Origin of the sequence: Paenibacillus piscarius, assembly GCF_022234545.1 — a bacterium.
Classification (GTDB): domain Bacteria; phylum Bacillota; class Bacilli; order Paenibacillales; family Paenibacillaceae; genus Paenibacillus_AQ; species Paenibacillus_AQ piscarius.
On the sequence record NZ_JAIEUI010000006.1, the window covers coordinates 173,015 to 230,685 of the forward strand.

Genomic DNA, 57,671 nt, shown 5'->3' on the forward strand with positions numbered 1-57,671 from the left:
GAAGACCTTGTCTGTCTTAACCTCCAGCTTGTTCAGCAGCGAATTGGTAATATTTCGGCCGAGCTGGTGGGAGAAAATGTAATCCATGCTGTCCTTGCGCAGCTCATGTTCTTCTAAAAATTCGTACACGAAGCCGGGCATGTCCCGGATAACATTGGCGGCAATTCCGCGACCGTCCGCCCAGCTCATGAAATCCAGTCCCTCAAATCTGGGTGCGGGCATATGGATTTTGGGCGAGACATACAGCGATAGCTCCCAGTCCTCGTGGTTCCGCTGCTCACCATAATACCGGATCGACTTCCTGCCGTTATCGGCAGTCAGCAGCATCGCTGCGGCCCCCGCCCCGGCGAAGAGCAGATTCATTTTGTAATCCGCTTCCTCCAGGCTGTTCACCGTGCCCGTATAACCGGAGGCCTCCAGCAGCTCCAGCGGGTTCTCGCTGGTAACCACCAGGATATTGCGGTATTTGCCTGTAGAGATGTAGAGGCTGGACAGCTCCAGCGCTTTGAGGAAGCCGTTGCAGGTGTCGTTAATGTCGTAATAATTGCCCCGGGTCATCCCGAGCTCATGCGCAAGAATAATGGAATACGACGGCTCACGGAACGGATTGCATACGCCTACGAACAGCAGCAGGTCAATCTCGCCGGCGGAGATGCCTGCGGTACCGATAGCCTCCTGCGCAGCCTTCACGGCCATCTGCACCGAGCTGTCCTCGCGGTAATCTACAGAGCATGAGCGGGTCTTGATCTCCAGAAAATCAAGCTTGCGCCTGCTTCCATATACGAATTGCTCCAGATCCTCCAGCGGCAGATTCCGGCAATACTTCTCTGCAAATAAATCGACAATCTCCCCGTTGGTCATGCGCCCCTTGGGGATGTAATAGGATAAGGCGCGTATGGACAGATTCAACATGGTCATGTTCCTCTCTGTTCAGATGATAAACTGCGGGTCTGCCTTAACCAGGGGGTGTTCTTCTGTAGTAATCAAACCGTTCATAGGCTTCGCCCAGGGTCCGGGTCATCACCCGGTCTTCGGGGCTGAACATGATCTGATATTCCCGTTCCAGCCGGATCATCGCGTTCACCAGCGACAAGGAATCAATTCCCAGCTCCAGCAGCAGATTGACCTCCGGGGTCAATCTGGACGCTTCAATTCCCAGATATTCCGCAAACAGCGCTTGAAACTGGGCAAAGCTTATCCGATTTTCCATATCCTCACCTGCTTACTTTCATGTTTTGGCGAACCTGGGTAATGAGAAGCGGCAGCGCCTCGAACAGATCGGCTACAATTCCATGCGCAGCCAGCTTGAGAATTGGGGCGCTCCGGTCTCTATTGAAGGCAATCACCGTGTCCATACGCCGGATGCCTACCGTATGCTGCACCGCTCCTGATAGGCCCACTGCAATATAGATCCGGCCGCTGACGTTCTTGCCTGTCAGTCCGATCTGATGTGAATAATCCAGCCAGCCCTGGTCAATCACGGGCCTTGTAGCCCCCAGTTCTGCCCCCAGACAGGAGGCCAGCTCCCGCACCAGCTCTATCCCTTCCTTACTGCATACACCACGTCCGGCGGCAACGACTACGCCGGATGAGGCGGATGAGCCGTAGTCCTTCCGGCCACCGATCACCTCCAGAACCGAGGTGCGGAGCACCGCCGGCAGGGTAAGCTGCGGATGAATAATCCGCCCCTTCCGGTAAGGGTCGGTGGCCGGAGGAAGCATGGTCCCGGGGCGGATAGTAGCCATTTGCGGACGGGCTTCGGGACAGCAGACGGTAGCCATTAATGTACCTTCCCGTGCCGGCCGGATCTGCAGCAGCATCCGCTGAGCAGGATCGATGTTCAGCCCGGTGCAGTCTGCCGTTAAGCCAGTATGAAGCCTTGCGGCCAATCTTGCAGCGATGGATTTGCTATGTATAGTGGAGGGAAAGAGCAGAATCTCGGGCCGGATGTCCAGAACCAGCTGGTGGAGCAGCTCTGTATGTACTTCTTCGTTGAGGGGACTTCCTGCGGGCTGGTCAATCACATAGACGATGTCTGCTCCGTAGCTTATACAGGAAGCAGCATAGGCTCCGGCACCCGGGCCGGTCAGCACAACGGCAATATCTGTACGCAGTGTCCGGTTTAGATCCACGGCGCAGCCTAGCAGCTCATAGACTACCGGATTCAGTATGCCGTCCGTATATTCACAGGCAATCATAATCCCTTCGTACTCTCCGGCCCGCACGCGTTGAATCGGCATGGCTGCCTCCTTATCGAATAAACTGGGTGATTCCTGGTCTAGCTTAGCTACTAATAAGCCGGGCAATCTCCGCCACCTGTTCCTGAAGGCTCCTGCCGCTGACAATGAAGGACTCCTGCCGCTCTGCAGCATCACACACAGCCTTCACCCGGGTCGGCGAACCTGCAAGTCCGCAGGCCTGCTTGTCCAGCCCCAGCTCCGCTGCCGACAGCCGGACGATCCCGCAGCGGTTCGCCTTGAGGATTCCCTTAACGGTAGCCATTCGCGGCTGGTTCATGCCTTTGTGTACTGTTAGCAAGGCTGGAAGGGTCAGTTGAATCACCTCATACCCGTTGTCCGTCATCCGCTTGCAGGAGATTAGCCGTTCCTCCAGCGTCAGGATGTCAAGTACATGGGTGGTATGTGGGACGTCCAGCTTCTCCGCGAGGGCGGGACCGACCTGGCCGGTCTCACCGTCTGTGGAATGGGTGCCGCATAGGATCAGGTCCGGCTTCCGGGTATGTTCTAGCCCCCGGGCGAGAACGGTGGCTGTAGCCAGCGTGTCCCCGCCCGCGAAGCGCTTGTCGGTCAGAAGCACCCCTGCATCCGCGCCGAGAGCAATGCAGCTTCGCAGGATAACGGCTGCGGATTCCGCACCCATACTGACAACAGTCACCTGCCCGCCCACGCGCTCCCTGATCCGCAGCGCCTCCTCGAGCGCGAAGGCATCGGCAGGGTTCAACGCCGGGGCGGAGTCGGCCGCAGTGACCTGCTTGACGCAGACAGCGATGTGCCAGCCTTCCGTGCGGCTGCTCATGAGGACCGGCGCAGTTCCTGGAGAATCGGTGAAATATTCTCCTTACGTACATCGTCGCAGTTGCGCACCATTTCCTCGGCCATCTCCTTGCCCATGAACAGCCGGGTCATTTTTTGACCGACCCTCATCATCGTTTTGTCTTTGTCCGCGAGCTGTTCAAAGTTAAATCTTCCCTCCAGCGGGAAATAGGTCAGTCCGGCACGGATTTTCTCTGGAATGCTCTTGTTATAGTTCTTGACGGAGGCTTCGCTCTGCACTGGCGTCTTGGATACGGAGAAGAGGATGACCTTCTTATTCTGCAGCTGATTCCAGACCTTCTTCAGATAATCTGCAATAACCAGCTTCTGCACCCGGACATACGTACCTAAGATTACCGTGTCATACTGACCGGCCTGCTTCATGTCGAAGCTGTCGATATCTGCGAGGTCGGCTCCAAGCTCCTCTGCAATCCATTCCGCATACTGCTTCGTACTGCCATATACGCTTGTATATAGGACAAGACTTCTCATACAGCACCTCCTGAAATGTGGGTTGCCCGCTGGTTAATCCGGCAGCAGCTCCTGCAGAACTTGCAGCAGCATAGCTTCTGCAGAACCGCTCAAGGCCTTACCCGGCAGCACAATGCTAAAAACATATTCCCGGCGAACAACGGATAGAGCCTTAAATTGAGGGAAATTCCTGAACTCGCTGACCGCCGCCTGTCCTCTGCAGACACATTCTTTGATCTCGAACAGCTCGGTTGGTACGGTGAATCCGGTCTGAATTACTTTAGACATCGCTTCCTTGGCCGTCCAGAGCAGGGTCAGAAACTGCGGAGGCGCAAGCTCCGTCACCAGTGTCTCTTCCTCCTTACTGGTAATTCTCCGGATCGCATCCGCCGCCTTCTCATCTACACGCTCCATATCAACGCCTGCCATAAGACGCGGGTCATAGTCCGCCGCTGCTCCCATTGTGTCGCAATGGGTAATAGTTATCCGCCGTGTGCTACCGGTTATTATGGGCTGGCACAGAATACCGTGCTCGATCTGAATCGAGGACAGATCATCTTCTTCCTCCGCCACGGCCATTTTGGCTGCCAGCTTTCCAAGCAGATAGCTGTTACGCCTTCTGGAATATTGGAAGCCGAAATACTGCTCCTGCTCGGCCGGGCTCAGATATTCGAGCGGCGCATCCTCCGGCGGCAGAGAGACCACACTGAGCTTCAGCAAATAGCTTCCCTCCGGCCCCTTCAGCTGCAGGCTCCTTCTTTTCACCGTATTGGAGAGAAATTGCCGGTATTGCCTTGCGAACATTGTATATTGCATGATTAGCGCCCCTATTCTGTCTCCCAAGGAAGTCTGTATTTACTTGCACGATTGCGGCGTCCGGTCAGCTCCAGGCGTATTTGCGGTGAAAGTCATCCACTTCTGTCAGTACAAGATAGCCCTTGCCTCTGAAGAAATGATCATAAATACGGGAGAATCGCGAGAAGTTGACCTTCTTATCCCGCATGCCGAACAGCCATTCCACGTTCTGGTCCAGAATATCGTCGTATTCCTGGAAGGTCAGCTCATAGCGGCTGTCCAGTTGCCCCTGTAGATTCATGGCGCTTAGCTTTCTGGCTGATTCCGGCGTAATTACCCCGCTGTAGAATTCCGAAGAGCAGCCTGATCCGTAGGAGAACAAGCCCACTCTGGAATGATCCGTAATTCTTACATGGTCTATCAGACTGCACAGGCTGAGGTAGAGGGCGGCCGAATAGACGTTGCCCACCTGCATCCCGTAGGTTAGTGAGGGAGCCACTCTTTGGTCAAAATCCTGTTGGACTGCCGCACCCCGCAGCCGCAGCTCCTCATGAATCAGCTTGCGATGCGCGCCTTTAACCATGCCCCCGAACGGCGTATGAAAGGCCAGGAAGTCGAAGGTCTCCTGAAAATGGACGCCTTCCACTTTGTCTTTGTAATCCTTATAAGCATTCTCTAGGCAATCCAGATACGAGAGGAGCGACAGATCCGGGTTCCCCGTCTCGATCTCCGGCAGCGGCCGGCATGTATCCATGACCTCGTAGCTGTAATGTCCGGTTGCCCCGAAGTCCAGCTCCAGAATCTCGGGATTGGCACTGATGAGCATCGCTACCGCACCTACAGCCTGCGTCGGTTCCCCATAGGTGCTCTTAGCGGCGGCCCTGGCCACATCGGTGGCAATGACCAGTGCCTTTGCTCCGGGGGATGCCCCTGAGGCAATGTAGCAGGCGGCCATATGCAGCCCGGCGGTTCCGCCGTAACAGGCCTGCTTAAGCTCGAACAGCCGGCAGTGGCGGCTTAATCCCAGATAATCATGGATATAGGTGCTGAGCGATTTGCCGAAATCGAGGCCGGATTCGCTGGCAGTGATCACCAGGCTGATCCGGCTTTTGTCCTCCTCACTTAAGGCATCAATGATCGGCTTCGCCGCATTGACCCCGCCGGTTACGGCATCCTCGCAGGGGACCCCGACCGATTTGCGGTCCATCATCAGATTATCGAACCGGCTGAAGTCAAGTCCCCTGCCTTCAAAGATTGTGCGGGCCGGAATCACAGCCGGCCCCCCGTAGAAATTGATGCTCTCAATACCTACCCGCATTCAGCTTGCTCCTTTTCTGATAATAATTCCGGTATTGATTCCGCCGAACCCGTAGGAATTGCTGAGCCCGCAGACCAGGCTGGCCTGTTCCGCCCGGCGGGAGGCATAATAAGGCTCCCGGCTGACCGGATTCTCCAGATTAGGCAGCGGATGAAGGAACTTTCCCTGCTGCTGAATAATCGTTGCCACGGCCTCCACCACCCCGGCCGCATACAGGCAGTGTCCGGTCAGGGCTTTGGTAGAATTCAGCCGGAGATGACGGACATGGCTGCCGAAGACCTGCGAGATGGAGCTGAGCTCCGTCAGATCGCCCAGCGGTGTAGATGTGCCGTGCGCATTAATGTAATCAATGTCGTCGGGGGCAAGTCCGGCCGTATGAAGCGCCAGCTCCATTGTCCGTACCTGTCCGTCCTCGCTCGGATCAGAGAGGCTGTGTCCATCCAGCGTTACCGCCCCGCCGGCTATGGTTGCCAGCACCTCCGCTTCCCGGGCTGCTGCACTGTCCGCTCCCTCCAGGATCAGGCAGGCGGAGGCCTGCCCGAAGATGAAGCCCTCATGGCTGCTGTCGAACGGCCGGCAAGCTGCGGAGGGGTTATCATGGAAGCTGCGGCCGCCATAAGCACCTATGTTCAGGAAGGCTTGCAGCTCAAGCGGCGACAGCTCGGCCAGCGGTCCGATGACCATACAGATATCGGCAATACCGAGCTGGATGAGCTGGGCTGCCCTCAGCACCGCAGTGTTGCCGCTGGCTGAGGCACCGCCGGCCGTAGCGGCTTCGCCGTGGATAGCGAACATCTCGCTTAACACCCCGAGCTGATAGGTATCCATATAATTGAGCGCATATCTGGGATGGAGCAGCTCCGGCTGTTCCCGGTATTGCGCCATGGCTGCATAGCTGACGGCCGGTGAAATATTACTTCCGGCAAGGATCAGGCCGATCCGCTGCGACTCCGGTTTACGAATGTTCAGCTTAGCCTGCTGCCAGGCTTCAGCCGCTGCCAGCGCAGAGGCCTTAACCGATAAGCCTGATATGCGGAACAGGCGTCTGGCGCCCCGGCATAAATCCCCTTCATATTGAAGGAAGTTCTCCAGCAGTCCGTCCTCCTTCAGCGCTGCACCGATCAGCGGCTGGCCGTCCGTATAGACCGGCCCTTGAAGATAACCCATCGCGCTGCCGCCGTCATACAGGAATTGCTTGAAGGCTTCCGCTCCGCTTGCCGCTGCGCCGAGGAACCCCATTCCGGTAACGGTCACCGGACGGTAATCAGCAAAGCGGTAGCCGGCTCTGCCGCTAGAGATTCTCATGCAGGAAATCTACAACCTCTCCGATATTCTTCAGGCTCCCGAAGTGCAGCAGCGGAATCCGGATATTCAATTCCTCCATGGTGTCGGAAATAATATCAAACCGGTCAATCGAGTTCGCACCCAGCTCCTTCATGCTAACCTCCCGCCGAATCCGTTCTGCAGGCAAATCCGGCAGAATATCAAGCATCTTCGTTCTCATGATCTCCAGTACCTGATCCTTGTTCATCACTGTTGTCCTCCTTCAATGATCTGCGCTGCACCGTCCATCATCCGGACGGCAATATCTCCGGCCCGGCGGTTGCTCCAGGCTTCAAGTTTCGTTCCCTTCACCCATTGGTTGAAGGCTCCCATGGCAGGACCGCACATGATGCTGTAATTGACCTTATTAGCGGACTCGCCGGAGATAGCGGAGGCTGTGCCCTTGGCGATATACCATTTGAAAACCGCGGCCAGCTGCTGCCTGGAATCACTCTGGACCGCAGCCTGCTCCTCCGCAGGCATTCCATCCCTGCAGCTCTCCAGAATAGCGGCTATCGGCTGGCCGAAATACTTGTCCTCCAGCTGGTTCTTCGTCTTGCTGTCCAACTGCGTGATGGAGGGAGTGCTGCGGTACAGTTCATACAATTTATTCGCTCTGGCCGGGAAGAACAGGCCTTTCTTCAGCACCTGGGCTTTGCCGCCCAGCTCGAAGAGCTCGCGGGAAGGCACATAGGCCATGTCATAGACATTCACCTGCGCAAGCATCTCCTTGACTTCAGGGCTGGTGCCGCTCTCGACCGTACACTGATTAATCGATCCGGTCAGAATGAAGTCCGCACCCATCAGGAACATGGCCGCAGCGGCCTCGGGAGTGCCCAGCCCTCCGGAAGCGCCGATGTGCAGCTGCTGTACCGGTGCGAAGCTGTGCGACATTTCCTTCTTCAGACGCTGCAGTGTCGGCAACAGGCTTAACAGATTGGCCTGATCGGTCGGTCCCGCCGAATCCCCGGCGGCGCAGAGATCATCCGCTACCGGAACCAGCCGCCCAAGGGCCGCCTGCTCTGCCGTGATCTGCCGGTCAGCCAGCAGCTTGTCCACAATCCGCTCCGGAGCCGGAAGCATGAACAAGGAGGCAATATCAGGCCGTGAGACCTTGGCGATGATCCGGTGGGCGCAGCGCACGCTTCCATCCTCCGCTCTCGTAAGCCCCAGCAGCCGGAACTTGATGAGCGCCGGAGTCAGGGTCAGATAAGAGGACGCTTCAATAAGCTGGACCTTCTCCCTGAGCAGGAGATTAATCAGCTCCTCTTCCCGCTGCGGGTAGATCGGATGATAGGTTACAGCCACCCCCAGCGCCTTGCTGTCTCCCAGTTCCCGGCGGATACGCCGGATCGCGTCCGTGACCTTCGCAGGCTGCATTCCCCCGGCGCCCAGAAAAGCCAAACAGCCCGCCCTCCCGGCCTGCACAACCAGCTCCGGTGAGGATATTCCGTCATTCATCCCGCCCAGCAGATAAGCATACTCCAGGCCATAGCGCTGCTTGAAGCGGGTACTGCCGAGCCGGATTCCGGCAGCGGATGACCGTTCAGCAGACTGAAGCTCCAGCACAGGCGGCTCTTGGGAAGCCTCCGCTGTCTCAAGCCTTTCCGGCTTCTTAGGTATGACCGGCGTGGAGACAGCGAGAAGGGTTACCTCCTTCGCGGGCGCCTCAGCTTGGATTGCAGCTCCAGCTATGAATGGAGCAGACTCTTTAGCCTGCGGTGCTTCATCCGCTCCGGTGTCTGCGGCCCTGTCCGCTTCGGCGGTGGCTGCTGCTTCGGTGAAGGGCAATGCGGCTTCAAGGGTATCGTCAATAGTCAGCGGCTCGGCTTCCCGTCTGATTTTGCTGACGAGGCCTTCGATGACATGCCCCGGGCCGATCTGAAGCAGCTCGATTTCGGGATGTCTGCCCATCAGGTAACGGACCGATTCGGTCCACTTCACACTGCTGATCATCTGCTCGGTCATATAATCGATGGCGTTGCCCACGGAATAAGGCCGGGCGGTCAGATTGGCAATGACCGGAATGGAAGGTGCCGCGAACTTGAACTGGCTGAGGAATTCCCGGAACTGCGCCGCAGACGGACGCATATACCGGGAATGGAAGGCACCGCTGACATTAAGAATGACATAAGCGGCAGCGCCGTTCTGCTCGAAGATGGACTGGGCGGCCTCCACGTCCTCCTTCAGCCCGGAAAGGGCGATCTGCGTAGGCGTATTCAGGTTGGCCACATCCAGCTTATCGAGGCGGTGCTCATCCAGAATCCGCAGAATAGCTTCCTCCGTCAGCCCGATCACCGCAGCCATGCCTCCGCCGGTTGCCGAATTCATCAGCGCGCCTCTTTTTTGCACAATCTTAAGTCCCGTCTCGAAATCAAACACACCTGCCGCGTACAGTGCGCAATATTCGCCCAGACTGTGCCCGGCTACGAAATCTGGGGCTCCGGCATTCTGCAGCTCCTTGAGGTAAGACAGTATATTCACTACATAGAGCGCCGGCTGTGTATAAGCGGTTGAGTCCAGCAGCTTGCTGCTGTTCCTCAGGCACAGCTCTTCAATGGAATAACCCAGCACCCGGTCGGCAATCGCAGTATATTCGGGGAACTCCTTGAAGAGCGTGCCTCCCATGCCAACGAACTGTGCTCCCTGCCCGGGAAATAAATATGCCTTCATGCTCATCTGAGGATTCCACGCCTCTCTTGTTAGGTTGAGTTGCCCACATTCAGCCACCAGTTCATTCAGCTTCTTCAACTCGCTGCCCATCGGTGTAATCACAGAGCGGACCTGCCCGGCCTGTGGACCTTTTAGAATATATTTACTGAAATTCGCAAGCGTACCCGACGGGCCGAGGTCAAGGAGCAGCCGCGAACGGTCTTGCGGCAAGCTCTCCAGCGCCGCCCGGAAGTTCATTGGCTTACGCAGCACCTCCCACAAAAAGGACTGATCCACCTGCTTCACGCTTCCTCCGGCCATCGCGGACACCAGACTCATTCCGCGGGCAGGCGCCTGGAAATTCATCTGCTGCATATATGTAAGATAAGGCTCCTTCATGTTATCGATGGATGCGGAATGGAAAGCATAATTCACGGGCAGCTTCAGGCTGGCAATATCGCGTTCCTTGATAAACTGCTGGATACTCTTGATGTGCTCGCGTTTGCAGGCGATGGTGAAATGCTTGTCGAAATTCACGGAGATCAGCTCTGAGCGGGTATTCAGCTCCGCATGGCTATGATACAGCTGCTCATGGTCAAGAATGGCGATCATTGCACCGGTCCGGCAGGTCTGCTTGAGTAGTCTGACCTGCTTCACAATCAGCTCCAGCGCCTGTTCCGGCGTGATAACCCGGGCCACTGCCAGGGCTACATATTCTCCCAGGCTGACTCCCAGTGCATAGCTGGGTGTAATCCCTTCGGCCAGCAGGGTCTCGGCCAGAGCATACTGGATCATGAACACTGCGGGATGGGTATACAAGATATCATCGAATTTGGAGCCCTTGCGCTTTGTATTGTGATACAGCTCCCCGATTACGCTTTGGCCGGTCAGCTTCCGAAAGATCCGGTCCAGCTCCTCCAGGGTCTTACGGAACACCGGTTGCTGCTCATACAGTTCAAGTCCCATCTTGTTGTATTGCGAGCCTTGCCCGGAGAACATAAACACGATTTCAGTGTGCATTAAGGTACCTCCTGAATAAGAGCGGCTTATTTTAGCGGAAATCAAAGATTCGGGTGTTGTTCTTCCTGTTCCGGTACTTCACGAAATGATTGATGTCATCGATCTGGAAGTACAGATTTCTTTTGTAGAGATAACTCATCTCCTGGCCTGGCGGATCGCCGAAGGAATGGCCCGGGAATACCCGCACGCTTGGCGGGATCAGCCGGATCAGCCGGTGGATGCTGTAGAACATGTCCTCCGCCGAGCCGCCCTTGCTGTCGCACAGGCCGCAGCCTTCGATGAAGACTGTGTCCCCTGAGAACAGATTATCCCCGGCCCAGTAACAGACGCTGCCCGGCGTATGTCCGGGTGTCACCAGGCAGGTAATCTGGGTGTCGCCGATCCCGATGCGGTCCATGTCTTCGATTGTCCTGAGCCGGGTGCAGCGGTATCTGTAATAATCGGCCTCGGTTCTGGAAATGTAGACTGCGGGATGATAGAGCATTTCCAGTTTCTGCACCATATTGGTATGATCAAAATGAGAGTGGGTTAGCAGCACAGCCTCCAGGGAAGCTCCATGCCCCTCCAGAATCTGGATCATCTGTGATGCATCCCAGGACGGATCAACCACGAAGGCTTTGCGGGTGGTCTTGTCTATGCCGAGATATGCATAGTTCAGAAAGGTCATGCACTGCGTCTTGAGGGTAAACAGATCATAGGTTGCTTCCATGCCCGCCTCCTTGAAGAATTGTTATGTCACATTTCCAGAATTTACACTATGAATCTACTAAATTATCATCTACCCGCCTTCAAAATGTCAATGAATGTTTATGATGTATATTGTTAAAATTAGTTTCAATTTATTGTATTTTTACCTTTTATGTCCCGTGACCAGGATACAGTCGGCTGTAAAGCGCCGTTCATCATCTTGCGGAAAGGCGCGGACGTCCCGGTAACCCGCATCCGATACGGCCTGCTCCCAGGCATAGGGGTCAATAATAGGAGAACGGGTCCGAAGATTACGGTCCTCGAACAGCCACCAGCCTTCAGCCAGCCCCCAGACCATATCCACCCAGCGACGGCTGGTGCAGGCTTCAATCAACAGCATCAGGCCGCCAGGTACAAGCACCTGCTGCAAGTTATCCAGGGTACTCCCGATGTTCCTGGTGGCATGAACCACATTGAGTCCGATTACAGCATCGAAGCTGTCCGGTGCAAAACCCTGCTCTGCCGGATTCCGGCTGATATCGAGGATCTTGTAATGCAGAGCGCTAAAATCCGGATCCCCCTTCGCCCTGGTGATGAAATATTCACCAATATCAGTGAACCAGTAGTTCACATTCGGAAGCTCTGCCAGGTCAAGCAGCTGCCGGGTCAGCAGGCCTGTCCCGCCTCCAACCTCCAGGATATTGACCGGACCTTTCCCCTCTTTGCTCTTGATCAGCAGCGTGAGAATATCATGCACTACCCCGGCATATGCACGTTCCCTGCCATGCTCTACGGTATCCCGGTTGCTCTGCTCCAGGGCGTCCGCACTGCCTCCGGGGAACAGCACGCTGACCGGAGGCACCTTCCCGCTAAGTGCTTCCTTGTAATTCCCGGTACAATAATCAAGGAATTGGAGCATTCCCTGGAATGCGGGATAATCCTGCGTACACGCTTCATACAAGGCTTGCGCTGAGGGAATCTCGGCTTCCGGCTTGATGAACTTGATGCGGCTGTTCAGCCTCTTCACTACGCCGTCTTCCTCCAGCATGTCTATCATGCAGTCCAGAAGACGGATATAGGCCGGAAGAATGTTCAATTGCTTCACCCATTCCCTCCGGTCATGGATGGTGCCGGAATCCGTACAGATCCCAGCCTGTTTAAGATAGCGGTAAGCATAGCTCATGCACAGCTTATTCAGGCGTTCCTCCAGACCTGCGTAGCCTTCAATCCCCTTGATATCCAGCTCCGCCAGGCGGTGCTGTTCCATGCGGATAACATCTGGGAAGATGTCCTCCAGACGGAAGCACGCAGGGGCCGGCCGGCCGATGAATTCGTCAATCACCCGGTTCAGCTGCTCATGATGCGTCATGAACAGGAAGTGGGCGGCATCCTTCAGTTCTACACAGCGGGCACCGGGAATGGCGTCAGCCATGTCAGTGGACTGCCTATTCTGGATAATAGTATCTCTGGTGCCGTAGACGATCAGGACAGGCACCTGGATACGGCGGATCAGACCGGCAGTTGAATAGCTCTTGTGGTTGCCGGGCAGATAGTATTCCATATACTTAGTGAAAATCTGATTGTCGATGCTCTTTCCGGCTTCCAGCAGCTCCATGGCCTCCAGCCCGTGCTCCACAGCTTCAAGATCCTTCCTCATCGCCGTGTCGGCATTCAGCTGCGGATTCTCGTTGACAATCTCATAGATGGAGCTGACCAGAATAAGATTCGAGACCCGCTGCGGATACATGACGCTGAATGTCTGGCCGATCAGGCCTCCCCAGGATATTCCGACGAAGTCCACCGCCCCGTCCGCGCCAAGCTGATCCAGCACCTCTGCAATTACCCGGACCCGGTGCTCCAGTGAATAATCGCTGATCTCTTCACTGAGCCCGCAGCCCGGATTGTGAATGCTGATGACCCGTCTGTGTCTGGAGAAATAATCGAGCTGATGCAGGATCATCGGCGAGGCCATGCCCACACCTCCGACAATGACCAGCGGCTTACCCTGGCCGGAGATTACCGCCTCCATCTTCTGCCCGTCCGAGGTCCCCACCAGCAATTGAATATATTGGTGCGGGACCTGCTCCAGTTCATTCCTGGAGAGCGGGCGGGAGCCTGCACGGGCAGACTGTGCGCCGGATGGGGTCAGCTGTCTCCAGGCATCCGCAAAAAATCGGTCTGCGCTGTTAACCAGCCAGAGCGAATGCTCCAGGGCGCGGAACGTTTCCTCAGGAGCCGGGAGATCCGGAGGGAAGCCCAAGGCCACCCCCGCTTCATCGGCGGAATTGCTGCCGATGCCGGGCTCTCTGTCTGGAGCCCGGGCCAGCAGGAATCCGCTTAACCTGTTAATGGTGCTGTAATCAAAGAAGACATCCAGGGGAAAGCTGATCCCCAGCTTCTCTGTCAGATAACTGTGAAAGGCTGTGAAGCTGATTGAATCAAAGCCGAAGCTTCTCCAGTCGGCATCCGGGTGAATCCGGTCCTCGGGTATTTTGAGCAGCGCGGCAACCCCTTCCGCCAGCAGTCTGTTCAATGGAAGGATTGGGGAGGCTGCAGCCTGCGGCTGCTGTTGCGTCAGCACCTGATGCGTGCTGGCAGGACGCCGGCTGTTCTCCCGGATGATCCGCAGGGCTTCCTCCGGTGACATTTGCTGGTTCTCCACCAGCTGTAAGAGCTGCATTCTCGAATAAGTGCTCATTCCAAGAGATCCCCCACTAACAGATTTAGATTCTCGGCACTGATCTCCCCGCTGTGCACCTTGTTCAGCCACATTAGCAGCTGGTCATCGTCCAGGGTCTCCTGCTCCTCTTCCGTTATGGTGACTGCTTCTGAAGCAGCCTCCGGTCTTGGAAGCGGGCCCTTAATGCCCAAACGGTCAGGGCCGGGCAGCCAATACCGTTCTTCGTCAAATGCATATTCGGGAAGCGGAATCTTATACAGCGGCTGCGGATACCAGACTGTCCAGTCGATGTTCACTCCCTGCACCCATAGCTCAGCAAGCTTATCAAGTTTCCGTGCAGACAGCAGCTCATTCATGAACAGGCGGCTCTCTTCGCCTTCGAACAGCCTGCCGATAGCCGACTGTCCGCTGCTCTGCCCTTCATACACTCCCGGCTGTCCAGACCTTCCCGACAGGAATGCTTCCAGCTTCGTGTGAAGCCTGTCCAGACTATCCGTTACGATAGCCAGCCGCTCCGTCATCCCCGCACGTCCGGTCTGCAATCCGTAAGCCAGCTGCTCCAGCAGGAGTCGCCCCGGCCGTCCGGCTGCTAATTCCTGCGGTACAGCCCGGTGCGGAGCCGCATAATAGTCGCGGATTCCGGCAGGATCATGCTGCTGCAGGAACATCACCAGACTGTTCAGTGAGGAGAAGCCGTACACTGTGTCCTTGAACTCAAGGTTGAATTTGTCCTTCAAGAGCTCCATTAATTGCACCGTTTTGACAGCATCCAGTCCGTAATCCTCCAGCCCCGCCTCCAGGTCAATGTCCTCTGCGTCAAGCATCATCATCTGTCTGAACAAGGCCGTGACATCCCGCTGTAAGCCTGTCTCAATGCTGCAGGCGTCATTCCCGGCATTGAAGGCATTGACGGCTGGCTCTGTGATATTGCTGCGGGCAATGAAATCGCGGAGCCTGCGGGCGTTCTCCTTAAGGCTATTCCGGCTCTTCGCAGACAGGACAATGATCTGTCCGCTTGCACCTTGCCCAGACAGCCCGGCCGGCGGATTCCGGTATTCCTCCAGAATGATATGCGCATTGCTGCCGCCTACTCCAAAGGCGCTGATGCCTGCCCGGCGGGGGATGGCGCAGCCGTCGTTACCGCTGAGCGGCTGCCACGGGGCGGTATGTGCCGCAATGCGGAGACCGCTGTCTTCCAGCCGGATGTACGGATTCAGCTCTTGGAAATGGAGATTGCCCGGAATGATGCCGTGCTTCATAGACAGCAGCACTTTACTGACACCTGCTATCCCAGCTGCTGATTCCAGATGGCCGATGGCTGTTTTGACCGAACCGATCACGCATTGCGGCCGCTCATTCTCCGGCTTGCCCCACTTCAGGTAGAGTGCCTTGAAGGCCTTCTTCAGTCCCTCAACCTCAATCGGATCGCCCAGACTCGTGCCTGTGCCGTGTGTCTCAATATATGTGATTGTGGACGGGTCAATCCCTGCCGCTTCATGTGCACGGATGATGACCTCCGCCTGGGACTGGGCATTCGGCGACGTAATGGAGTTCGCCTTCCCGCCGTGATTCACCGCAGTTCCGCGGATGACTCCGTGAATATAATCCTTGTCTCTAACCGCGGCCGACAGCGGCTTCAGCAGCAGTGCCCCTGCACCTTCGCCGCGCACATATCCGTCAGCGTCCTTGTCGAAGGTCTTGCATTTCCCGTCCTTGCTAAGCATTCCCAGGCTGCCTCCGGCGATGAACAGGTTCGGACTGGCAATCAGATTAATTCCGCCTGCTACAGCATAAGGACAGCCGTCATGCCAGATGGATTCCACCGCCCGGTGAATCGCTACCAGCGAGCTGGAGCAAGCGGTATCGACAGGCTCACTGGGTCCGCTCCAGTTGAAGAAATAAGAGATCCGGTTCGTCAGCATGGTGCGGGTCAATGTGGTGGCAATCTCTTCCTTCAGCAGCAGCTCCTGATAATCCCCGTTGGATACCCCGATGAAAACAGAGGTTCGGGTGCCTGCCAGCGCCTCCGGCCGGTAGCCTGCATTCTCTAGCGTGTGCCATACCGTCATCAGCATATGCCGCTCCTGCGGGTCCATCTTCTCCGCTTCCGCCGGTGAAATCCCGAAGAATAACGGGTCAAAGGTGTCGATGCGCTTCAGGAAGGCACCGTATTTCACATCGGTCCGGCCCGCTTCCCGGCGCGGATCGCCATAGCGGTCCTGCCAGCTCCAGCGGTCTTGCGGAATAGTAGTCACCAGTTCCTTCCGGGCTTCCAGATTGGACCAGAACTGCTCCAGATTATCCGCGCCGGGCATCATTCCGCTCATCCCCACAATGGCAATGGGCTCTCTGGACGCCACCTGCGCATTTGTTCGTCCATCCGGCAGAGCGGACGGCGCCAGGGCTGCGGCTGTATAAGGCTGTCCGTTCATCATCCTGTATGCAGGGACCGCATGTAAGCCTTTGCCGGTCTCCTCAGCTTGCTTCACAGGAGTCTGATGAACTTCACCGCCCGGCTCTGCAGATGCGCAATAAGATTCCAGGACAGCCGGGTATTCGCCGTATATCGCTTCCGCAATCTCCGCCGGTGTGGATTGTTCAAAGAATAGCGTTGGCGTAATCCCGGTTCCCCATCTGCGGTTCACCGTGTTCGCCAGCTCGGTGAATGAGATCGAGTCAAACCCCAGCCCGCTCAGATCAGCATCGCGGCTGACCTCGCTCCGGTCGCTCTTGAGAATATCCGCCATCATACCGATTAGCTCCGCTTCCAGCAGCCGGCTGTAATCTTTGTCCTTAGATATTACTGGGGAATATTCCATCTGCTTCTGTCTGTTCTGCTTCGCTGTGCGGCCATACCCTGTAAACGCGGCAATAATCTTCTTCTTATCGCCTGCTGCTACCATCACCTGGTCCTGCCGGAACGACAGGCTGTCTTCCAGTGCCTGCAGCCCGCATTCATCGGACAGCGGGGCCATTCCGAACCGGGACCACAGCAATTCGCGGGTGGAGCTGTCCACCTGCATGCCGCCGTTCTCCCATAGCGACCAATTCACTGCGGTATCGCTCCGGCCCCGCTTCTCATTCATCTGTGCCACATAATGGTCCATGAAGCTGTTGGCATAGGCGTAATCAGACTGGCCGATGTTACCGATCAGCGCGGTGGAGGATGAGAACGGCAGGAACAGCAGCTCCGGGTTCTCCCGCGACAGCGCGCGGTACAGGTGAACCGTCCCGTACACCTTGGGATTCAGCACCTCGGCAATGTCCGTGATCCTTTTCTTCGCCAGCAGTGAATCCTTGATAACACCGGCGCAATGTATGACGCCATCGAGCCGGTTATACTTGCTCTTGGCCGCTGACACTGCCCGTTCCACCGCCTTCTCATCGGCCAAATCCAGCTGAAGATATTCCGCTGACTCAGCTCCGAGCGCCTTAAGGCGCTCCAGCCTGGCGGGATCCCCGCTGCTGCTTCTGCCGCAGAGCAGCAGTCTCGCTTGGACACTCACGGCAAGATGCTCGGCCACCCGGTAACCCAGTCCGCCCAGTCCGCCGGTAATGATGTAGGCTCCGCGGGTAATCAGTTTGCCGCTGCTGCCCTCAACCGGTCGGCCAGGAACAAGCTCGCGCACATAGCGGCGGTCCGCCTCATATTTCACTTCATGCTCCAGACTGATGGAAGAGAGCTCCCGGGTCAGGATTGAATCCAGCCTGCCGCCAGCCTTAATATGGATCAGACTTCCCTGCAGCCTGGAATTCTCCAGTGCCGCTGAACGGAGGAATCCGGCCAGCGCGCTGTATTCAGCTACTGTGCTTCCGTTCCGGTACACACAGAGTAGCCGGACAGGCGTAAGGAACCTGTTGGCAGCAAGCCATTGGCACAGATAGAAGACAGGGTAGACCTCCTGGTCTATCCGTTCTTTGACCGTCCGGCTGCCCGGACTGCCAAGCAGACAGACAATCTGCAGCCTGGTGTCAGCGGCAATTCCGCAGGCTTCAGCCAGGCTCGTATAGCTCTGCGGATTGGAAGGATCTATCTGAAACCGGTTCCCGCCAAGAGGGCTGTATGCTGCACCGAAGGTTACACGTATGGAAGCGTCTACCAGTTCCGGCGCTTGATCCAGCTGTCCATCCTGCGGAGCGCTCATGACCAGCACTTTCGCTCCGGCAGCGGGGGCTTGGGGCAACAGCGGCTCCGTTGCGCTCTCCACCCAGCTTGGCGCAAGATAGACCAGATCGCTTGCAGCTGGCTCCGGCTGTGCCCAATCTGCCGCTGCGTCCAGAGCGGCCGGATTCACTTGGAACGGACGGAGGGTCAGCTCCTTCATTCTGGAGACCACTTGTCCGGCTTCACTCAGAAAGGTGATATCGAACCGCAGGCTCTGGCCCGGCGAGCATTGAACATACGCATAAGCAGGCTGGACTGACGCTTCCAGAATCTCGAGCCGTCCCAGCACGAACGGTACATACAGCACCTGACGGTCAATCCGTCCGGTCTGGTATGCGTAGGCTACCGCTGACTGTAAGCCGCCGTCGGTCAAGGTCGGATGCAGCTGATAATCGTCCAGCGTAGACCGCAGGTTATCCGGCACACCCAGTCTGGAGAGCGCCTCTGAGGCATTGCAGTACAGCGCCTGAATCCCGGAGAACCGGCTGCCGAGCCCGGCACCAAGACTGCGCAGCAGCTCATAATAAGCATGTGCTTCCTGTCCGCCCCCGCTGCTCCGCTCCATGATGCTGCGGATATCCATACGCTCCTGCTCAGATTCCCCGATCTTTCCCAGCTCCAGCACGCCCTGTGCATGTTCCGCCTGATCTCCGCCCTCCCCGGAACAGATCCGGAAGCCGAGCCCTTGAGGGCCGGGCTGCAAGGATACGCTGACCTGCACGGCTTCCTTGTCCGCCACCACCGGACTGGACCACACCACATCGCGGATACCGGTTACCGTCTGCCTGGGATCAGCCAGAGCGCCCGCAGCACGGACCATCTCCAGATATACGACACCCGGCAGGACATGGCCGTGGTCGGCCAGATAGAACTCATTGCCCTGGTAGGTTTTCGTGAACATCTGCTCATACAGTGTAGACATATTGCGGTCAATCAGTGCGTGCAGGGCCATACCCGAAGCGGCAGGTGTAACGGAGCCGGGAGCTGCAGGCTTCAGCGGCATCCAATACCGGGTCTCGGCAAAAGGATACCCCGGCAGAGACAGCTTCTCCGGCAGCCGGTTCCCGTACAGCTCATGCCAGGCCACACGGGCTCCTGTTGTCCATGCCCGGGCAAGGGCTGCATAATCCGCAGCCGCTAAGGCAAGGGCAATCTTGTCAGGTGAATAGTCCGCGTGTTCCCCAAGAGAGCGGGTCAGCCTTGCGCCCCCTGTATACAGGCCGAACGCTTCATTTCCGCTGCAATAGGCGGCAAGACTGTCCTGCAGCTCCCCGGGCGTTGCGGCCACGATAGCCAGCCGCTCCTCCAGCTCCTCACGCCCGGTCTGCAGGGTGTAGGCTATTCTTCGCAAATCCGCGGTCTCCGTTAGAACATTGCGGAAGCGTGCGGCATATTCTCGCAGCCGCTCCGCACTCTTGGCTGACAGGAGGAAGACAACAGGCTGAGACATAGCCCGTGCAGGGGCCGCAGAGGGAAGATATTCCTCAATGACGGCATGGGCGTTGGTGCCGCCGAAGCCGAAGGAGCTGACACCGGCACAGCGCGGCAGGGGCCGTCCATAGCGGTCCGCCCGGGTGTCCCAGGGTACCGTGTGTTGCAGCACGTAGAACGGGGAGCCCTCCAGCTGAATATAAGGGTTCAATTCCTTGAAATGCAGGTTCCCGGGCAGCCGTCCTTTCGAGAGGGACAACAGAACCTTAATTACACCGGCGATGCCGGAAGCCGGCTCAAGGTGGCCAATGTTCGACTTGAGCGCACCCAGACCGATCTGCGGACCCGGCTCCGGAGCAGTCCCCCTGCGCCGGTACAGCTCGGAGAAGGCTTTCTTGAGTCCGTTGACCTCGACCGGATCGCCAAGTTCCGTTCCTGTGCCATGCGCCTCAATATACGCTACTGCAGCCGGATCAACCCCTGACTCCGTGAAGGCCTGCACAACCAGCTCGGCCTGCGCATCCGAATTCGGGGCGGTGAGGGATTGCCCTCTTCCTCCGTGATTCACGGCTGTGCCTTTGATTATGCCGTAGATCAGGTCGCCATCCGCCACCGCCTGATCCAGCGGCTTCAGCAGGACAACTCCAACACCTTCACCTTTGACATAGCCGTTAGCGCTGCGATCAAAGGTTCTGCACTGTCCCTCCGGGGAGAATACGCCCATCACTCCCGCACCCACATACGTATTGGGATCAAGCATCAGGCTCACTCCGCCTGCCAGCGCCAGGCTGCTCTCGCCATGCTGAATGGATTTCACTGCTCGGTGCAGTGCGACCAGACTGCTGGAGCATGCCGTGTCAATGGTCTCGCTCGGCCCTTTGAAATTGAACAGGTAAGAGATGCGGTTGCTGAGCAGGGCTGTTGCATTCCCTGTACTCGATTGGGCCTGGATTCTATCCATATGGGCAGATAACAGCTGCTGGTAATCGTTAAATTGCACCCCGGAGAATACGCCAACGGACTTCCCGGCCAGCGTGGACATGCGGGTTCCGCTGTCCTCCACTGCCTTCCACACAGCCTGAATATACAATCGGTGCTGCGGGTCCATCAGCTCGGCTTCCCGGGGCGACAGCTGAAAGAACTTCGCATCGAAGGTATCATGCCCGCTGATGAATCCGCCCCAGCGGGAATTGGTCCGGTTCTCAGCGAGCGGGTCTGTGCTGTAATAATCCTTCCAGTCCCAGCGTGCGGCTGGAATCTCCCGGACCTGATTCTCCTGGCGCTCCAGAAGCTGCCATAGCTCATCCGCCGTATCTGCGCCGGGCAGCTTGAAGCTCATGCCGATCACCGCTACCTCCCGCAGTGCGTTTGGCTGCGACGCGGTATTCTTGCTTCGGCCGGACTTGCCGCGGCTGGAGAACTTATGTGCCAGCGGCAGCAGCTCCGGCTGTTCCGGAAGCTCCGGCGGCTGCGCTGCTATACCGGACCCGGCGGATCGGTGCAGACGGTCAGGCACAGGCACCGCCGCATAATGATCCTCCACCTCCCAGCGGAATTCCTCCAGCAGGAACGGGACCAGCTCGTCCAGGGTGGTTTTGGCGAAGAAGACAGCCGGTGACAGTTCTATATCATACAGCCCGCTTAATGCGTCGGCGAATTCCTTCAACGAGATCGAATCGAAGCCGAAATCGCCCAGGTTCTCCTCCGGGCTTAGCTTACCGGGCTGTATCTGAAGCACATGCGCCGCCAGCTGCAGCACATCGTGCATTACCCTCCCATCCAGGGATCCGGCGATATTCTCTGTACGTTCCTCCACCTTGGCGATTCCTCCTTTGGCCTGCACGGCCTCTTTCGGCATCAGGCCCAGCTGCGATTCCAGGCTTGCCCGTACTCCGTATACAAGTGCGGCTTGCTGTTCCCAGCCTGCCAGTATGGACTCGAAAGCGCTGATACCCAGCGCCGTCGGCAAATATCCCATCCCGGAGGTCTGCAAATACAGCTGCTCCCCCTTCTCCTCAAGGTGCATGCCGCCAGCTTCCCATAGGGGCCAGTTCATGCTGATGCTGCTGCCCCGGCGCTTGCCCTGCTCCACCCGTTGCTGCCTCAGGCGGAGATACCGGTCCAGGAACCGGTTCGCTAAGGCATAGTCACATTGTCCGAAATCCCCGAAGAGGGCTGAAGTGGAAGAGAAAGCGGTGAAGAAATCCAGCGGCTCGTGCTGCGTTGCTTCATCCAGCGCGGCAATTCCAGCCACCTTCGGCTGTAGAGTCTCTATGAAAGCGGCCGTGCTTTTCTGGAAAATAAGCTCCCTGCTCTCTTGTCCGGCCGCATGAATGACTCCATTTAAGCTGCCATAATGCCGCTTGGCCTCCCGGACAGCTGATCGTACAGCAGCCGGATCGGAGACGTCGCAGGACAGATACAGCGCATCTCCGCCGGAGAGGCGCAAGGCAGCCAGCTGATCCCTGATGGAGCTGGTGAGCAGCCTTCTGCCCAGCAGAATCAGCTTTGCCTGCCACCGCTCTGCAAGATAAGCGCCCAGAATCATACCCAGCCCGCCTGCTCCGCCGGAGATCATATACACGCCGCCTTGCTTCAGAGGAACTGGTCCGGCAGCACTCAGCGCAAGCTCGCGGAACTGAAGCTCCTCCCGGCAATGCTTGCGGTACCTTACCGCATGGGCCAAACCATGGCGGGTCAGCAGAGCCTCCTCGCGGATCACCGCTGCCAGAGGTTTCGCTTCATCCTGCAGCTCGATATGGGTGAAACGGAGCCGCGGATAGACCTGCTGCAGCGAGCGGCCGTATGCTCCCAGCGCTGCGATGCCCGGCCGGACAGCAGCACCGCTCCGGGCGATGGACAGCCAGCGGAGCCTCAGCCGCAGCTTCAGGGCATGAAAGGCCTGAATCCAATGAAAAACAGTGAGCATCGCCCCGGTATCCGGCAATACGGTATCCTCCGCTTCCTCCGGCATTGCGGAATTCTTCCAGAGCATGACTGCGCAGGTGATGTTCAGCTGCTCCTTCACAGCATCAGCCAGTACGGCCGTATAATCCTGCTCTGTTGAAGGGCGGATCGTGTACTCATGCTCCCCCAGCCGCTGAAAGGCACCCCCTGACCGGACAATAATTAAGGTATTTTCCAGGCTTAACTCCACAGCCGCTGCCTGGCCTGCCGCATCGTCTGTATCCATGAACAGCAGCATGGCCGCTGCCTTGGAGGGCATCGCTGCCGAAGCCTCTGATGCGGGGACGGATTCCGTCCAATACTCCCGGAAGCAGATCAGTTCCTTGCCGTCTTCCTGTTTATCCCTGCTCATGTGCTGACCACCAACCTATATTTGATATACTGTATTCCGGTTTTCGGATTGTTCAGACGCTGGCATAGATGCTTGTAGGCTTGGAAGCAGAACCTCCTGTGCCGAAATACCGCTGAGCTTCAAGGTAAGCTCCTTCATTTCCACCAGAACCCGCTGCCGGGGATCAACAATGTTGAGGTCGTATACCGTCAGCCCGTCACTTCCCGTCCGCCACCGGGTAAGCACTGTGATCTCCCTGGGGAGCGGAGCAAATACAGTACATCTCCGCAGCCTGCGGTACTCGATCTGCTCAGCACCTGCGGTCAGCCGGACCAGGCAGGCCAGCAGCTCTTCCACGGCCTGATAATGAAACAGCGCCTGATGCTGTGCAGGGCTCGCAGTTACCTTCAAGCCAACGCGGAGCATTGCCTCATCCGTCCCTGTCCGCAATTCGTGAACCGCCCCGATATGCAGATAGGCATCGGAGGCGTCTGTCTCAGGCAGCTCCATGGCGGCAGACCATTTAGGACTATCGAGTAGCATAGCAGCTCCAGAATGAGGCATATCAGCCGCTGTGACCTTCCCCTGGGCACAAATGACATAATCACCATGCCCATTATCACAACCAGTCTCACATTCGATATGGTCCCCGGCCTCGTACAGGGAGGTCACGAGGCGGTCTGCCGATTCCAGCAGCGGCGCGCTTCCCCAGACCATATCTTCAATTACATGGCAAGGGGATTCAAGCGATAGCTCAGCGGTGAAGCGCAGCAGTTCAATTAAAGCAGGCTGTGACAATCCGCCCCCGCTGTCAGAGCCTTGCACGTCCGTCTCATACTGCTGCTTGCTGAAGCTGGACACATTGCGGTCCACCAGAGGATGCAGCTTCTGTCCTCCAGCACCCTTGGCGGGAGCCGGAGCATCGGTGCGCGGAATCCAATAACGTTCTCTCTCAAAAGCATAGGTTGGCAGCGGCATGATCCGTACCTGTCCTCCCGGATGCAGCTTCGCCCAATCCACTTCGGAGCCCTGCACCCATGCAGCCGCCACCTGCGGAGCATTAACCTCTGTGGTGACAGAGCCCTTCCTCCGTTTGGATACTGTCCCGGAGTAGATGCCGTCCAGTTCACCTGACAGATAGCTCTCCAGTCTAGCCTGGAGTTCAGTTATGGTGCGGCAGGTAAAGGCCAGGCGGCAGTGCATCTCCTCCCGTCCGGTCTGTAACGTATATGCGGCATCCGCAAGAGCGGTCTCCGGATTCCGGTCGAGGAACGCAAGCAGCTTGACAGCCATCTGCTTCAGGGAGTAAGGGGTCTTGGCAGACAGCACAATCACCTGGGTACCGCTGCTGCGCCCGTTGCCGGAAGTGCTTGCCCCCGCTTCCCCGCTGTATTCCTCCAGGAGTACATAGGCGTTGGTTCCGCCAGCGCCAAAGGAGCTGACTCCGGCCCGTCTTGCCGCTGAACCGTCCGTGCCAGTTGCTGCCCATGGGGCAAGCTCCCGCTGTACATGGAAATAAGAAGATTCAAAATCTATATTGGCGTTGGTTACCTCCGCATGAATAGAAGGGGCCAGTTGCTTATACTTCATCTGCAGCAGCACCTTCGTGACCGAAGCGATCCCTGCCGCCGCTTCCAGGTGGCCGATATTCGATTTGACCGAACCGATGGCACAGGACTGCTTGGGCGGATCCGACTCACTGAATACCTGATTGAGCGCTTGAACCTCGACCGGATCTCCCAGCTTGGTGCCTGTACCATGCGCTTCGGCATAGGAGATGCTTCGGGCATCCACTCCCGCCTGCTGCAATGCTTTTGAGATCAGGCGGGCTTGGGCATTCGGATTGGGAACGGTATATCCGCTGACCCTGCCGCCATGGTTCATGCCGGTCGCCTTAATGACCCCGTAGATATGATCCCGGTCTTTAACCGCTTCAGACAGCGGCTTGAGAATTATTGCTCCGGCGCCTTCGCCGGGGACAAAGCCGTCAGCATCATCGCCGAAGCTGTGGCATTTGCCCGTAGGAGACAGCATCTTGGTCTGGCACATCAGCACATATTTATAAGGATGAAGATACAGGTTCACTCCGCCCGCAACGGCGAGGCGGCATTCCCGTTTCTTCAGGCTCTCGCACGCTGCGTGAATGGCCGCAAGCGATGACGAGCAGGCCGTATCGATGGCCAGACTGGGACCGCTGAAGTTGAACATATAGGATATCCGGTTGGCAATGGACCACGGCGAGACGTTAGGCATCGCGGCAAGATTACCCCTTTCCCATTCCTCCGGGCCCCATAGCTGATAGGTGTAGGTAGTCGCACCGGCAAAAACACCGACATCTGCGCCTTCCTCCTCCGCGCGCTGAAGTTTCTGTCTGGTGTATCCCGCATCCTCCAGGGCCGACCATACGGTCTCGGCAAAAATCCGTTCCTGCGGGTCCATGATGACCGCCTCCCGCGGCGCAATATTGAAAAATGCCGGATCGAACTTGTCCACATCGTCCAGGAAGCCGCCCCACTTGCTGTACATTTTGCCTTCCTGTACGTTCGCGAAGCTTCCGCCCATATATTTCTTGTAGTCCCAGCGATCCGCCGGAATCTCGGTAATGCAGTCTTTACCGGCCGCAAGATTGTCCCAGAATTCATAAATATCCCCCGCCAGAGGATAGCGTCCGCTAAGGCCGATAATGGCAATCTCTTCCCCTGTCCCGGGTGTCTCACCTTCTGCATCTACGGAGCAGTTTTGCTCTGCGAAAGAGATTAGTGTTCTCCATACCGGAGCCTCTGTCTCCGTCTGGACCTCCGCCTCCTCGTGCATCGGCAGAAACGGGGCATTTTCTGGGGAATCCGTACTGAACAGCTTGCCCAGCTGTATGGCGTATTGGCTGGCCATATAGGCCGCGAGGTTCTCCAGAGTCTGGTATTCAAACAGCAGAGTCTTGGAGACCCCGCCAAGATCCTTTTCCAGCCTGGCGTTGAAATAGCCAACCGTAACCGATTCAATACCGTATTCCTCAAATTCGGCTGAGGTGTCGATCTCTTCCGGCGCAAGCTTCAGCAGTTCACCGAACAGCTCCTTCAAATATTGAAGCGTCTGTTCCTGCAGCCTTTCGTCTGATCCCCCGGTTAATTGGGCAGCTTCAATACCGGACCGGGCGGCCTCACCTTCCGGCGTGCTGGTGAGATTAACTTGTTCCAGCATCCGGCTTACCCGCTCAGGCTGGCCGTAACCGACGATCAGCGGGTTAAGATTGCCCTGTCCGAGCACGAGTTCAAAGGCAGCGATTCCCTGCTCTGCCGGAAGCGGCATCAGGCCCGTCTGCATCTCCAGCATTCTGCGCTGCTCCGCATCCAGCTGCATCCCGTCCGCTTCCCACAGCGGCCAGGCTACAGAGAAGGTGCGTCCGGAGCGCTCACCTGCCGAGACCAGCCGGTCGCGGTATACTGCGAATTCATTCAGGAAGCTGTTCGCATAGGCGTAATCCGCCTGGCCGGGATTCCCAGTCTCTCCTGTGATGGAGGAGAACAGCAGGATGAAATCGAGCTTCTCCCCTTGCGCGGCCTGATCGAGATTCAAGGTGCTGATGACTTTGGAGCGGATTACCGCATCAACTTCCGCGCGGTCTTTGTTCCGTATAAAAGCGTCGCGGTGTATTCCCGCGCAGTGCAGGATGCCGTCCACCCTGCCGTATTTCTGATTCACATAGCGGAGTAGCTCCTGCGCCCCCTGCCCGTCTGCGGCATCCGAGACAAGATATTCAGCCGATCCGCCATAAGCCTGGATGGCGGCAAGCTGCGCCGCCTTCTGCCCGTCCAGCGGAGAACGGCCGGTCAGAATGAGCCGGGCCTGGGCTGTCTCCGCCAGGTAAGCGGCGAACACGCGTCCCAGCCCGCCAAGGCCTCCGGTGATGATGTAGACCCCATGCGTTCTGATCCGGACTGCCGGACTGCCGGTCTGTGCTTCCGTTCCGGCTTGAACGAGCCGTTTAACGAGCCGGCCGGCATGGCTGAACTTCACCTCCTGCTCCCCGGGCTGGCGCAGCAGCTCCTGTTCAAGCAACGAGGGCATTGCCTCTGCAGGCAAGGCCGCTGCCAGGGAGACAGTCTTGAAGCAGCAGCCTGGATGCTCCAGCCGGAGCGTCTTGAAGAAACCGCCCAGCGCAGCATCCAGCAGACTGCCTGCATCCCCCGTGTCCCTGAAGGCGTACAGCAGCTGAAGATCAGCCGCTGCCTTGCTCTCCATCAGCGCCTGACACAGGAACAGCAGCGGGTATAAGCTGTGATCCAGCTTCTCCTGCGGATTCATGGCAGCACCGGCTGCCACATACAGGATCTGCTTCAGGCTTACACGCCGCTCCTGTAACGACTTCACCAGCATCTGAATGTGCTGCTTGTCATCCGGACACAGGCTGTAATGATTGTCGCCAAGCTGGGCATACCCGTCCGCAGCGGTGACGAAGATCCGTCTGGCTCCGGCAGCGAAGCTGCGCTTGAAGTGCGGCAGCATCAGCAGGTCGTCCAGGAAGAGCACCACATCCCCCGTCAGGCTTCCTTCCGGCTCCGGCAGGGTTGGAGTCCATGAAGCCGTGTAATATAGCGGAACCCCCTGCTTCACCGGCTGCAGCGGAGCCAGCTGGACGCCTTGCATCGCCCAGATTGCTTCCCCATCCGCAGCGAATACAGCCAGCGTATATTCGTTCTTGCCCGTACGGCCGGCACGAACGGTGAATTGCTGCAGCGGCTGATGCCGGAATGACATCTGCCGGATAGAATGCAGCACCGCCGGAACCTGCGGCTGCTCCAGCGCGGCCAGAGCCAGCAGTGTATGGCAGGCTGCATTCACGGCAGCCGCCGAGAGGGAATCTGCAGGCTCCGCTTCTCCCAGATCCACGAAGGCCAGCAATGCGGCTGGTTCTTGCCGCAAGCCCTTGACAGGCTTCAGTCCGTTCTCTATTCCATAGAGCAGGCGGAGTGTCTGACGGGCCTGCTTAAGAATCGGTTCTCCGTGTCCTGCCGCCGGAATATCCTTCACCGTATAGACTTCCGTCCCGGTCCGCTCAGCCTGCTCTGCTATCGTGCATTGAAAGAGAACCTGTTCCCCGCTGCGGACCTCGCCTGCTGCTGCGGCCTTGCCCGGGAAGACATACATATCCAGGGCCGGGGCAAGCTGCTGCATTGTGCTCAGACCTGCCCACTCCATATTCTCCAGCATTAGCCCTTCTTGCTGGTAGCCTGCCCGTTCCAGCGCTTCCCGCGCATAGGCGAGCAGACCGAACCCGTTCATATATGCCTGTCCCTGCCAGTTGCAGGGCTCATAGCTGTTACCGATCAGCGCAGTCCGCGAAGCGAAACGGTATCCGCCAACAGTGGACAGATTATGCTCTACCAGCCCGCCTATATTCAGATTGGCCGTATCCGGTAACATCGGCGTCCGGATCTCCCGCCGCTTCACCTCCTGAACCCAATAGCGGTTCCGCGCGAAGGGATAGGTCGGAAGCGAAACTCTATGGCCGCTGCCCGTTTCGTACAGCCTGTGCCAATCCACCTCGACACCCAGGGACCACAGCCGGGCGATCGTTGCTGTATTCCTGCTATCCAGCAGCAGATCCATATAGGAGCTTCCCGTCTGATCCGCATGGAACAGTCCGTGATAATCCTTGAAGCTCTTGATGTTCCCCCGGAAGACCTTGCCGTCCGGCAGAATGCCCTGATTGAATCCATCCAGCAGCGCCTGCAGCTCGGAGACCGAACCGGCAATGACTGCCACCCGCTCCGCGAAGGCCTCCCGTCCTACCTGCAGCGTGTAGGCAATATCCCGGAGATTAACAGCTCCGGCTTCAGGCCGCTTCAGATCATGCGCCAGCTTCAGCGCGTAAGCCTTGAGCCGGTCCTCTGCCCTTGCCGACAGGATGATGATCTGCGGCTCGCCGCTGTCTTCACTGTCCGGCATGCTCTCAGACTGTGCCGGGATATATTCCTCCAGAATAATATGTGCATTGGCTCCGCCTGCCCCGAAGGAGCTAACCCCCGCCCGGCGCGGATATTCCTTCGTAGCCCCGTTTACCTCCACCGTCACGCGTTCCCAAGGGCCGGCCTGCCGCTGCACATAAAAGGGCGTATCCTCAAAGCGGATGTGCCCATTCAGCTCCTCGGAGTGAAGCGAAGGCACAAGCATCTTGTATTTGAGCTGCAGCAGCACCTTGGCTATCGCTGCAACGCCTGCGGCCGACTCACAGTGCCCGATGTTGGACTTCACTGAGCCGATGGCGCAGAACTGCTTGTCCCCTGTTCCCTCCTTGAAGGCCTTGGCCAGGCCGCTTACTTCAATCGGATCACCGAGTGAAGTCCCAGTGCCGTGGGCTTCAATATAATTGATGGTGCGCGGGTGAATTCCTGCCGTGAGCAGCGCCTCCTGGATTACCGCAGCCTGCATGGACGGATTCGGCACCGTGTAGCCAGTGGTTTTGCCGCCATGGTTAATTGAGCTCCCCTTAATTACGGCATAGATATGATCGCCATCCTTAACGGCCTGATCCAGCGTCTTCAGCAGCAGAGCACCGACACCTTCCCCGGGAACATATCCGTCTCCGCCTTCGCCGAAGCTTCTGCACCGTCCGTCACTGGCCGCGAACTTCTGCTGGCTCAAGAATATGTATTTGTCAGGATGGATCGAGACATTTACACCTCCTGCAATCGCACAGTCACTCTCGCCCCGGCGGATGCTGTCACAAGCCAGATGAACCGAAGTGAGTGACGAGGAGCACATCGTATCCAGGGCAATACTGGGCCCGTTAAGATTGAGGTGGTAGGATACGCGGTTTGCAATCGACGCATAGACCGAGGATAAGGCGATTTTGCTGCCATCGATCTCGGCATCCAGCAGCTGATACTGGCCGTACATCACCCCGGCAAACACTCCGACCTTCCGGCTGCCCAGCGTATCACGGGTATACCCGGCATCCTCTATTGCACTGTAGGCACATTCCAGGAACAGCCGCTCCTGCGGGTCCATAATCTCCGCTTCCCGGGGAGAGATATTGAAGAATAAGGCGTCGAACCGGTCCACATCGTCCAGGAAGCCGCCCCATTTACAGTACATTTTGCCAAGCTGGTTCTTATCGGTTGTGTACAAATCGTCAATGCTCCAGCGGTCTGCGGGTATCTCGGTAATACAGTCCTGCGCCTGGAGAAGATTGTTCCAGAATGACTCCAGATCCGGGGACATCGGGAATTTGCCGCTGACTCCGACGATCGCAATATCCGCGTTACCGCTGCGTTCCCGTTCTCCGGCTCCCCGCCCTGTTCCAGGGGTAGGCTGTATCCGCTTCGGTGAAGCAGGCATTCTGCCTGGGGGCTTAGGACTTAGGACAGGATGGTGCATCTTCGCTCCGGGAGCCTTAGGCTGATCCTGAGGTTCAATGCATCCGGCAAGGACTCTGCCATGCTGCCCGATGAGATATTCGCTTAACTCCCGCAGCGTCTGATATTCGAATAACAACGTCTTGGAGAGTTCGCCGAAGCTTGCCTCCAATTCCTCGTTAATGCTCATGGCCATGATGGAATCAAAGCCGATCTTCTCGAAGGAGTCGTCGGGTCCGAGCACATGCGGCGGGATTTTGGTTACCTTGATGAATATATTATGCAAAAATTGGATTGTTCCTCGGCTAAGAGTCTCGGCATCTACAAGCAACGGCTCAGTTGCTTCAGCCATAACCGGCCGGGCAGCAATTGGCCTGTCCCCTTGAGCCGGATGATTCCAACTCTCCACGGTCTGCTCTATCCGTGAAGTATCGCCGTAGAGCACCATGGCGTTCGTTAGCCGCTGACGGCGGATCTGCTCGAAGGCCGTCAAGCCTTCAGCTGCAGGCAAGGCGGATATTCCCAGACTGCTGCGCATGAAGTCCAGGCTGGCCCCGGTGGTCATCATTCCGCCCTCCTGCCAAAGCGGCCAGTTAACGGAGAGAATGGCTGTATCCCCTGCCGCTCTTTTCTCATTGGCGAAATGGTCCATGAAGCTGTTGGCATAGGCGTAATCGCTCTGGCCCAGATTGCCGGTCACGGCCGAGACCGAGGAGAACAGCAGCATCACATCCAGCGGTTCCTGTCCGAACGCTTCATACAGATTCACAGTTCCGAATACCTTGGCCGCCAGCACCTGCTCCAACTGTTTCCTTGTTTTATAGAGGATGAAGGAATCGCTGGTTATTCCGGCACAGTGCAGAATGCCGTGCACCGTGGGATACTCTGCCTTAACAGCCGTGTACAGCCGCTGCATATCCGCAGAATCGGCAACATCGGCCCGGATATATCGGACCTGGTTATCGTCCCGGCGCAGCCTCTCCAGCCTCAATTCCAGCTCGGGGTTCAGCGGCGATCTGCCGGTCAGAATCAGGCTGGCCGCACTGGTATCTGCCAGATGGCGGGCCAGCGTGTAGCCGAGCGCTCCCAGACCGCCCGTGATCAGGTAGACCGGCCGGGCTGATGCATTATATGCCGGGAGCGGTTCGGTATTCGCCGTATGCCGCAGCAGAGCCGGCACATACCGCCGGGAATTGCGGTAATGGACCGTGCGGTGACCGTCCTGCATAGAGCCCAGCTCCTGCAGGAGCTGTTCCAGCCACTGCGGGTCAGAGGCACCGCGCCCCTTGTCGGTGGATACCGTCTTGTATAACAGGCCGGGGTTCTCCAGCATAACGCTTTTGACGAAGCCGTCCAGCGCGGCATGCACTGCACTCTCCTCACCGGATTTGTATTGAAACAGGATATTGATCCTGGTGCGCGCTTTGAAGGACAACAGAGCCTTGGTCAGTGCGAACATCGAATAGATGCCGCCCGACATGGCCTCCTCAGTCTCAACGCTCTGTACATCCTCCCGGGACAGCAGATGAAGAATGCTGCCGGGGAACCTTCCCTGCTGCTTCAAGCTGGTTAACAGACGTGCATAATCCTCCTGATTGTTCAGAGGAAGCCGGACCGGTCCTGTCTCTGAGCCGTCTCCGGCGTTATCTGCGACAACAAAGGTAAGCGACGGGTACACGGAACTGCAGCGGCTGCGCAGCAGAGGTTCCAGGCCGGCATCGGCAGCCAGCACCAGCAGGGGTCCGGGATTATGATCCTGGATGTCTGTAAGCGGCTGCTCCGCCAGTGTTCTGGTGTAGGTCAGCAGCTCCTGCTTATCCGACCTTTTGAGCGCTGCGATCTGCCGCAGGCCTTCCTCCTTAGTGATGGCTCCGCTGGCGATCCTTTCAATAATTGATCTCATTTAGATTCCCCCCAGCATTCTCTCGACTTCGTCGACTCCGGCTTCCCCGGCCAGCAGCCTGTCCAGCATCTGATCCAGCATTGCGATTCCCGCCGGAAGTACCGTCCCGCCAGCCTCTGCCTTGCTGTTCTTCCCCGCAGCGCTTAAATCTCTGCCGGCAAGACAAGCGAAATGTACCGCCGGGCGGCCCGAGCTGTCCAGCAGAAGCAGATTAAATTGCGCGCCCTGTTCCTGCCCGGTATTGTCAGCAGGCGTTACGAGACAATAGCTTACCGGCGATAACGCACCATAGACCTCTACAGCCTGCAGGCCAGCGGGAACGAAGGTTCCCTGCGGCCGCTGGCTGCTGAGCACCGCATACAATGCCGTCTGCATCGCGCCGTCGGCGAAGCCCGGATGCAGGATATACTCCTGAAGTGCCATCTGTGAGCCTGGAGGCAGAGAGAGTCTGGACAGAGTGCCATACTCCCCGGTATACACGGCTTCAATGGTCCGCAGGTTCGGGCCGTAGTTCATCCCATGCGCCGAGAACAGCCGGTAACAGTCTTCACCGGGAGTGGTCCGGCTGGAAGCCTGGAGGAGCTGTGAAATATCCACCGGCTCCATTTCCACTGAATCTGCTTCTGCTTCAGCTGGAATTTCTGCATAATTCACTGTGCAGGTGCAGTGCAGCGTTCTCTGGCCGTTCCCGTTCAGGGTGTAGATGCTGGCTTCAACCCCGTCTTCCCCGGCCACCAGTCCGGTATAGGCTTCCTGAACCTCAGTCTCAGCCGGCAGTTCAAGGGTTCTGCGCCATTGCACACCGGTCAGCGACTGTACTCTCCAATCCCGGCTGGACAGCTGTCCAGCCCGCCAGGCCATTTCGAGGTAGACCACTCCCGGAAGGAGCATCCGCCCTTGAATCACATGGTCATGCAGGTAGGCATCCGCTGCGCTTAAGCTTTTCAAGTAGCATTGTTCCTCAAATACGGATTGATTGGAATCGAGCACCGCCGACAGAACTGCGGGCTTGATTGCGGAGAGCGCTGACGCGCGATCTCCCGGGCTATACCAGTAACGGGTCCGGTCGAACGGATACGTAGGCAGAGAGATTCTTCCGGGTCTGCTTCCCGTATAGAGCAGCTGCCAATTGAAGTTCACCCCGCCGGTCCACAGCCGGCAGAGCTGGTCCAGCTTGCCTGATTGCACCAGTGACTGCAGGAAGGCTTCGCCCGCTGTGCTGTCTGAGAAGATATCGCTGAACCCGCTGCCCGAACCGCTATGTCCCGTGTAAAGTTCAGGAATGCTGCGGGTGCCGCCCACGAACAGAGCCAGCTTCTCTTGTAACTCCGGCATACTGGAGACGATAACCGCCAGCCTCTCGTCCATGGCCTCCCGGCCGACCTGGAGGGTGTAGATCAGTTCACTCAGCCGGACCTCGCAGACGGACTTTCTGGCAGAGCCGGATATCGTGCATGCACTCTGAGCTTCCGCTACAGATTCCGCAGCACCGGCTCCATGTCTGGCCGCAACCGCATCCGGGCCGAGCTGCTCCAGCAGGTGGCCGGCAATATCTTCAATTGTAGCTCCGCCAGTCAGGAGGCCCATCGGCAGCCGGACCGGGTAAGCCTCATAGAGAGTGTTAACGGCGGTCATCAGCTCTTCCTTGGATAACCCGTATTCCTCAATCGGCTCGCGGGCGCTGATATGTGCTGGCAGCGGCGCGGATTGCAGGAGACAGGCGGTTATATCCGCGATTATATATTTCTTGAATGCAGCGCCGCCGGATTGTTCCAGTCCGCGTTCCTGACGGGCCGTATGCAGCACCAGATAATCAAGAATATGCCCCGCGTAGGCCATGAGCCGGTCTTTGCTTTTGGCGGATAGAATGAAGATGTGCGGTCCCGGCTTAAGGTCACAACGTTCTTGTGCTCCGAATTCCTCCAGAATGACATGCACGTTCGTTCCGCCAGCACCGAATGAACTTACTGCCGCAACCCTCGGGCATTCCTTGGATTCTCCCTCCTCCTGCATAACAGCTGGCTTCCACTCTTCCAGAAGGCGTTGTACATAGAAGGGAGTCTCTTCAAAAAGAATATTCGGATTCAGCACTTCAGAATGGAGGGAAGGCACGAGCTGCTTGTGCTTCATCTGCAGGAGCACTTTGATAATAGACACAACACCGGCTGCCGACTCCAGATGGCCGACATTGCTTTTGACCGAACCGATGGCGCAGTACTGGTTGTCTTGCGTCTGCATCCGGTAAGCCCGGGTTAGACCGCTGATCTCAATCGGATCGCCGAGCGCGGTTCCCGTGCCATGGGCCTCTATATAGCTGACCGCCCGTGGATGGATACCTGATTTGTGCAGTGCCTCAGCGATAATCTCCGACTGGGCATTCGGATTAGGGACGGTGTAGCCATTCGTTTTGCCGCCATGGTTGATTGCAGTCGCGCGGATGACCCCGTAGATGTGGTCTCCATCCTCCAGCGCTCTGGCTAGCGGCTTCAGCAGCAGCGCACCCACGCCTTCACCGGGAACATACCCGTCCCCGCCGCTGCCGAAGGCCCGGCACTTGCCCTCACTTGAAGCGAACCGCTGATTGCAGAGAAACAGATATTTATCCGGGTGAATGGTAACGTTGACGCCCCCTGCAACGGCAAGCTCGCTGTCTCCTCTGTGAATGCTCTCGCAGGCTAGATGCAGCGCAGTAAGGGACGAAGAACACATCGTATCCAAGGCAATGCTGGGACCCTTGAAATTGAAGAAGTAGGAGACCCGGTTGGCGATGGAGGCGTATGATGAGCTGAGCGCCATAGGATTCCCTTTGGCCGTCTCCTCGGCTCCAAACAATTGATAATGGCCATACATAACGCCGACGAACACGCCGGTCCTGCTGTTCCACAGCGATTGACGGGTATAGCCGCCATCCTCGATTGCGCTGTGTGCGCTCTCCAGGAAGAGCCGTTCCTGCGGATCAAGCTGTTCTGCATCTCTTGGCGTCAGCTGGAAAAACAGCGGATCAAAGCAGTTGTATTCATCCATAAAGCCGCCCCATTTGCTGTACACTTTGCCTTGTTTGCCCTTCGCGGGATCGTAGTAACGGCTATGATCCCACCGTTCCGCAGGAATCTCGGAGATGGAGTCTACCCCGTTCTTCAGATTATTCCAGAATTCATCCAGATTCCGCGCCCCGGGAAAAGCGCCGCTGATGCCGATAATTGCAATGCCCTCGTCCTTCGCCGGGGGAGTCAGCTGCGGCGGCTGACGGTGTTGCTCCTCTGAGCGGCTGCGGCTGCGGCCGGGTGCTGTGAAGGACCTGTATTTCTTCGCAGCCTCAACGTCTCCTGCTGTTGTCCTCTTCTTATCCGGCAGTGTCTCTGGCGCCGCGTCGGCGGGCTTCGCCGCCATGCGGTATCCGGCCTGCCCCTCCAGCCCTGCACGCTGCTGCTGCACGAAGTACCCGGCCAGTCCGGCCAGATTGCTGTACTCAAACAGCAGCGTCTTCGGAAGATTCGGGAAATCCTTATCCAGCAGCGAATTGATCTCCATAATCGCCACCGAGTCCACCCCGTAATCCTCCAGATTCTGCCCTGCATGAATCCTGTCTGTACCCAGCCCGGTCACCTGTGACAAGAGCCCCTTCAAATACCGGACGGCATAGTCGTACAGTCCCTGGTCCCCCTGTTCCCGGGTATCCGGACCGTCTGTCAGCTCGCGCCCTGCCCCGGTCTGTCCAGGCGCTATACTGCTTAACTGCCGGATTAGCGCATATCCCTGCTCAGGGCCTATCTCTCCCCGCTTGATTCTCTCCAGTATTCTGCCCATCTCCAGATTCGCTTCACTCATCGTAGGCCCCCCATCGCTTGCTCCACTTCCGCTTCATCCACTTCTCCGGCCTGCAGACGGGCCAGCAGTTCGACAATCGCTTCCTTCTCATCAAGCGGTATTCTTGGAACCGGCTTGTCCGGTTTCAGCTTGAATGCCTGATCGATCTTCTGCTTGTTGCCGATAGCCGCAATGATACTGCCGCTGCCTGCCTGGCAGATCAATTCCAAAGCCCGGATACCCGTCTCCGCATCCATCATCTTCATGCCAAGATAGGTGGTATAGAACACCGACTCGTTCTCAGGAATCGTAAATCCGCCGTCCTGCCACAGCGGCCAATTGACCGAAATCGTCCTTCCCTTGCGCGTCCCTTGCGCTGCCGCTTCATTCCTGCGCCGCGCGTAGCGGTCCAGGAAGCTGTTCGCCATTGCGTAATAACCGACACCCAGATCACCCAGCTCCACCGATATGGAAGAGAAGAGAATCAGACCGTCCAGGTCGAAATCTGCACTGAACAGATCAAGATATATCAGGCCTTGGACCTTAGCTCTCATGATCTCCAGGCCTTGGGTGCGGTCTGCTTCGGTAACCGGCAGTTCACCGCCCTGGCCTGCACAATGGAGAATGCCGTTAAGCCCGCCGAATTCTTTGCGGATATGCTCCATGATCCGCTGCACATCCCCCGCGCCGGCAAGATCGCCCTGGAGATAACAGCCTTCTCCGCCAAGCTGCCGCAGCTCTGTAAGGAATGTGTCCGTCCGCTCACTTGCCGGCTGGCGTCCGGTACAGATCAGGGTGGCACGGTAAGCACGGGCAAGATACCGGGCCAAGATCATCCCGAGCGCGCCCGTGCCGCCAGGAATCAGATAGATGCCGCCTTCTCTGAGAACTATGGAATCCGCAGCCCCAGGGTAGCTGCCGCCGGGCGCAAACGGCCGGATTCTCCGCACCATCCGCTGGTCACCGGTATAGCGGATATCCGCATGACCTGTATCCGCTGCGCTGAACAATTCTTGAGCCAGCCGGTTCTGATAGTCCTTGGCAACCATGGCTTGCGAATCTGCTGCCACACTGATGATCTGGAATCGGTGATGCAGCGGTACTATGGATTTGGAGAAGCTGGCGAGCAGTTCATGGGGAGCCGAGAATCCTCCCTGTGCTTCCGGGTAGGCGAACAGCAGCTTCACGGGCTGCTGCCCGTAGACCTCCAGGAAGGCCTTGAACAGGGCAACGACGGACAGTACCCCTTCCTCCAGCATCTGCGTGAGCATTGGTTCAACCTTGTCTTCACACAGTGCGGCGAGCGGCAGCGGTGCTGCCGTTCCCGCCCACTGATGCAGCACATGGGTAGGGCGGAAGCCGCTGTCCCGCAGCTCCTTCAGCAGCCGGACATAATCTCCTTCCCGCTGCGGGTTCATCGCTATCTGATCTCCCTGGCGCTCCCGGTATTCATCGTCTGCCGCAATCCAGATGCAGGTGCCGGCTCCGCCCGGCAGGCGCCCCGCCCCGCCGGCACTGCTGAAGACCAGAACATTCCGCGGCTCTGCCGCCATCGCCGGGACGAGCGCCTCCTGCTCATAGACAGGGGCATAGTAGAACACTTCTTCCTCTGAATGGTTGTCAGAAGGCTTGCCGGTGTATGGCCGGACGATAAAGTCCTCGATTCTGACGAGCTCCCGGCCGGCGGGATCAAGAATAGCAATATCAAAAATATGAAGTCCCTGGTGATCCTCATCCGCCTCTTCCTTCACCTTCGTATACACATAGCAATCTGCCGGAATCGGTGCGAAGATCTCAATGCTGCCCACCGAGAACGGAATATGCGTCGCTCTGCCTGCTTCGTCCCTGCCTGCGGCTACCGAGCGCACAGCCCCGTCAAACAGCGCAGGGTGCAGTACAAATTCCGGCAATCCGGCTCTGTAGTCTTCATTCAGGGATAGCCGGGCCAGCGTCTCCTCCCGGCCGCTCAGCACCTCCTCCGTCACCTGGAAGGAAGGGCCATAGCTGAAGCCGATGTCTCTGAATATATGCTGATAGCACTCCTGCTTGTCTTTGCGTCCCGGACAGCGTCTCTTGATCGCATCCAGATCGAAGCTCCGGCTTGTCACAGCCGCTGGTCCGCCTTCAAATTCCAGAATCCCTCTGGCATGAACCACTCTGCCGCTTCCGTCCTGGCTGAAGATTTCATATTGCACATCATCTGCTGCAGGCTCCAGGACAATGTCAAGTTCCTGGACCGCCTCCGTCATGACCACCGGCTTCAGCCAGAGCACATCCCGCACCCGGCAGACGGCCGCTTCGGCGGCAAGCTCTCCGGCTGCCCGCGCCATTTCAATGTAAGCTACACCAGGCAGCAGCATTTGATCCGCAACGATGTGGTCCCGCAGATAGAATAGATCCGGTGTCAGCCGCTTACGGAACCGCTGCTCACGCAGCGTAGAGATGTTAACATCCACCAGCGGATGTAACGGGCGCAAGGCTGATTGTATGTCAGGCTGCGGATGGCCCGCTGCAAGTCCGTGCACCGCAGTTGCAGCCGGACCCGGGCTCTCCAGCCAGTAGCGCTCTCTGGCGAAAGGGTAGAGCGGCAGGGAGACCTTCTGCGGCTTCCCGCCTGTGAAGAGATGAGTCCAGTCGATCTGCGTTCCGAGCACCCACAGCTTCGCGAGCCGTTCCAGCTGCTGTTTGCGGATCAGGGCTGCAAGATACGCTGTATCCTCAGGATCATTGCCCAGAATAACAGCGCCATTCCCGGAAGCCGCTGCGGTATTGCTCCGGTGTACGCCTTCGGGTACGACGCCCGCTACAAGTGACTGCAGGGCTGACCTCAGCTCATCCAGCGAGGAGACAGTCAGCGCCAGCCGTTCCTCCATTTCTTCCCTGCCTGTACTCAGCGTATAGGCGATATTCGCCAGCGAATACTCTCCAGCCAGCGGTACTTCCAGGAAGCGGTACAGTTCTTGAACCTTCTCCATAAGCCGCTCCGGGTTCTTGGCCGACAGGATGATCAGCCTGCTTCCGGCGGGCTCTGCTGCTGCTTGCACCGGAATGTATTCTTCGGCAATCAGGTGCACGTTGGACCCGCCTGCCCCGAAGGAGCTGATCCCGGCTCGGCGCGTTCCGCCGCTGCCGGCATCCTGCTCCCAGGGCTCCAGGCTCCGCTGCACATAGAACGGCGTATCCCCGAAATGGATGCCGCTGTTCAGTTCATCCGCATGAATCGACGGTACCAGCGTCCGGTGCTTCATCTGGAGCATCACCTTGGCTAAGGAGGCGATGCCGGCAGCAGACTCAAGATGTCCGATATTCGACTTCACCGAGCTGATCGAACAGAATTGCTTCGCGTCCGTATACTTGCTGAATGCATTGGACAGCCCGGCGATTTCAATCGGGTCGCCCAGCGGGGTACCGGTACCATGGGCCTCCAGGCTGGTGATCGTTCTGGGATGTACACCTGATTTGCGGAGGGCTTCACTAATCGCAGCAGCCTGGGCTGCCGGATTCGGCACGGTGTACCCGCTGGTTTTGCCGCCGGAATTCATTGCGGATCCTTTAATGACCCCATAGATGTGATCCCCGTCTTCGATGGCTCTGCTGAGCGGTTTGAGCAGAACAGCCCCAACACCCTCACTCGCCACGTAGCCGTCGCCGCCTTCGCCGAATGCCCGGCATTTGCCTTCGCTGGAGGCGAACCGCTGGCTGCACAGGAATACGTATTTGTTGCGGTGGATCGTCACGTTGACGCCCCCGGCCAGCGCCGCTTCGCTCTCACCGCTGCGGATACTCTCGCAGGCCAGATGAATCGCCGTCAGCGAGGATGAGCACATGGTATCCACTGCCAGACTCGGTCCCTGGAAGTTGAACAGATACGATACCCGGTTGGCGATGGACGCGAATGACGAGTTGGGTGCCGTGAGTTGGCCAGAGTCATACCCTTCCGTTCCGATGAGCTGATAATGCCCATACATGACGCCTACAAAGACACCGACTCTGGAACGGGCCAGCTTCTCCCGGGTGTATCCGGCATCCTCAACCGTGTGGTAGGCACATTCCAGAAACAACCGCTCTTGCGGGTCCGTCAACTGGGCATCCCGCGGTGTCATTTGGAAGAATAACGGATCGAATTTATCCACATCCTCAATGAATCCGCCGTATTTGGTGTAAATTTTGCCCCGCTTGCCTTTCTCTGCATCGTAGTCGCGCGTATAGTCCCAGCGCCCGGCAGGAATCTCCGTTATACAGTCCCGGCCTTCTCTCAAGTTGTCCCACAGCTCCGAGATATTGCCTGCCATCGGGAATCTGCCGTCCAGGCCGATGACTGCGATGTCCATTGCCCCGTTCACTGCCGTGCTTCCTGTGTGCAGCACAGCGTTCACTGTCTCCGGCATGAAGCGGCCGGTCTTCTGCGGTTCTTCAGCTACCAGTCCCGGAGGCTTCACCGTACCGGATCTCTGCTTCAGTTCAAGCTTGAATAACGAGATGAGCTGAGCACTGTAATGTCCGGTTAGATAAGCAGCAAGTGATTCCACCGTATTATGCTCGTAGAAGAGCGTTGTCTTCAGTCCGCTGAATTCCCGCTGCAGCGATTCATTCAGCTCCAGGATCATAATCGAATCCAGGCCGAAGCTATCCAGCGGTGAGGTGATGCTGATCCGTTCCCGGGAGATTCCCAGTGTCTTGGCCAACAGCCTGAGGAGATAAGCGTGCGTCTGCTCCAGCAGTTCTCCGTTGTCTGACGCGATCCCGGCAGGCTGCGCCTGTTCAGCCGCTCGTCCTCCGGCAACGGCTTCGCTGCTCCCCAGCCTGCGGGCAATCTTCTGCGGGTCGCCATAGCCGATATAAGCCTGCACGGGCTCCTCCTTCAGCACGGCCTCCAGAATATCCAGGCCTGCCCTGCTGCTTAGAAGATGCATACCATAGTGATCGGCCAGCACCTGCTGCTGAGCAGCGGGCAGCTGATATCTTCCGCTCTCCCAGAGCGGCCAGTTAATGGATACCGTCTTGCCCTGCCGCCGCCCCTGTCCGGCCAGCAGATCACGGTATGCAGCATAGCGGTCCATGAAGCTGTTGGCCGCCGCATAGCTGCCTGCGCCCATATCTCCGATTTGCACTGAGGTGGATGAGAACAGGATGAACAGCTCCAGCGCCTCATCCTTGCTGGCGAGATCCAGATTCAGCGTCCCGTTCACCTTCGGGCTGAGTATCCGGGCGAATCCGGACTTGCTGCTCTCCGCCGCCTTCACTGTCTCGCCGGTCCCGGCACAATGAAGGATGCCGTTGATTGTGCCGAAGTGCGATTTGGTATGTCCGATAAGGCGGAGCACGCTGTCCATGTCGCCAACATCGGTCTGCAGGTAGAGCACCTCAGCACCAAGCTCTGCCAGCTGCGCAAGCTTCGTCTGGACGGAAGCATCCAGCGGCTGTCTTCCGGCGAGTACCAGCCTGGCTTGTACAGCAGCGGCCAGCTCTGCAGCCACCAGCATGCCGAGCGCGCCTGTACCTCCAGTGATGATATATACTCCGCCGCGGACGAATCTGGACGCCTCAGCCTGGTGAAGCATGGTGCGGGGAAGCATTTTCCGCACATAACGCACGTTGCCTTCATACCGGACCTCCGTCCCGTTCGCAAGCTGTGGCCGCAGCCATTCCTGAATCAGCTGCCCAGCGGCTTGCATGAGCGATTCAGCTTCCAGCCGGACCAGACTGATCTGGAATAAGGGGTGATCCGCCGCTATCGAATGGGCGAATCCGGCCGCCATTTCATTCAGCGGTTGCGACAGGTCCTCCACGTCCTTATAGGCGTACAAGCATCTGATGCCGGTCCCCGGCTTCAGAGCAGCCGATGCTTGCAGGAGGTGAAGCAGAGAGTACAGGCCCAGATCCATCCGGGTCTCCAGAGATTCCAGCAGCGCGTCCTGCCAGCTTCCTGCTCCGTTACTTCTATCCAGATTCCAGCCATGTACAATATGCCGGAGCTCTGTACCCTCTGCCTGCACGGCCTCCAGCAGGCGGAGATAATCCGCTGCCTTCCCGGCATCAATCACATATTCAGTGCTGCTCAGCCGGGCATAGCCGGTTCCAGCTGTCACTCCAATGCAGCGCTCCGGCGTTATTCCATACAGCGCAGCCTGGGTGCGTACTGCAGCTGTTAAGGCTGTACTGCCGAACACCAGCGCAGCAGATAGGCCTATGGATCCCGAAGCTGCACCTGTCGGAGATGCTGTCTCCACCCATTCCGGCGAGTAGAGCGTGACAGCAGCAGACGGAGTCGGAGCGGCAGCTGGGGAAGAATTATACTGCTTAATCGAGAACCCGGACAGCCGCACTGCCTCCCGGCCCTCCAAGTCGGTGATGCAGATATTATACTTGCGGGTGCCTTCATCATCTGTACCCGCTGTCCCTTCGACTGGCCTCGCATAGGCATAGCAATGCTGCGGAACTGAATCCAGCAGCTCTATGCGGTCTAGGGCAAACGGCACCCGGAGCCTCAGATCCTGCTCGCCGCGGCTTCCGGCCCAGGACAGTGAACGCACTGCGCCATCAAGGATGGAGGGATGCAGCACATAATCCGCATAACCCGGTTCTAGAGGCTCCGGCAGCATAATTTCCGCCAGGCCTTCCTCCTGAGAGCAATAAGCCGCTTCCGTTACCCGGAACGAAGGACCGTAATCGAAGCCGACTGCCTTGAAGATATGGCCGTAGCATTCCTCCCGGTTGAAGACAGAGGTGCTGCGCTGCTTAATCTCCGTAATCTGCAGCTTCCCGGCGGCGGCTGGCATATCCTGCAGAACGATTCCTGACGAATGAATAATGCGCTGGTCCCCGTCCTCACTGAACACCCGGAATTCAAGCTGTCCCTGTGTATCAAGTCTGAATGAGGTGTAAATATCCTGCCGCTCTGCCTCCAGCTCCACAGCCTTGATCCATCTGACATCCTGGAGTCCCGTGACCGGGCTGATTCCGGCTAAACCGGCAGCGGCTCGGACCAGCTCCAGATAAGCTACACCGGGCAGCAGCACCTTGCCGCCGACTACATGGTCCTTCAGGAAGAACTGATCTGGATGCAGTACCGTGCGGAACTTCTCTTCCTGCATCGTTGAGACGTTGCTGTCCACCATCGGATGGAGTACGGCAGGGGCTGCTCCGGCGGTGGCAGACAGCTTGGGAGCGATGCGTTCGCCATGTTTACGGACCCAGTATACTTCTCTTGCAAAAGGGTACACCGGCAGCGGAATACGTCTGCCCTTCCGGTCCGCGTACAGACAGGTCCAGTCTACGCTCTCTCCGGAGACCCACCGCTGCGCCAGCTCCGGCAGTTCCATTGAAGTCAACTTGCCGGACTTGTTGGCTGCGAGCGTTGATTCCCCGGCAGGCTGTGCCGGGATCTGGCCCCAATACATACCGTAAGCTTCCTCCGGCTGGTGCAGCAGGCGGTGCAGCGTGTCAATCAACTGCTCTTTATCTGAAGCAGTGCAAGCCAGCCGCTCTGCCATCTCCTCCCTGCCTGTCTGCAGTGTGAAGGCGATATTATGCAGCGACAGCTCTTCCCAATCTGCATGAGCCGTCAAATAGCTGTGAAGCTGCTGTGCTTGTTGAAGAAGCTGCAGCCTGCTTCGGGCCGAGAGGACGATCAGGTTGCCTTCCCCGTTACCCGGAGCACCAGCAGTTACAGCAGCGCCTGAAGGCGTATATTCCTCCAGCACGACATGGGCGTTCACCCCGCCGAAGCCGAAGGAGCTGACCCCGGCCCGTCTAGGCGCACCGTCAAGCGGCGTCCATGCTTGTGTGCGGTCCACGATATAGAAGGGCGAGTGTTCAAGCTCGATATACGGATTGAGCTGCTGGAAATGAACATTGCCCGGAAGAGATTTATGTTTCATCGCGAGGACCACCTTCAGAATACCGGCGATGCCGGCAGCAGCCTCCAGATGGCCGATATTGGTCTTGACTGCACCAATGCCGCAGTAGTTCTCCCGGGTCACAGGAAGCCCGTGCCGGCGGTACAGCTCGGCAAAAGCCTTCTTCAGCGCGTTAATCTCCACCGGGTCACCCAGAGAGGTGCCGGTGCCGTGCGCTTCTATATAACTAATGGTATCCGGTGAAATCCCCGCTTTCTCATAGGCTTCCACCAGTACCTCAGCTTGCGCTTTCGGATTCGGCACCGTCAGGGAGCTGACCTTGCCGCCGTGGTTGACCGCCGAACCCTTGATGACCGCATAGATATAATCCCCGTCCGCCTCCGCCTGGCTAAGCCGCTTAAGCAGAACGGCTCCGGTACCTTCGCCGCGCACATAGCCGTTCGCGCGCTGGTCAAAGGTGCGGCATCGTCCGTCAGGAGAGAGCATGCCTGCCCGGCTGAACGAGATATGCAGAGTCGGTGCGGCCATCACATTCACACCCCCGGCAATCGCCTGCTCGCAGTCGCCGCTTAGAATACTCTCCACCGCCCGGTGTACCGCCACCAATGAGCTGGAGCAGGCGGTATCCACCGGCTCGCTGGGACCGCGGAAATTGAACAGGTAGGAAATACGGTTCGCGAGAACACAATGCGAGCTGCCGGTGGAAGAATAAGCTTCAATCTCAATGCCGTTGTCCTGCAAAAGAGTGCTGTAATCGTTCGTCGACACCCCGGCGAACAGTCCTACCTTCCGGCCTGCCAGCGTCGAAGCCTTATATCCGGCATCCTCCAGGACGGACCATACCGTCTCCAGGAAGATCCGCTGCTGCGGGTCCATCAGGTCGGCTTCACGCGGATTGATACCGAAGAAGCCGGGGTCAAACTTGTCAACATCCGGCATGAATCCGCCCCAGCCGGAGACAGGCTTGCCCGGAACGCTGCCCTGCAGGCGGTTCAGCTCACAGGCATCCCAGCGGTCCACGGGAATCTCCGAGATCAGATCCTGCTGCTGCCGGAGCTGCTCCCAGAAGACCTCCAGATTCGCCGATTGCGGCAGCATGCCGCTGATGCCGATGATTGCTACCGGTTCGCGCATGCCCGAACCCGCAGGCTCCGCCTGGAGCGGCTTCCATGTTCTCCGTGCCTTCGGCACAACGGCTGCTGTAACCGGCCCGGGCTTGTCATTAACGGCGGCTGCCTGCGCTGCCACTGGATGAACAGCTTCAGCCAGCTCCTCCGCATAGGTCTCCGCCAGATAGGCAGACAATGCGCGGACCGTCGGATATTCGAAAAATACGGCCGGTGTCATTCGAACATGAAGTGTATCGTTGATGGCGTTCGCGGCGTCTGTGAACGTAAGCGAACTCATACCGTATTCGCCCAGATCCTGATCGGGATGAATAATGGCGGCATCAAGCTTCATCAGGCGGCTGAGGACACTGGTAATCTTCTGCTGTGTTAGTTCCAGTATTCGGGCAGCATTAGCGGCTAAGCCTATGGTGTCCCGGACTCCGGCTACACCTGCACCCGAATGCGCTGCTTCCAGACCCAGAATGCCGCTAATCTTCTTGCGGCTGGCCTGGAGCGTCAATAGCTGCGGCACCTCTGCGTTCAGGATAGCTTCCAGACCCCGGAGTCCGGCTTCAGTCTCCAGCGGCTTCAAACCTGCGGTGTTCTTGAAGAACAGCAGGGTTTCTTCTCCCACTGACATTCCGCCGTCCTTCCACAACGGCCAATTAATAGAGACCGACCGGCCATAGCGCTGTCCGGCTGACTCCAGCTCATTCCGGTACACCATGTATCTGTCCATATAGGCATTGGCATAGGCATAATCACTCTGTCCGACATTTCCTGTGACCGCAGCGATCGAAGAGAAGGCTGCTATGAAATCCAGCTTGTCCTCTGCCGTTGCCCGGTCGAGCTGCACCAGCCCCTGAATTTTGGCTCCGAGAACTTCATCGGCCTCCCCCGCTTCCTTCACCCGGATAAGAGCGTCCCGGGTAACACCGGCGGCATGAATAATGCCATGCAGGCGGCCGAACCGGCTCCGGACCTCGGCAACCGCTGAAGCGGCCGCCGGTTCCTGTGACAGATCCGCCTGGACATACAGTACCTCCCCCCCAAGATTATGCAGACGGGCGATTTGCTGCTCCAGCTCCGGCCGAAGGTCCGATCTGCCGATCAGGGCCAGCCTGGCCTGGTATTTCACAGCAAGATGCTCCGCCACCATCAGCCCCAGCTTGCCTAGTCCGCCAGTAATCAGATAAACGCCCTGTGGCCGGAGTATATTCCTGGAGGCTACCTGTTCAGGAAGAGCAATCTCCTTCAAGGTGTAGACGTATCTCTTTCCCTGCTTATACTGCACTTCCAGCTCTCCTGAGCGGACCTCTGCGGCAATCATCCGTGCTGTTTCCGGTCCGCTTGCCTGACCGGTGAACAGCGTGCTGAAATGCAGTCTGGAATATTCCAGCTTCAGCGTCTGGTTGAAGGCTCTCAGTGCCCCTAACGCCGGCGGCACCGGTGCTGCGGCTTCTCCACCCCGGTACAGCTGGATCACCCGGCTATGGCGGTTATCCTGCACTGCTATAAGCGCCTGCGCCAGATACAATTGGCGGCGGTAGACCGCGGCGGCGGCCTCCATGTCAGCAGCCGGCGCATAGTCTTCTGGCTGTTCATATACGAGGGTCTCCAGCGTACAGCCGCAGCTGCGCAGATCGCAGAGCAAGCGCACATAGTCTTCAGGCCGTTCCGGGTTCATCCGGTAGCATCCCGTCCCGTCCTGATGATATTCTGTCCCGTATTCAACAACGTACAACCGCCCTTCCGGCGCATGGATGCTGCCATTGATGAACGCCTGCTCCAGCCCGGACTGCGCCGGGAACAGGACCAGATCGCCTTGGACTGCGGAGTCCGCAGCACCTCTCTCCCCCTGCTCCTGCCACTCATAGGTGAAGCACATGTCCTCATAATGCTGCTTTCTTCCCTGATGGAATACCTTCAGCACGAAGCGTGTGAACCGGAGCAGGACCCGTCCCTGCCTGTCCGCCAACACCACATCGAATTCCAGATCACCGCCGTCATTCCCGGAGGCCCGCTTCGTCACATAGGACACACAATCTGCCGGGAGTCTGCCGAATATCTCCAGACTGTCGAAGGAATACGGCAATGCAGCCGTCCCCTCCAGCTTCCCGTGAGCGCTGATGAGGCCGATAACCGCTTCCAGTACACCGTCAGTCACCGTGGGATGGAGTGTATATGCCTCGAAGCCTTCACGCAAAAGTGCAGGCAGTTCAATGAAGGCTAATGCTTCTGTCTCCCCGGTGAGCAGTTCGGTAATGGACTGAAAGGACGGGCCGAGCATCAGCTGATGCTGCCTGAACCGGTCATAGACCTCAGCTCCGCTGATACCGGTCTTCCCCTGGCGAAGCCGGGCAAGATCAATGGTCTGCGGCGGCGGACCCGACGCACCGGCCTCTGTGTAGCTGATACTTCCCTGACTATGTACAATGGTGTCTCCTGCAGACTTGCTGGTTATCTCATACTCCAGCTCGGCTCCGCTCTTCCCCGGATAGAGGTGTATCTGAACAGTTCTAGAAGCCTCCCCCTCCTCCAATTGAATCGGATGAGCCCAGACAACTCCGTCCAGCCTGAGGATAGCTGTTCCCGGAAGGGAAGCAGCGGCCGCAGCACAGGCCATCTCAAGCTGAACCACACCCGGCAGCAGCTTATGGCCGGAGACTATATGATCCCTCAGATAGAAGACTTCTGCGGATAGCTCTTTACTGAAAATCTGCTCATGCACCGTCGACTGGTTGCTATCAAGCACCGGACCCAGCGGCGCTGCTGCGATGCCCGCTGATGCTGCCGAATCCCCTGCGGCTGTATGAAGCTCCAGCCAGTGCTTCTGCCTTTGGAACGGGTAGGTAGGCAGCGGGATTTTGTGATAGGGCCGTCCGTTGTACAGCACCTTCCAGTCGCAATTACAGCCCTCCAGGTATAATTGCGCGCACTCCTCCAGCACCTTACGGGAGAAGGCAGCCGGACTTGCACCGTTACTGTGGGCCAGTCCAGCAATCCGGTCGAGCCGGTACTGATCCCCGGGATCGGCTGTCCGCCGCCGCAGCTCCCCCGAGGCTGTATCCTTGTGCGCAGCAAGCCGGTTCAGTGTCCGCAGCAGCTCTGATTCCAGCTCCTGAAGATCGGCGGCGACCAGTGCTACACGTTCGGTAAAATGGCTTCTGCCGATGGATAACGTGTAGGCGATATTCCCGGGATCCGTAATCCTGCCGGCCGTATCGCTGAGCCACTCCATAAGGTCAGCTGTTCTCCGGGCCAAGCCATCGCGGGTCTTCGCGGACAGAAGAAACAGATAAGACGGGCGGTCGCCGCTGTAGTTGCCAATTTTGCTCATCCGAATAGCCTCCACTTCTCTTTCTAATGAATGTATAACTATGGGCAGGTTCCGCTCCTATGGTTCCACCCTCCGGCTGCTGCGGTACTCTTCGATGACGATATGGCAATTCGTTCCGCTGAAGCCGAACCCGCTGATAGCGGCCATCCGGGAGCCGCGCTTATTCTCCGGCCAGTCGGTCAGCTCTGTGTTGATATAGAACGGGCTTCCATCCAGGCGGATCTTCTCGTTAAGCCGTTTATAATGTATCAGCGGCGGGATTTGCCTGTGATTCAGCGACAGCAGAATTTTGAATATCCCGGCCACACCGGCAGCCATGGTGCAATGGCCGATGTTCGCTTTTACCGATCCGAGCGCGCAGTATCCGCTGTCCTGGGTGAAGGCACGGAACGCTTCTGTCAGCGCCTTCACTTCAATGGGATCACCCAGAGGGGTACCGGTTCCATGCGCTTCAACATAGTTGATCTCCGACGGATCGATGCGGAACTTCTCGTATACCCGCTGCTCCAATTGAATCTGTGAGTTCACGCTTGGCGCGGTTATGCCATTGGTCCGGCCGTCCTGGTTCACACCGCTGCCCCGGATTACACCATAGATATGATCCCTGCTCTCCAGCGCACGGCTTAGCGGCTTCAGGACCACAACTCCGGCTCCCTCGCTGAGCAGCGTTCCATCCGCATCCTGATCGAAGGGCCTACACACCCCCTGTGCCGACAAAATCTCCATCTGGCTGCTCTGCACGATGCTGTCCGGTGTAATCATCAGCCGGATGCCCCCGGCCAGCGCCATCTCGCATTCCCCGTTCCAGAGGCTTACACAAGCCTGGTGGACAGCGACCAGTGATGAGGAGCAGGCAGTGTCTATTGAAATACTTGGTCCCTTAAGATTCAGAACATAGGAGATCCGGGCCGCCAGGATGGAGGAGGAAGTCCCTGTAAAAGCTTCTGCGGTATTGCCCAGGCCGTTCGCCTCCAGATGCTTCGTGTAATCGCTGGGCGCACAGCCGACAAACACCCCGCAGCGGGTATCCTGTACTGCCTGGTCGGAATATCCCGCATCCTCCAGCGCCTTCCACGCCTCTTCCAGAAAAATGCGCTGCTGCGGGTCCATAATCTCCGCTTCCTTCGGTGAAATATTGAAGAACAACGGATCGAATTCATCAACCTGGTCAAGCAGTCCGGCTACCGTGCAGTACGTCTTCTGATCTGCTGTGCGGTCCTCATCGTACAGCGCATGGAGATCGAACCGGCTGCACGGAACCTCACCCGTGCTGGAGATGCCGTCCCGGAGATTGCGCCATAACGCTCCGGCGGAGGCGGCTCCGGGAAACCGGCCCGATAAGCCGACAATTGCAATTCCCTCCGGTACAGCAGCAGGGGCCACGAATTCAGGAGCGGCGGGTGCCGCTTCCGGTACTGTCTTGGCCGGCGCTTCCGCCTCCGCCCTGCGTGCAGTCTGGCTGAGCTTGATTTGGACCCCATGTGCTGCGTCGGGAGCGGAGACCTCACCGGTTCTGAGCATTAGCTTGGGCGCCCCGGAAGCTGACGGACCGGCGGGTGCGGTTACGGGTACCTGGGCAGCGGGCGGCTGCGCTTGTGCTTTGCCGGAAGAGAATTGGTCAATCAGATCATTCATGTATTCGTATCTGTGGTTCAGCCGTTGCGGCTTGACCGCATCAGCTCCCGGTAGCTCCTCTGCCGCCTTCACCCTCCGCTTCTCCCCGGCTGCACCACTGTGCTTCTGAACCTCACTAACAATATAGCGGGCCAGCTCGGGGATTGCGGGGTAATCGTAGAGCACGATGGTATCAAGCTGGATCTGCAGTGCTTCATTCAGGTCGCGGACAATCTCCACACTGCTGATTGAATCAATGCCCATGTCTTTAAAAGTCAGATCCGGGATCAGCTCCTCCGGCTTCAGTTTCACTACCTTGCACAGCACATCGCGGATCAGCTGCTCCACATCCGGCACAGGACCAATCTGACGTGTGCCGGAGGCTGTATCGTCCCGCTGCTTCAGCTCCTGAATACGCTTCAGTCCTTCGCGGGCCTCCAGCCTGTGGCTCTTGATCTGCTGCAGGATTTCCTTAATCAGCTCGCTGCTACTCATAGTACACCTCCAAAAACTGGGCCAGCTCGTCCACATCCAGCTCCTCCTGCTCCAGCCTGGACAGCAGCTCCAGCAGATCACGGTCCTCTGCCGGATGATCGGGAGACTCGGCGGATCGCGCCTCAGTCTGTGTCAACGCTTCTACCCTTAGCTCCTCTCCCTCATGCCGGGACGCCGCCTGTTTACGACCAATATGGGCGGCAAGCAAGGTGATGGAGTAGTGATCATAGATGTCGATCGTATCCAGCTGTAAGCCAAAGCTCTCGTTCACATCACGCACAATCTCTACACCGCTGATTGAATCCACGCCCATATCCTTGAAATTCATCTCCGTGTCAAGCTCAGCCTCATCCAGCTGAATGCGCCGGGCGATGATCCTGACCAGCTCATCCTGGTTGCTCTGCCCGCTAGGCCGGGATTGCTTGCGTTCCGGCTGTACCGTAGCCTGTACCGCAGGCTGTGCTTGCCCCTCCGGCCCATCAGCGCGGTACAGGTGGCGGATTCTGGCCTTCACCTCATCGGTGGTAAACGTAATCCGGTGCATCTCATTCTCACGCTCCACGCAGCGCAGCAGAGAATCCAGCACCCGGCCGGAGAGCTCCTGCTTCAGCACACTGACGGTTGTTCTGGGCTTCTCGGCAATCATCCGGGCTATCGAGACCGCCTCCTGCAGCACCTGATCCTTGGGCTGGAAGATAACGGAGGCCGATCTGCTTTTGAGCTGCACCCCGGAGTACATTTTGGCGGTGAACATCATCTCAACCGCGAGATTTTTGCCCAGCTTCTCCTCCAGAATGAAGGTAGCCCCCATCCCTGGTGTGAAGCCGTATTTAGCAAAAGCGGCAGAATAGACGCTCTCCTCGGCCATCACCACAAGATCCGCATACAGCCCGAACAGCAGGCCTCCGCCGGAGGCATGGCCTTCAATCGCGGAGATGACCGGCACAGGACATTCCAGCATCCCCCTGTACAGGATCGGCGCATCGGTAAAGCTCAGCTTGGAGTCGGATATATCCAGCAGCTGCTCCTGTGTGCCACCCATGGAGAAGATCCGGTCATTCCCGGCAACCACAACCGCCTTGATCTGTTCATCTTCCGAAATGGTCCGGAAGCAGTGAATCAGCCCCTGGATCACCTCATGGGTGAAGGTGTTGTTGTGCATAGCGTCCTGAATCCGCAAAAGTGCAATCCCCTGCCCGTCATATTCCAGCACAACCTCATTACCTGTGTATACTGCAGCGTTCTCAGTCACTGCGGGCATGGCCGATATTGTTTTGGCAGGCTCCTGTATCCTTGACATAGGCTGTGAGAGAGCTGCCGCCTCAATCCAATAGCTTTTGCGGGCAAACGGATAATGCGGCAGCGTCAAAAGCTTCGGCTTGTCCTTCCCGTACAATGCCTTCCAGTCAACGGCTCCGCCTCCCGTCCAGGTCCGGGCCAGGCGTTCTGCAGCTTGCCATGGGTCGGTTCTATTATCAGGCGTTTGCTCCTTGCCTGATTGTCCTTCCAAGTCTTCAGAGGTGAACAGCCGGCTGCAAGCTTTGGCTTCCAGATAATTCTCTAGCGCTTGAAGCAGTTCACCTGCCGTGAGGTGCACGATCGCCAGCCGGTGCTTCATAGGCTCCCTAGACACCTGAAGCGTATAGCTGAGTCTGGACAGCGGAAGCTCAGCAGGTCTGGCCGTGGAGGCATGGCGCTCCAGTTCCTCTCCTTCTGCCAATCCGGTTAATAATTGCCGACCAAGCTCCTTAATTGTCAAATCTCCGTGTAACGCTAACGTATGGGCCGCGATGCCGAAGCATGCCCCCAGCCGTTCACTTAACTGAACGAATTCAACGGGTCCAAGACCCAGCTCCTGCAGTGAATGCTCTTCCAAGCTGCCGGCGGCCGGAAGGTTAAGCAGGGGCTCGATTAACATATGAAGAGCAGCGGATACTTCCTGCATCTGTCCCTGTCCAGCGGATTGCCGTTGAGTGATGTACTCCCGCATCCGCCGGGCATAAGCTTTAAGCTGTTCAGAGGTCTGCGCTGATAATACAAAGACATAAGGTCCCTCACGTTCATCCCGCGCCCCAGCATTCTTGCTGCCGCTTGAATAATGCTCCAGAATAACGTGGGCATTCGACCCGCCTGCTCCAAAGGCGCTGATGCCTGCACGTCTTGGAAACTCCTGCATCTGTCCGTCCCGGAACCGCGTGACTGGCTGCCAATCCTCCAGCTTCTGCTGAATGCTGAAGCCTGTATTCTCCAGCCGGATATGCGGGTTGATCTCCTCTGAATGGATTGAGGGCACCAGCTGCCCGTGCTGCATCTGCAGGATCACCTTAGCGATGGACGCCATGCCTGCAGCCGCCTCTGCATGACCGATGTTCGACTTGACCGATCCGATGGCAGTCCGGAAAGGCGTGTCCTGATGAGGTGTAAAGGCATTGACCAGCGCCTGAATCTCAATCGGATCGCCAAGCGAGGTTCCGGTGCCGTGCGCTTCAATATAGTTGATGGTCGAGGGATCAACCCCGCTCCGGCGGAGCGCATCTGCCACCGCTTCCTCTTGCGCCCGCTGATTGGGAACCGTAAATCCGCTGGCTTCTCCGCCATGATTGACACTGCTGCCCTTGATGACCGCATAGATGCGGTCCTGATCCAGCTCGGCCTGGCGCAGCGGCTTGATCAGGACCGCGCCTGCAGCCTCCGCTGGCACATAACCATCCCCGCCCTCGCCGAAGCTGCGGCAGCGCCCGTCGGACGAAGCGAAATTCCCCTGGGACAGCAGAAGATATTTATCCGGATGCACCGAGAGGTTCACCCCTCCCACCAGAGCCATGGCGCAGTCCTGATTCCTAATACTTTGACAGGCCAGATGCAGTGCGGTCAGCGAGGAGGAACACATCGTATCGACGGCCAGTGAAGGCCCGGTCAGCCCAAAACAATAAGACACCCGGTTGGCAACCGACGAGAGCGTCGAGGTTGCCACCTGCCGGTCTGTATTGTAGAGCTGATAGTGCATCCACATTGCACCGGCGAACACGCCTACCTTCCGGCCTTTGAGCGCTGACCGTGGATATCCGCTATCCTCGAATGCTTCCCAGGCCAGCTCCAGAAAGATCCGTTCATGCGGGTCCATCAGCGCGGCCTGATACGGTGCAATCCCAAACAGCAGCGGATCGAACTTGTCCACATCCCGGAGGAAGCCTCCCCACCGGGAGCAATCCTTGCCCCAGCTCTCCCGGGCTGTGCGCTGCTGCTGTTCATGGCTCCAGCGCTGCGGACTAATCTCCGATACGGCATCACGTCCGGTCCGCAGCAGCTCCCAGTATTCATCCAGATTGTCTGCGCCGGGAAATCTACCGCTGATTCCGATAATTGCCAGGTCATTCTCTCCTGTATTTCCGGAGCGGTGCGGCAGCTCCAGCGCCGTCTCCGGCAGCGGTTCGGCCGTTTCCTCCACGATTGCCCCGTCCCGGATCAGGACACTGTCAATCCTGCTCTCCTCGCCCGGAGCCAGCAGCAGCAGCGATTCCTCCCGCCCAAGCGCCCATTCCAGCGCCCCGATTCCGGCGTCGGTCTCCAGCAGCGAGATGCCGAACCGGCGGTTTAGCGCAGGCTCGATGTGCCTGTCCCCCTTCATTCCGCCTTCGCGCCATAGCGGCCAGTTGACCGACAGGGATTTGCCGTTTCTTGTACCCAGGACCCTTTGCCGCTCCCTCAGCTCCATATAATGGTCCATGTACATGTTCGCATACGCATAATCACTTTGCGCAGGATTGCCGAGAACGCCGGCCACCGATGAAAACGCAGCGAAAAACGCCAGCGGCTCCGCCTTGAACACTTCATCGAGATGGGCTGTGCCGTCCGCCTTCACCCGCAGCACCTGAAGCAAATCCCCCGCGTCCTTATGTACCAGCAATGAATCCCTGGTAACACCGGCGCAATGAACAATGCCGTCCAGCCGTCCGTGCTTCGCCTTGACATAAGCATGGAGTTGTTCCACAGATCTCCGGTCTGCCACATTACAGCTTACATAGTCCAGCAGCGGATGCGCCGCCAATCCGTTCAACGAGCCTTCCGGCAGGCTGGCAGCTCTGCCGCAGAGAATGGCAGTTGCTCCTTGCTCCACAACATGCGCTGCCAGCCTCCGGCCGATGCCGCCGGCTCCGCCGGTAATCAGATAGATATGCCCGCTGCGGATGGACGTTCTGCCGGCTTCGGCCTCGGCTGTTCCGCACTTACGGTAAGTCTTCATTTTGCGAATACCCAGTTCATAGGCAATACGGTCTCCGCAGCTCCAGTCCTCATACAGCTCATCTTGAAGAACAGTCTGAAGCTTCTGGCGGCTCATCTCATCCATTCCGATGCATTTGTAGGCTAACTTATCACTTTCCGATCGGAGGCATTCCAGGAATCCTTCCATGGCCGCATCTCCCGGATGGGCAGCAGTATCCGTCTGATCGAAGCAATACATAAGTTTAACGGTTGTTTTTATTTTGCTGCGCAGCAGTTCCCGGAGCAGATAGAACATCGGCAGCACCTGGTGTTCGGACAGCTCCGGCAGAGCCGCCCGATCCTGTACGCCACAGTTCAATGTGTTGACCACTACAGCAGGCATACAGCCCGCCGCCATCAGCTCCCCGATCAATTGCTTGTAGCTGTCTTCACTGGTAAGGTTCAGGCGGTATATCCCTCCGCCCTCTGCACTGAACGCTTCTCCGGCAAACACGAAGCTGAAGCGTTTGCCCGCCTCCGTTCCCTTAAGCTGCAGCAGCTCATCCTGCGGACTGCACAGGACTAGAATCTGCTCCTGTCCTGGCCAGCGCCCTGCCGCTCCATGATTCCTAAGCGGGCTGCCGGTCCAGGCGGGGCTGTAAGCATGAACTGCATGACCGGCAGATGTCTCCGTAGCGGCTGCTTCGTATTCAGCAGAAGACAGTGCCTTCTCCGGTAATGGAACCGCAGGAAAGAATGCCGCCCCGTGCTCCCGCAGAATATACCCGCTCAATTCTTCGATGTTGGCATATTCAAACAGCAGTGTCGGATACAGATTGCTGCCGAGCCGCTCCTCCAGTTGCCTGACAATATCCAGCAAATGCTGAGAATTCAGTCCCTGATTATAGAAGCCCTCTCCGTTCTGAAGCTCCGCCGGGTCCACACCAGACAAAGTACTGATTAGTCCTTTTAAATAGGAAACAATAGTTTCTTTACGAACACGATCTCCTTCCTGGGACCCGCCGCTGCCCGGCGGAACCGGAACGGGGGACACTGCATGCTCCGGCTTAAGCTGCGCCGTGCCCGTAGATGCCACCGGCAGCAAGACCGGAGATTGATCCTTGCGGGAGCCGCTGATCAGCTCCCTGGAGCGGATCTTCTTCAGACCCCAGCGCCTGAAGGAGGCAATCTCCTCTCCTTGTTCGTTGTACACCTCAATATCAAAATACATCAGGTCCCTGATCTCACCGTCCGGGTAGCCTTCATCCTTGATATAGACATAGATTCTCTCCTTCATTGGCTCCCAGGACCGGAAGGATTCAATGAACATCGGAATGGAAGCCTGAATCTCCCGGGAGAAATCCAGCTCCTGAAGGACAACAAAGCCTTGAACCAGAGTGGCCGCATCCAGATAGCAAGGATGCATATAGAAGTGATCCATATACTGCTTGGCCAGCCCGCCCAAACTGATCTCTGCCAGAATGCGCTGGCTGCCGTAATACAGCTTCCCCAGCCCCTTCATGAATTCCAGATGACGGATATCAATCCGCCGTACATAGCTGTAGGCATGATCCATATCCTCTACTCGCGTGCTCCGGCTTTTAATCTGGCCGATATCGATGGTTCTCCGTTCAGCAGAAGGCACCGGGCGCACATGCAGCTCACAACGCAGATTTTCATCCCAGGCGCTGTCCAGGACGCGGCCCTCCTTCACTTTCTGGCTCTGCGCTACAACCTCGTACCCTTCCGTTTGTGCGGTGAAGGAGATTTGAATCTTTTTATCGTAATGACCGCTGGTGGTGACCGGCTCGCTGAACAGGACCCTGCGCAGCTCGATGTCCGGCAAGCGGAACCCCTTCGTCTGCAGGAACCGGTAGATCATGTCCAGCAGCGTAACTCCAGGCATCATCCGCACACCGTGGACCCGATGGTCTCTGACGATATAATTGCTGTTTGTGATTACGGTACTGAACCGCACACCGCTTAATACATCCATGCGTGACACCTCTCCGCTCCCGTATTCAAGCTCACTCTTCAATGAACTGCAGGAAGGACAGCTGATCCTGTTCTTCCTGAGCAGCCTGCCTGCGCTCTATCTTCAGGCGGTCTGTCCAGACCCGCTGCTTATTGTACACCGGTGCAGGCAGCGGCTTCCTCCGCGGGGTATAAGCTTGCAGTCCGGATTCGCTGCACTCCCCGATGATCATATGCACATTGGTGCCGCCGAAGCCGAAGGAGCTGACAGCCGCCCGCCGCACCTCCCCGGAGCTGTCCCAGGCTGCGGCGGTCTGCACCGGATAAAAGGGCGAATGCCCGAAGTCAAAACGCGGGTTCGGCCGGCGGCAATTCAGCGTAGGGACCAGCATCCGGTGATGGACGCACAGCGCCGTCTTGATGAAGCTGGCGATTCCGGCCGCACTGAGGCAATGGCCGATATTGGTCTTTACGCTGCCCACCCCGCAGAAGCCGGTGGCCGCTGTATATTTTTGATAGACCGAGGTCAGGGCCTTCAGCTCAATAGGATCGCCGATCATCGTTCCGGTGCCGTGCGTCTCCACATAACCGATCGTCTGCGGGTGGATACCGGCTTGGCGTAAGGCTTCTGCGATAACCTCTTCCTGGGCCTGCAAGTTCGGCGTAGTCACTCCCATAGTCCGCCCGTCATTGCCAGCGGCAGATGCTTCGATTACCGTATAGATTCTATCCCCGTCAGCAAGGGCCTGGGCCAGCGGCTTAAGCAGCACAGCTCCACACCCTTCACCCGGCACAATGCCGTTGGCGCCTTCATCGAAGGTATGGCATTTGCCGTCCGGTGACATGGCTCTGGAGGCGCTGAACACAAGATGGGGCCGCTCGTCCAGCAGCAGGTCCACCCCACCCGCTATCGCCATTTCCGACTCGCCTGAGCGGATGCTCTGGCAGGCCAGATGCAGACTGAGCAGCGAGGAGGAGCAGGCACTGTCCACCGTCAGGCTGGGGCCCTTGAGATTATAGAAATGAGAGGCATACGCCGCAATGAAATTCTGTCCGATTCCGATGATGGTATGCTTGTTGATCTCCTGCACCCAGCCCGGATAGGAGCCGGGGTGGGCA

General features: G+C 57.8%; 18 protein-coding genes and 1 pseudogene (2 of these 19 running past the window's edge). All 19 read right to left on the reverse strand.

Annotated elements, in window-relative coordinates:
* On the reverse strand, positions 1–918 hold the 5' portion of the coding sequence (locus K1558_RS12890) for a 3-oxoacyl-ACP synthase III family protein (protein ID WP_238651984.1). Its footprint begins 162 nt before the window's first position; 918 of the gene's 1,080 nt are visible here — the first part of the coding sequence; its start codon is at positions 916–918; its stop codon lies beyond the left edge, outside the window.
* A 37-nt stretch (positions 919–955) separates the two neighbouring features.
* On the reverse strand, positions 956–1,210 hold the full coding sequence (locus K1558_RS12895) for an acyl carrier protein (RefSeq protein WP_238651985.1): 255 nt from the start codon (positions 1,208–1,210) through the stop codon (positions 956–958).
* Positions 1,211–1,214: 4 nt separating this feature from the next.
* Positions 1,215–2,240, reverse strand: coding sequence for an electron transfer flavoprotein subunit alpha/FixB family protein (locus tag K1558_RS12900; protein WP_238651986.1), 1,026 nt, complete (start codon positions 2,238–2,240; stop codon positions 1,215–1,217).
* 43 nt (positions 2,241–2,283) lie between these two features.
* Positions 2,284–3,036, reverse strand: a complete 753-nt coding sequence (locus K1558_RS12905) for an electron transfer flavoprotein subunit beta/FixA family protein (protein ID WP_238651987.1) — start codon at positions 3,034–3,036, stop codon at positions 2,284–2,286.
* Positions 3,033–3,545, reverse strand: coding sequence for a flavodoxin domain-containing protein (locus tag K1558_RS12910; RefSeq protein ID WP_238651988.1), 513 nt, complete (start codon positions 3,543–3,545; stop codon positions 3,033–3,035). Before K1558_RS12910 ends, K1558_RS12905 begins: the two co-directional genes overlap by 4 nt.
* Positions 3,546–3,578: 33 nt before the next feature.
* A complete protein-coding gene (locus K1558_RS12915) occupies positions 3,579–4,340 on the reverse strand; it encodes a 4'-phosphopantetheinyl transferase family protein (RefSeq protein ID WP_238651989.1) in 762 nt (253 codons plus the stop codon).
* A gap of 64 nt (positions 4,341–4,404) precedes the next feature.
* Positions 4,405–5,637 carry a hydroxymethylglutaryl-CoA synthase family protein gene (locus K1558_RS12920; RefSeq protein WP_238651990.1) on the reverse strand — a complete coding sequence of 411 codons (1,233 nt, stop codon included), beginning with the start codon at positions 5,635–5,637 and terminating at the stop codon, positions 4,405–4,407.
* Entirely contained in the window at positions 5,638–6,942 is a 1,305-nt protein-coding gene (locus K1558_RS12925; protein ID WP_238651991.1) for a beta-ketoacyl synthase N-terminal-like domain-containing protein, read from the reverse strand. It lies immediately after the preceding gene.
* Positions 6,929–7,168, reverse strand: a complete 240-nt coding sequence (locus K1558_RS12930; protein ID WP_238651992.1) for an acyl carrier protein — start codon at positions 7,166–7,168, stop codon at positions 6,929–6,931. Before K1558_RS12930 ends, K1558_RS12925 begins: the two co-directional genes overlap by 14 nt.
* Entirely contained in the window at positions 7,168–10,632 is a 3,465-nt protein-coding gene (fabD, locus tag K1558_RS12935; RefSeq protein WP_238651993.1) for an ACP S-malonyltransferase, read from the reverse strand. Before fabD ends, K1558_RS12930 begins: the two co-directional genes overlap by 1 nt.
* Positions 10,633–10,663: 31 nt before the next feature.
* Positions 10,664–11,341, reverse strand: a complete 678-nt coding sequence (locus K1558_RS12940) for an MBL fold metallo-hydrolase (protein WP_238651994.1) — start codon at positions 11,339–11,341, stop codon at positions 10,664–10,666.
* Positions 11,342–11,482: 141 nt separating this feature from the next.
* A complete protein-coding gene (locus K1558_RS12945; RefSeq protein WP_238651995.1) occupies positions 11,483–14,017 on the reverse strand; it encodes an alpha/beta fold hydrolase in 2,535 nt (844 codons plus the stop codon).
* Complete coding sequence (locus K1558_RS12950) at positions 14,014–22,914, reverse strand: SDR family NAD(P)-dependent oxidoreductase (RefSeq protein WP_238651996.1); 8,901 nt, start codon at positions 22,912–22,914, stop codon at positions 14,014–14,016. The genes K1558_RS12945 and K1558_RS12950 overlap by 4 nt, the downstream gene beginning before the upstream one ends.
* 15 nt (positions 22,915–22,929) lie before the next feature.
* Positions 22,930–32,151 carry a hybrid non-ribosomal peptide synthetase/type I polyketide synthase gene (locus tag K1558_RS12955; RefSeq protein WP_238651997.1) on the reverse strand — a complete coding sequence of 3,074 codons (9,222 nt, stop codon included), beginning with the start codon at positions 32,149–32,151 and terminating at the stop codon, positions 22,930–22,932.
* 147 nt (positions 32,152–32,298) lie between these two features.
* Positions 32,299–35,769, reverse strand: a pseudogene (locus tag K1558_RS12960) (beta-ketoacyl synthase N-terminal-like domain-containing protein); the annotation flags it as partial.
* A 206-nt stretch (positions 35,770–35,975) separates the two neighbouring features.
* The gene (locus K1558_RS12965) at positions 35,976–48,266 is read right to left on the reverse strand and encodes an SDR family NAD(P)-dependent oxidoreductase (protein WP_238651999.1); all 12,291 of its coding nucleotides are present in this window, start codon (positions 48,264–48,266) and stop codon (positions 35,976–35,978) included.
* A 57-nt stretch (positions 48,267–48,323) separates the two neighbouring features.
* The gene (locus K1558_RS12970; RefSeq protein WP_238652000.1) at positions 48,324–50,375 is read right to left on the reverse strand and encodes a type I polyketide synthase; all 2,052 of its coding nucleotides are present in this window, start codon (positions 50,373–50,375) and stop codon (positions 48,324–48,326) included.
* A complete protein-coding gene (locus K1558_RS12975; protein WP_238652001.1) occupies positions 50,368–56,574 on the reverse strand; it encodes an SDR family NAD(P)-dependent oxidoreductase in 6,207 nt (2,068 codons plus the stop codon). The genes K1558_RS12970 and K1558_RS12975 overlap by 8 nt, the downstream gene beginning before the upstream one ends.
* Positions 56,575–56,605: 31 nt before the next feature.
* Positions 56,606–57,671: the end of a beta-ketoacyl synthase N-terminal-like domain-containing protein gene (locus K1558_RS12980; protein ID WP_238652002.1), read on the reverse strand. The gene runs 5,081 nt beyond the window's last position; only the last 1,066 of its 6,147 coding nucleotides appear in the window; the start codon falls outside the window, past its right edge; the stop codon is at positions 56,606–56,608.

What these genes read in the sequence shown, in the direction of transcription:
- K1558_RS12895 (WP_238651985.1), bottom strand. Translation starts at nt 1,210, where the DNA reads ATGGAAAATCGGATAAGCTTTGCCCAGTTTCAAGCGCTGTTTGCGGAA.
- K1558_RS12900 (WP_238651986.1), bottom strand. Translation starts at nt 2,240, where the DNA reads ATGCCGATTCAACGCGTGCGGGCCGGAGAGTACGAAGGGATTATGATT.
- K1558_RS12905 (WP_238651987.1), bottom strand. Translation starts at nt 3,036, where the DNA reads ATGAGCAGCCGCACGGAAGGCTGGCACATCGCTGTCTGCGTCAAGCAG.
- K1558_RS12910 (WP_238651988.1), bottom strand. Translation starts at nt 3,545, where the DNA reads ATGAGAAGTCTTGTCCTATATACAAGCGTATATGGCAGTACGAAGCAG.
- K1558_RS12915 (WP_238651989.1), bottom strand. Translation starts at nt 4,340, where the DNA reads ATGCAATATACAATGTTCGCAAGGCAATACCGGCAATTTCTCTCCAAT.
- K1558_RS12920 (WP_238651990.1), bottom strand. Translation starts at nt 5,637, where the DNA reads ATGCGGGTAGGTATTGAGAGCATCAATTTCTACGGGGGGCCGGCTGTG.
- K1558_RS12925 (WP_238651991.1), bottom strand. Translation starts at nt 6,942, where the DNA reads ATGAGAATCTCTAGCGGCAGAGCCGGCTACCGCTTTGCTGATTACCGT.
- K1558_RS12930 (WP_238651992.1), bottom strand. Translation starts at nt 7,168, where the DNA reads ATGAACAAGGATCAGGTACTGGAGATCATGAGAACGAAGATGCTTGAT.
- fabD (WP_238651993.1), bottom strand. Translation starts at nt 10,632, where the DNA reads ATGCACACTGAAATCGTGTTTATGTTCTCCGGGCAAGGCTCGCAATAC.
- K1558_RS12940 (WP_238651994.1), bottom strand. Translation starts at nt 11,341, where the DNA reads ATGGAAGCAACCTATGATCTGTTTACCCTCAAGACGCAGTGCATGACC.
- K1558_RS12945 (WP_238651995.1), bottom strand. Translation starts at nt 14,017, where the DNA reads ATGAGCACTTATTCGAGAATGCAGCTCTTACAGCTGGTGGAGAACCAG.
- K1558_RS12950 (WP_238651996.1), bottom strand. Translation starts at nt 22,914, where the DNA reads ATGAGCAGGGATAAACAGGAAGACGGCAAGGAACTGATCTGCTTCCGG.
- K1558_RS12955 (WP_238651997.1), bottom strand. Translation starts at nt 32,151, where the DNA reads ATGAGATCAATTATTGAAAGGATCGCCAGCGGAGCCATCACTAAGGAG.
- K1558_RS12965 (WP_238651999.1), bottom strand. Translation starts at nt 48,266, where the DNA reads ATGAGCAAAATTGGCAACTACAGCGGCGACCGCCCGTCTTATCTGTTT.
- K1558_RS12970 (WP_238652000.1), bottom strand. Translation starts at nt 50,375, where the DNA reads ATGAGTAGCAGCGAGCTGATTAAGGAAATCCTGCAGCAGATCAAGAGC.
- K1558_RS12975 (WP_238652001.1), bottom strand. Translation starts at nt 56,574, where the DNA reads ATGGATGTATTAAGCGGTGTGCGGTTCAGTACCGTAATCACAAACAGC.